General features: G+C 42.2%; 57 protein-coding genes and 2 riboswitches (1 of these 59 running past the window's edge). Of the genes, 17 read left to right on the top strand and 40 right to left on the bottom strand.

Features of this window, described 5'->3' with window-relative positions; all coding sequences use genetic code 11:
- The 7 genes from EV207_RS15070 to EV207_RS15040 form a co-directional block, all read right to left on the bottom strand.
- Positions 1 to 772, bottom strand: the 5' portion of a protein-coding gene (locus EV207_RS15070) for an ABC transporter permease (RefSeq protein ID WP_132746980.1). The gene continues 233 nt to the left of window position 1, outside the view; only the first 772 of its 1,005 coding nucleotides appear in the window; the start codon lies at positions 770 to 772; its stop codon lies off the left edge, out of view.
- Positions 773 to 858: 86 nt separating this feature from the next.
- Positions 859 to 2,442 carry an ABC transporter substrate-binding protein gene (locus tag EV207_RS15065; protein WP_132746999.1) on the bottom strand — a complete coding sequence of 528 codons (1,584 nt, stop codon included), beginning with the start codon at positions 2,440 to 2,442 and terminating at the stop codon, positions 859 to 861.
- Between the two features lie 37 nt (positions 2,443 to 2,479).
- Positions 2,480 to 3,445, bottom strand: a complete 966-nt coding sequence (locus EV207_RS15060; RefSeq protein ID WP_132746979.1) for an ABC transporter ATP-binding protein — start codon at positions 3,443 to 3,445, stop codon at positions 2,480 to 2,482.
- A gap of 13 nt (positions 3,446 to 3,458) precedes the next feature.
- Complete coding sequence (locus EV207_RS15055) at positions 3,459 to 4,430, bottom strand: ABC transporter ATP-binding protein (RefSeq protein ID WP_207902961.1); 972 nt, start codon at positions 4,428 to 4,430, stop codon at positions 3,459 to 3,461.
- Positions 4,431 to 4,636: 206 nt separating this feature from the next.
- The gene (locus tag EV207_RS15050; protein WP_207902960.1) at positions 4,637 to 6,364 is read right to left on the bottom strand and encodes an ABC transporter ATP-binding protein; all 1,728 of its coding nucleotides are present in this window, start codon (positions 6,362 to 6,364) and stop codon (positions 4,637 to 4,639) included.
- Positions 6,365 to 6,395: 31 nt separating this feature from the next.
- On the bottom strand, positions 6,396 to 6,926 hold the full coding sequence (gene ntdP, locus EV207_RS15045; RefSeq protein ID WP_132746976.1) for a nucleoside tri-diphosphate phosphatase: 531 nt from the start codon (positions 6,924 to 6,926) through the stop codon (positions 6,396 to 6,398).
- Between the two features lie 213 nt (positions 6,927 to 7,139).
- Positions 7,140 to 7,343: a gamma-type small acid-soluble spore protein gene (locus EV207_RS15040; RefSeq protein ID WP_132746975.1), complete on the bottom strand. Its 204-nt coding sequence runs from the start codon at positions 7,341 to 7,343 to the stop codon at positions 7,140 to 7,142.
- A 127-nt stretch (positions 7,344 to 7,470) separates the two neighbouring features.
- On the opposite strand from EV207_RS15040, the gene EV207_RS15035 reads away from it, so the two are divergent.
- Entirely contained in the window at positions 7,471 to 7,656 is a 186-nt protein-coding gene (locus tag EV207_RS15035) for a hypothetical protein (protein ID WP_132746974.1), read from the top strand.
- Between the two features lie 36 nt (positions 7,657 to 7,692).
- Here the strand turns inward: EV207_RS15035 and mutY are convergent, their stop codons facing one another.
- The gene (gene mutY, locus EV207_RS15030) at positions 7,693 to 8,775 is read right to left on the bottom strand and encodes an A/G-specific adenine glycosylase (protein ID WP_132746973.1); all 1,083 of its coding nucleotides are present in this window, start codon (positions 8,773 to 8,775) and stop codon (positions 7,693 to 7,695) included.
- 113 nt (positions 8,776 to 8,888) lie between these two features.
- Here mutY and EV207_RS15025 point away from each other — a divergent pair, with 113 nt between their 5' ends.
- Positions 8,889 to 9,878 (top strand): metal-dependent hydrolase, encoded by a 990-nt coding sequence (locus EV207_RS15025; protein WP_132746972.1) that lies wholly within the window; start codon positions 8,889 to 8,891, stop codon positions 9,876 to 9,878.
- Here the strand turns inward: EV207_RS15025 and EV207_RS15020 are convergent.
- On the bottom strand, positions 9,875 to 10,201 hold the full coding sequence (locus tag EV207_RS15020) for a YfhH family protein (RefSeq protein ID WP_132746971.1): 327 nt from the start codon (positions 10,199 to 10,201) through the stop codon (positions 9,875 to 9,877). The two genes, EV207_RS15025 and EV207_RS15020, sit on opposite strands and share 4 nt — an antisense overlap.
- Before the next feature lie 97 nt (positions 10,202 to 10,298).
- On the opposite strand from EV207_RS15020, the gene EV207_RS15015 reads away from it, so the two are divergent.
- The gene (locus EV207_RS15015; protein ID WP_132746970.1) at positions 10,299 to 10,991 is read left to right on the top strand and encodes an SDR family NAD(P)-dependent oxidoreductase; all 693 of its coding nucleotides are present in this window, start codon (positions 10,299 to 10,301) and stop codon (positions 10,989 to 10,991) included.
- Between the two features lie 7 nt (positions 10,992 to 10,998).
- Here EV207_RS15015 and EV207_RS15010 read toward each other — a convergent pair whose 3' ends face one another.
- Complete coding sequence (locus EV207_RS15010) at positions 10,999 to 11,811, bottom strand: RecX family transcriptional regulator (protein ID WP_132746969.1); 813 nt, start codon at positions 11,809 to 11,811, stop codon at positions 10,999 to 11,001.
- Positions 11,812 to 11,868: 57 nt separating this feature from the next.
- Between EV207_RS15010 and EV207_RS15005 the strand changes: the two genes are divergently transcribed.
- The 4 genes from EV207_RS15005 to EV207_RS14990 all read left to right on the top strand — a co-directional run bounded on the left by EV207_RS15005 (position 11,869) and on the right by EV207_RS14990 (position 13,964).
- The gene (locus EV207_RS15005) at positions 11,869 to 12,783 is read left to right on the top strand and encodes a TIGR01777 family oxidoreductase (protein ID WP_132746968.1); all 915 of its coding nucleotides are present in this window, start codon (positions 11,869 to 11,871) and stop codon (positions 12,781 to 12,783) included.
- A gap of 248 nt (positions 12,784 to 13,031) precedes the next feature.
- Positions 13,032 to 13,592, top strand: coding sequence for a GNAT family N-acetyltransferase (locus tag EV207_RS15000; RefSeq protein WP_132746967.1), 561 nt, complete (start codon positions 13,032 to 13,034; stop codon positions 13,590 to 13,592).
- Between the two features lie 93 nt (positions 13,593 to 13,685).
- Positions 13,686 to 13,805, top strand: a complete 120-nt coding sequence (locus tag EV207_RS14995) for a YfhE family protein (RefSeq protein ID WP_132746966.1) — start codon at positions 13,686 to 13,688, stop codon at positions 13,803 to 13,805.
- 18 nt (positions 13,806 to 13,823) lie between these two features.
- Entirely contained in the window at positions 13,824 to 13,964 is a 141-nt protein-coding gene (locus EV207_RS14990) for a YfhD family protein (protein ID WP_132746965.1), read from the top strand.
- Between the two features lie 26 nt (positions 13,965 to 13,990).
- On the opposite strand, the gene lacZ is transcribed toward EV207_RS14990, so the two are convergent.
- The 7 genes from lacZ to galT form a co-directional block, all read right to left on the bottom strand.
- Positions 13,991 to 17,170 (bottom strand): beta-galactosidase, LacZ type, encoded by a 3,180-nt coding sequence (lacZ, locus tag EV207_RS14985; protein ID WP_132746964.1) that lies wholly within the window; start codon positions 17,168 to 17,170, stop codon positions 13,991 to 13,993.
- A gap of 315 nt (positions 17,171 to 17,485) precedes the next feature.
- Positions 17,486 to 17,704, bottom strand: a complete 219-nt coding sequence (locus EV207_RS14980; RefSeq protein WP_132746963.1) for a hypothetical protein — start codon at positions 17,702 to 17,704, stop codon at positions 17,486 to 17,488.
- A 15-nt stretch (positions 17,705 to 17,719) separates the two neighbouring features.
- Positions 17,720 to 19,336 carry a sodium:solute symporter family protein gene (locus tag EV207_RS14975; protein ID WP_132746962.1) on the bottom strand — a complete coding sequence of 539 codons (1,617 nt, stop codon included), beginning with the start codon at positions 19,334 to 19,336 and terminating at the stop codon, positions 17,720 to 17,722.
- A gap of 113 nt (positions 19,337 to 19,449) precedes the next feature.
- On the bottom strand, positions 19,450 to 20,598 hold the full coding sequence (locus EV207_RS14970) for a M24 family metallopeptidase (RefSeq protein WP_243647101.1): 1,149 nt from the start codon (positions 20,596 to 20,598) through the stop codon (positions 19,450 to 19,452).
- Positions 20,552 to 21,538: a UDP-glucose 4-epimerase GalE gene (gene galE, locus EV207_RS14965; protein WP_132746961.1), complete on the bottom strand. Its 987-nt coding sequence runs from the start codon at positions 21,536 to 21,538 to the stop codon at positions 20,552 to 20,554. The genes EV207_RS14970 and galE overlap by 47 nt, the downstream gene beginning before the upstream one ends.
- Positions 21,535 to 22,722, bottom strand: coding sequence for a galactokinase (locus EV207_RS14960; RefSeq protein ID WP_132746960.1), 1,188 nt, complete (start codon positions 22,720 to 22,722; stop codon positions 21,535 to 21,537). The genes galE and EV207_RS14960 overlap by 4 nt, the downstream gene beginning before the upstream one ends.
- Positions 22,723 to 22,724: 2 nt before the next feature.
- Entirely contained in the window at positions 22,725 to 23,699 is a 975-nt protein-coding gene (gene galT / locus EV207_RS14955) for a galactose-1-phosphate uridylyltransferase (RefSeq protein ID WP_243647100.1), read from the bottom strand.
- Positions 23,700 to 24,130: 431 nt separating this feature from the next.
- On the opposite strand from galT, the gene EV207_RS14950 reads away from it, so the two are divergent.
- Positions 24,131 to 25,339, top strand: coding sequence for an ROK family transcriptional regulator (locus EV207_RS14950; RefSeq protein WP_132746996.1), 1,209 nt, complete (start codon positions 24,131 to 24,133; stop codon positions 25,337 to 25,339).
- A gap of 54 nt (positions 25,340 to 25,393) precedes the next feature.
- Here the strand turns inward: EV207_RS14950 and EV207_RS14945 are convergent, their stop codons facing one another.
- From EV207_RS14945 to EV207_RS14925, 5 genes are all read right to left on the bottom strand, one after another.
- The gene (locus EV207_RS14945; RefSeq protein WP_132746959.1) at positions 25,394 to 26,488 is read right to left on the bottom strand and encodes an ABC transporter substrate-binding protein; all 1,095 of its coding nucleotides are present in this window, start codon (positions 26,486 to 26,488) and stop codon (positions 25,394 to 25,396) included.
- A gap of 23 nt (positions 26,489 to 26,511) precedes the next feature.
- Entirely contained in the window at positions 26,512 to 27,294 is a 783-nt protein-coding gene (locus EV207_RS14940; protein WP_132746958.1) for an ABC transporter ATP-binding protein, read from the bottom strand.
- 20 nt (positions 27,295 to 27,314) lie between these two features.
- Positions 27,315 to 28,145 carry an ABC transporter permease gene (locus EV207_RS14935; protein WP_243647099.1) on the bottom strand — a complete coding sequence of 277 codons (831 nt, stop codon included), beginning with the start codon at positions 28,143 to 28,145 and terminating at the stop codon, positions 27,315 to 27,317.
- Positions 28,146 to 28,621: 476 nt separating this feature from the next.
- On the bottom strand, positions 28,622 to 29,401 hold the full coding sequence (gene pdaA, locus EV207_RS14930) for a delta-lactam-biosynthetic de-N-acetylase (protein ID WP_132746957.1): 780 nt from the start codon (positions 29,399 to 29,401) through the stop codon (positions 28,622 to 28,624).
- Positions 29,402 to 29,559: 158 nt separating this feature from the next.
- Positions 29,560 to 29,754, bottom strand: a complete 195-nt coding sequence (locus tag EV207_RS14925) for an SE1561 family protein (protein WP_132746956.1) — start codon at positions 29,752 to 29,754, stop codon at positions 29,560 to 29,562.
- A gap of 132 nt (positions 29,755 to 29,886) precedes the next feature.
- Here EV207_RS14925 and EV207_RS14920 point away from each other — a divergent pair, with 132 nt between their 5' ends.
- Positions 29,887 to 30,150, top strand: a complete 264-nt coding sequence (locus tag EV207_RS14920) for a hypothetical protein (RefSeq protein WP_132746955.1) — start codon at positions 29,887 to 29,889, stop codon at positions 30,148 to 30,150.
- A gap of 367 nt (positions 30,151 to 30,517) precedes the next feature.
- Here EV207_RS14920 and EV207_RS14915 read toward each other — a convergent pair whose 3' ends face one another.
- The 3 genes from EV207_RS14915 to EV207_RS14905 all read right to left on the bottom strand — a co-directional run bounded on the left by EV207_RS14915 (position 30,518) and on the right by EV207_RS14905 (position 32,433).
- Positions 30,518 to 31,315: a YfkD family protein gene (locus EV207_RS14915; RefSeq protein ID WP_132746954.1), complete on the bottom strand. Its 798-nt coding sequence runs from the start codon at positions 31,313 to 31,315 to the stop codon at positions 30,518 to 30,520.
- Between the two features lie 157 nt (positions 31,316 to 31,472).
- Positions 31,473 to 32,024: a Rossmann-fold NAD(P)-binding domain-containing protein gene (locus EV207_RS14910; RefSeq protein ID WP_132746953.1), complete on the bottom strand. Its 552-nt coding sequence runs from the start codon at positions 32,022 to 32,024 to the stop codon at positions 31,473 to 31,475.
- Between the two features lie 31 nt (positions 32,025 to 32,055).
- The gene (locus EV207_RS14905; RefSeq protein WP_132746952.1) at positions 32,056 to 32,433 is read right to left on the bottom strand and encodes an OsmC family protein; all 378 of its coding nucleotides are present in this window, start codon (positions 32,431 to 32,433) and stop codon (positions 32,056 to 32,058) included.
- Positions 32,434 to 32,593: 160 nt separating this feature from the next.
- On the opposite strand from EV207_RS14905, the gene EV207_RS14900 reads away from it, so the two are divergent.
- Both EV207_RS14900 and EV207_RS14895 read left to right on the top strand, forming a co-directional pair.
- Entirely contained in the window at positions 32,594 to 33,778 is a 1,185-nt protein-coding gene (locus tag EV207_RS14900) for an MFS transporter (protein ID WP_243647098.1), read from the top strand.
- A 91-nt stretch (positions 33,779 to 33,869) separates the two neighbouring features.
- The gene (locus EV207_RS14895) at positions 33,870 to 34,316 is read left to right on the top strand and encodes a TlpA family protein disulfide reductase (protein WP_132746950.1); all 447 of its coding nucleotides are present in this window, start codon (positions 33,870 to 33,872) and stop codon (positions 34,314 to 34,316) included.
- 26 nt (positions 34,317 to 34,342) lie between these two features.
- On the opposite strand, the gene EV207_RS14890 is transcribed toward EV207_RS14895, so the two are convergent.
- On the bottom strand, positions 34,343 to 34,804 hold the full coding sequence (locus EV207_RS14890; RefSeq protein WP_243647097.1) for a VanZ family protein: 462 nt from the start codon (positions 34,802 to 34,804) through the stop codon (positions 34,343 to 34,345).
- A gap of 303 nt (positions 34,805 to 35,107) precedes the next feature.
- Between EV207_RS14890 and EV207_RS14885 the strand changes: the two genes are divergently transcribed.
- On the top strand, positions 35,108 to 37,024 hold the full coding sequence (locus EV207_RS14885) for a heavy metal translocating P-type ATPase (protein WP_424511376.1): 1,917 nt from the start codon (positions 35,108 to 35,110) through the stop codon (positions 37,022 to 37,024).
- 146 nt (positions 37,025 to 37,170) lie between these two features.
- Here the strand turns inward: EV207_RS14885 and EV207_RS14880 are convergent, their stop codons facing one another.
- The 6 genes from EV207_RS14880 to EV207_RS14855 all read right to left on the bottom strand — a co-directional run bounded on the left by EV207_RS14880 (position 37,171) and on the right by EV207_RS14855 (position 44,031).
- Entirely contained in the window at positions 37,171 to 38,763 is a 1,593-nt protein-coding gene (locus EV207_RS14880) for an FMN-binding glutamate synthase family protein (RefSeq protein ID WP_132746949.1), read from the bottom strand.
- Between the two features lie 33 nt (positions 38,764 to 38,796).
- A complete protein-coding gene (locus EV207_RS14875) occupies positions 38,797 to 40,437 on the bottom strand; it encodes an acetolactate synthase large subunit (protein WP_132746948.1) in 1,641 nt (546 codons plus the stop codon).
- 71 nt (positions 40,438 to 40,508) lie between these two features.
- Positions 40,509 to 41,360 carry a YihY/virulence factor BrkB family protein gene (locus EV207_RS14870; RefSeq protein WP_132746947.1) on the bottom strand — a complete coding sequence of 284 codons (852 nt, stop codon included), beginning with the start codon at positions 41,358 to 41,360 and terminating at the stop codon, positions 40,509 to 40,511.
- A gap of 36 nt (positions 41,361 to 41,396) precedes the next feature.
- Positions 41,397 to 41,987: a YtxH domain-containing protein gene (locus tag EV207_RS14865; RefSeq protein ID WP_132746946.1), complete on the bottom strand. Its 591-nt coding sequence runs from the start codon at positions 41,985 to 41,987 to the stop codon at positions 41,397 to 41,399.
- A gap of 447 nt (positions 41,988 to 42,434) precedes the next feature.
- Positions 42,435 to 43,556, bottom strand: coding sequence for a conserved virulence factor C family protein (locus tag EV207_RS14860; protein ID WP_132746945.1), 1,122 nt, complete (start codon positions 43,554 to 43,556; stop codon positions 42,435 to 42,437).
- Position 43,557: 1 nt separating this feature from the next.
- Complete coding sequence (locus EV207_RS14855; protein ID WP_132746944.1) at positions 43,558 to 44,031, bottom strand: low molecular weight protein-tyrosine-phosphatase; 474 nt, start codon at positions 44,029 to 44,031, stop codon at positions 43,558 to 43,560.
- 154 nt (positions 44,032 to 44,185) lie between these two features.
- Between EV207_RS14855 and EV207_RS23135 the strand changes: the two genes are divergently transcribed.
- Both EV207_RS23135 and EV207_RS14845 read left to right on the top strand, forming a co-directional pair.
- Positions 44,186 to 44,659: a BsuPI-related putative proteinase inhibitor gene (locus EV207_RS23135; RefSeq protein ID WP_165886964.1), complete on the top strand. Its 474-nt coding sequence runs from the start codon at positions 44,186 to 44,188 to the stop codon at positions 44,657 to 44,659.
- Positions 44,660 to 44,756: 97 nt separating this feature from the next.
- Positions 44,757 to 46,553 (top strand): M3 family oligoendopeptidase, encoded by a 1,797-nt coding sequence (locus tag EV207_RS14845; protein WP_132746942.1) that lies wholly within the window; start codon positions 44,757 to 44,759, stop codon positions 46,551 to 46,553.
- Positions 46,554 to 46,664: 111 nt separating this feature from the next.
- Here EV207_RS14845 and EV207_RS23130 read toward each other — a convergent pair whose 3' ends face one another.
- Positions 46,665 to 46,832: a hypothetical protein gene (locus tag EV207_RS23130; RefSeq protein WP_165886963.1), complete on the bottom strand. Its 168-nt coding sequence runs from the start codon at positions 46,830 to 46,832 to the stop codon at positions 46,665 to 46,667.
- Positions 46,833 to 47,125: 293 nt separating this feature from the next.
- A riboswitch (purine riboswitch) is annotated at positions 47,126 to 47,229 on the top strand.
- 93 nt (positions 47,230 to 47,322) lie between these two features.
- Between EV207_RS23130 and ade the strand changes: the two genes are divergently transcribed.
- Positions 47,323 to 49,086 carry an adenine deaminase gene (gene ade / locus EV207_RS14840; protein WP_132746941.1) on the top strand — a complete coding sequence of 588 codons (1,764 nt, stop codon included), beginning with the start codon at positions 47,323 to 47,325 and terminating at the stop codon, positions 49,084 to 49,086.
- Between the two features lie 27 nt (positions 49,087 to 49,113).
- Here the strand turns inward: ade and thiE are convergent, their stop codons facing one another.
- The 4 genes from thiE to thiW are packed head-to-tail and all read right to left on the bottom strand — an operon-like array spanning position 49,114 to position 51,871.
- Positions 49,114 to 49,755, bottom strand: a complete 642-nt coding sequence (gene thiE / locus EV207_RS14835) for a thiamine phosphate synthase (protein WP_243647096.1) — start codon at positions 49,753 to 49,755, stop codon at positions 49,114 to 49,116.
- Positions 49,752 to 50,558, bottom strand: coding sequence for a hydroxyethylthiazole kinase (gene thiM / locus EV207_RS14830; protein ID WP_132746939.1), 807 nt, complete (start codon positions 50,556 to 50,558; stop codon positions 49,752 to 49,754). The genes thiE and thiM overlap by 4 nt, the downstream gene beginning before the upstream one ends.
- Before the next feature lie 6 nt (positions 50,559 to 50,564).
- On the bottom strand, positions 50,565 to 51,359 hold the full coding sequence (thiD, locus tag EV207_RS14825) for a bifunctional hydroxymethylpyrimidine kinase/phosphomethylpyrimidine kinase (RefSeq protein WP_132746992.1): 795 nt from the start codon (positions 51,357 to 51,359) through the stop codon (positions 50,565 to 50,567).
- Positions 51,360 to 51,367: 8 nt separating this feature from the next.
- The gene (gene thiW, locus EV207_RS14820) at positions 51,368 to 51,871 is read right to left on the bottom strand and encodes an energy coupling factor transporter S component ThiW (protein ID WP_341539807.1); all 504 of its coding nucleotides are present in this window, start codon (positions 51,869 to 51,871) and stop codon (positions 51,368 to 51,370) included.
- 92 nt (positions 51,872 to 51,963) lie between these two features.
- A riboswitch (TPP riboswitch) is annotated at positions 51,964 to 52,075 on the bottom strand.
- 157 nt (positions 52,076 to 52,232) lie between these two features.
- Between thiW and EV207_RS14815 the strand changes: the two genes are divergently transcribed.
- Together EV207_RS14815 and EV207_RS14810 are read left to right on the top strand one after the other, a co-directional pair.
- Positions 52,233 to 53,006: an arginase family protein gene (locus EV207_RS14815; protein ID WP_132746938.1), complete on the top strand. Its 774-nt coding sequence runs from the start codon at positions 52,233 to 52,235 to the stop codon at positions 53,004 to 53,006.
- 87 nt (positions 53,007 to 53,093) lie between these two features.
- Positions 53,094 to 54,176: a CotH kinase family protein gene (locus EV207_RS14810; protein ID WP_132746937.1), complete on the top strand. Its 1,083-nt coding sequence runs from the start codon at positions 53,094 to 53,096 to the stop codon at positions 54,174 to 54,176.
- A gap of 24 nt (positions 54,177 to 54,200) precedes the next feature.
- Here EV207_RS14810 and EV207_RS14805 read toward each other — a convergent pair whose 3' ends face one another.
- From EV207_RS14805 to EV207_RS14795, 3 genes are all read right to left on the bottom strand, one after another.
- Entirely contained in the window at positions 54,201 to 54,866 is a 666-nt protein-coding gene (locus EV207_RS14805) for a DUF2642 domain-containing protein (protein ID WP_132746936.1), read from the bottom strand.
- Between the two features lie 27 nt (positions 54,867 to 54,893).
- On the bottom strand, positions 54,894 to 56,246 hold the full coding sequence (locus EV207_RS14800) for an arsenic transporter (RefSeq protein WP_132746935.1): 1,353 nt from the start codon (positions 56,244 to 56,246) through the stop codon (positions 54,894 to 54,896).
- An 83-nt stretch (positions 56,247 to 56,329) separates the two neighbouring features.
- A complete protein-coding gene (locus tag EV207_RS14795; RefSeq protein WP_132746934.1) occupies positions 56,330 to 57,055 on the bottom strand; it encodes a hypothetical protein in 726 nt (241 codons plus the stop codon).
- Positions 57,056 to 57,671: the final 616 nt, after the last annotated feature.

Genomic DNA, 57,671 nt, shown 5'->3' with positions numbered 1-57,671 from the left:
GAATAAAAGCGTTTTTTAATGAATGCTTGTAGACGATCCAAAACATTCTTTGCCCTTTAGCTCTAGCTGTTCTAATATAGTCGGATCTCATCACTTCAAGCATGCTTGAACGGGTCATTCTCGCAATGATGGCCATTGGAATTGTTGCTAGAGCTACGCTTGGCAGGATTAGGTGCTTGATAACCACCCAAAACTGATCAAACCTTCCTTGCAACAAAGTATCTATAAGAAAAAAGTGTGTAATGGGATTGACGGCATTACGAATATTATCGCGGCCGATAGATGGCAGCCAGTGCAGTTCTAGAGAAAACCCCCATTGCTCCAATAAGCCAAGCCAAAAGACAGGCATTGACACACCTATTAATGCAATAACCATCGCTGTAAAATCAAAGATGGAATTTTGCTTCCATGCGCTGATGATACCAGCATTAATACCGAAAAAGATAGCAATGATCATTGCAACAAAAGACAATTCCATCGTTGCTGCAAGATGCGGCCATATTTCTTGACTTATCGGGGCATTTGTTCTTATCGATGTTCCGAAATCCCCTGTCAAAAGATCTTTAAGGTAACTCACATATTGTACGAACCATGGTTTGTCCAAACCTAGAGCATGATGGAGGCTTTGAATCGCTTCCTGTGTTGCTTTGGTCCCTAAGATGGTCTGTGCCGGGTCTCCGGGTATTAATCTAATAATAGAGAACACGATAAGAGACATACCGAATAGAACAGGTATAAGCATAAGTACACGGCGTGTTGCGTAAGAAAGCATGATGACTCACCTCGATTTATGTAGAAACTTGTTTAGCGAAAATGGAAAGGGTATAAGGATATACCCTTTCCTTCATTTAGCTTTTCTTATTTGAAATAGACAGTGTTAAGTTTATCTGATCCTGTTGGGTGAGGCTTAAAGCCTTCAATCGACTTTTTGCCGACTAATGCTGGCTTTGAGTGAACCAGTGGAACCCATGGCGCATCCTCATGAATAATGACTTGCGCTTTCTTATAGAGCTCGTTCCGTTTATTTTCATCCGTTTCAGATTGGGCTTTAATAAGCAGTTCATGGACTTTGTCATTAGCATATCGTGAATAGTTATTGCTTCCGATAGCATCTTTGTCAAGCAGTGTGTACAAGAAGTTATCGGCATCACCATTATCTCCAGTCCAGCCTAACAAGAACATTGGCGATTCACCTTTTGACACTTTTTCGAGATAGGTTGACCATTCCATGGTAACGATCTTGGCGTCAACACCGATTTTCTTAAAGTTAGCCTGGATAGCCTCGGCTATTTTTTGCGGTGCAGGCATATAAGGTCTAGGGTTCGGCATCGTCCAAAGTTCAGTTTTAAAACCGTTTGGGTAACCTGCTTCGGCAAGTAATTTTTTCGCCTTTTTCAGGTCGAAGTCGTAAGGCTTAATATCATCATTGTAACCGGCTATGTTAGACGGCATCGGGTTCTTTGCCGGTTCACCCGCCCCCGCAAAGAATGAGTCAATCAGTGCTTTTTTATTTATCGCATGATTAAGCGCTTGACGAACCTTCTTTTTATTAAATGGTTCTTTTTCTACATTAAAGCCGAGATATCCGACGTTCATTGGCGGACGGTAGAAGAGTTCTAGATCTTTATTGTTTTTAAGGCTTTCAATATCACTTGGGTTTACGCCATCCATTAAATCGATCTCACCATTTTTAAGAGCATTTAAACGTGCGGTGTTATCAGGAATAACCTTAAAAATAACCTTATTAAGCTTTGGCTGTCCTTTTCTCCAGTAATCATCATTTTTTACTAGCGTAATGGTGTCTTTTGATTTCCAATCTTTAAATTTAAATGGACCAGTTCCGACCGCAGCCTTCCGGCCATAATCCTTTCCGTATTTTTTGACAGCTGTAGGGCTGGCAATGGCAAAAGGTGACATCGCAAGGTCTTTCAAAAAAGGTGCTGACGGTCTTTTCAGTTTAAACACGACCGTGCTGTCATCCTTTGCCGTAACGCTTTCAATAATGTGGCCTTTATCACCTTTAAAGCCGCCGAACATTGAAGGATAATAAGCAAATTTCCCTGATTTCTTTCCGGTCATCCAGCGGTCAAAGTTAAATACAACAGCTTTTGCATTAAAATCTGTACCGTCATGGAATTTTACCCCGTCGCGGAGATGGAAGGTATAGGTTAAGCCATCATCTGAAATATCCCAGCTTTCCGCTAAACCCGGACCGACATCAGTTGTTTGCCCTTTGTATTCCACAAGGGTGTCGTAAATGTTTTTTGTAACTTTAAAAGATTCGCCATCGGTGACAACGGCGGGATCCAATGATGTCGAATCAGCCCCGCGGCCAAATACTAGAGTCGTTTGTTTTTTGCTGCCGCCAGATCCGGAACTGCTTTCATTCGAAGAGCATCCCGTCAAGGCAATTGATAATATAAATACAATAGATAAAGCCATTAATAGGATCTTTTTCACATAAATCCCCCTCTTTTCATTAATATAAATGACAAGCTGTCAAGCGTCCGTCTTCAAGTTCTTTTAATTCGGGCACCTTCGTTTTGCAATGGTCCATTGCCATCGGACAGCGGTTATGGAATGTACAGCCGCTGGGCGGATTGGATGGGCTCGGCACATCACCGGACAAAATGATCTTTTCATTCTGATAATTAGGGTCAGGCACCGGCACAGCTGAAAGCAGCGCTTGTGTATAAGGATGTTTTGGATCTTCATATAGCTCTTTGCTCGCACCGAGTTCAACGATTCTGCCCAGATACATGACTCCCACACGGTCACTAAAATGGCGGACAACACTTAAATCATGTGCTATGAATAAAAAGGTTAGTCCAAACTGTTCTTGAAGATCCTGAAGAAGGTTCAAAACCTGTGATTGGACGGACACATCAAGTGCGGAAACAGGCTCATCAGCGACGATAAGCTTGGGTTTAACGGCAAGCGCTCTGGCGATGCCGATTCTTTGCCGCTGCCCGCCGCTGAATTGATGCGGGTAGCGCTTGGCATGATAGCTGCTCAAGCCAACAACTTCAAGCAATTCCCTCACCCGTTTTTTGCGTTCTTTCTTACCCCCGAGCTTATGGACAATCATCGGCTCCTCAATGATTCTTCCCACTGTATGGCGTGGGTTGAGCGATGCAAAAGGGTCCTGGAATATCATTTGAATATCCTTACGCAACTCTCTAAGCTCAGATTTGGCAAGCTTCGTCATGTCTTTTCCTGCAAATACGATACGGCCGGCACTAGGTTCTATCAGCCTTAAGAGCATTCGGCCTGTTGTCGATTTCCCGCAGCCGCTTTCACCAACTAAGCCGAGGGTTTCACCTTTTTCTATGGCGAAGCTGACACCGTCGACAGCTTTGACATGGCCTAAAGTTCTTCCTAAGACGCCTCCCTCAATTGGAAAATGCTTTTTGAGATCGTTCACTTTTAATAATGATTCACCCATGACTGACTCCTTTCTATTCCCTATATAACAGACAGCGAACAAGATGTTCATTGCCTGTTAGCTGCGGTTCCTGCTCCAAACAATCAGTCATGACATACTCACATCGCGGTGCAAATTGACATCCTTTTTTGATAGAGCCAGGTTTTGGCACGCTTCCTTTAATAGAATAAAGCCGCTGCTTCTTCTCCCGCATATCTGGAACAGATTGAATAAGTCCCTTTGTATAAGGATGTTTTGGATTATTGTAGATGTCTTTAACTGTTCCCTCTTCTACAACCTTACCGGCGTACATCACCACAAGCCTTTGGCACATTTGCGCCACAACCCCAAGATCGTGAGTAATGATAATGATGGCCGTCTTAGTCTCTCTGTTCAGCTTTAACATAAGGTCAAGGATTTGCGCCTGAATGGTGACATCCAAGGCGGTTGTAGGTTCATCCGCAATAAGTACTTTAGGATCGCATGCCATGGCCATGGCGATCATCACACGCTGGCGCATACCGCCTGATAATTGGTGGGGGAATTCATCGACCAGCTCATCAGCACGCGGCAGCCCTACCAGTTTGAGTAAATCAATTGCACGGGCTCTCGCTTGCTTTTTGGAACATTTTCGATGAATTCGAATCGCCTCGATTAATTGACTCCCAATCGTAAAGACGGGGTTGAGCGATGTCATCGGCTCTTGAAATATCATCGCGATGTCATTGCCGCGAATTTGCCGCATTCTTGACTCTGAGGCATAAGTAATATCTTCACCATTGTAGAGGATCTTGCCGTCAACGACTTTGCCCGGCGGCGATGGCAATAATCCCATGACCGACAGAGACGTAACGCTTTTGCCGCATCCCGACTCCCCGACAATCCCAAGTATTTCTCCTTCTTTCACATGAAAGTCAATGCCGTCAACAGCTGGCACTTGTCCATCGTCTGTGAAAAAATATGTTTTAAGGCCTTTAACATCTAATACCGGATCTGTCACTTTCATCACCCCCCATGTTGTAAGATCCAACGGAATAATATCTTTTTGAATCCGCTTCCATTTTAAATTTTACATGAAACGGTGATTATTGACCACTTAATTTTTAATTAATTCGAAACAATTATTTGTTTTTAAATTTTACATTACATTATTGCAATATTATATAGAACGCAAAAAGAGAGGGCGCATGCCCTCTCTTAGATTAATTTAACCTATTCCTCCAGCTGCTGAACCTGGAACAGATTATAATAGCTCCCTTGCCGTGCCATCAATTCTTGATGATTGCCGATTTCTGTGATCTGGCCACGCTCGATGACGACGATGCGGTCGGCATGGGTGATCGTTGACAGCCTGTGGGCGATGATGAAGGTTGTCCTGTCCCTTGCCAATTGGTCCAAAGCCTCTTGGATCAGATGCTCGCTTTCCAAATCTAGCGCTGAGGTTGCTTCATCCAGAACCAAAAGCGGCGGATTCTTCAGAAAGACTCTAGCGATTGAAATTCGCTGCTTTTGCCCGCCTGATAACTTAACGCCTCGTTCGCCAACCTGTGTATCGTAGCCTTTTGAAAGCTCCATTATAAAACCATGGGCATTGGCTGCCTTCGCCGCTTCAATCACTTCATCATCCGTCGCATCAGGACGGCCCATTTTGATATTATTTTTCACCGAATCACTAAATAAAATAGTGTCCTGCAGCACCATGCCAATCTTATCCCTTAAGCTTCTGACCTCGAATTCACGGATGTCGTGGCCATCTAAGATGATCCCGCCGTCTGACACATCGAAAAAGCGCGGGATAAGACTAACAAGGGTTGACTTCCCGCCGCCGCTCATACCGACAAACGCCACAGTTTCCCCAGGTTGAACATCCAAATTAATATGTGATAACGCTGGGTATTCTTCACCATCGTAATAAAAGGTAACATCCCGGAAATGAACATGACCCTCTACTTTATTTAATGGTTTGGCATCTGCCCGGTCTTCGATATCATAGCCTTCATCCATAAATTCAAAGACACGGTCCATCGAGGCAATCGCCTGGGTTAAGGTTGTTGATGAATTCACGAGCCTTCTTAACGGACCGTAAAGTCTTTCCATATATCCGAAAAAGGCGACAATCGTCCCAATTTCAGTTATATTGCCGACGATGACAAGATAAGCCCCCACCCCAATGACGAGGAGCGGCGCGACATCGGTCATCGTATTGACAATCGCAAAGGTCTTGGCATTCCATGCGGTGTGATCCAAGGCCCTGTTAAGAAAGTTATGATTGCGTTTGGCAAAACGTTCTTGTTCAACATCCTCAATCGCAAAGCTCTTAATAACATTCATCCCTTGAACCCTTTCATGCAAATGCCCTTGAACCTCTGCTAGTGCCTGTGAGCGATTGCGTGTCAATTTTCGTAAACGCGCATAAAAGACCTTAATGGCAATGCCGTAAAACGGGAACATCACGATGGAAATTAAGGCCAGAATCCAGTTCATCCAAAACATGATCAAAAGGGCAATTAAAATCGTGATCATATCAAGCCAGATGTTCATTAGCCCTGTCATGACAAATGCCTTTGTCTGTTCAACATCATTTATTACCCTTGAAATAATCTCTCCGGCCTTGGTATTGGAATAATAACGGAGACTAAGCTTCTGCAAATGGGCAAAGAGCCGGTCGCGAATATCATATAAAATTTTGTTGCCCGTCCATTGAGCAAAGTATTGCCGGTAATATTCGATCGGCGGTCTGAGCACTACAAAAATAAAAAAAGCGCCTCCAATAACATAGAGAAGCCTTTTCAGCTTTTCAGTATCCGATAATGACGTATTAATGATATCATCAATGACATATTTGAGAATTAAAGGTAATAATAATGGGATTCCAAACTTAAGAATACCGATAAAAACGGTAATAACAATTTGCTTCGTATACGGTTTGACAAAAACCATATAGCGTTTAATACTTTCCAGAAAGCATCACCTATCTTCTAACCCTTTTATATACTTTATACCACTTATCCACAAACTTTTTATCAAACGGACCTTTTCGCTCCTGAATCCAGTCTATTAATTCTTGAACATGGTTTTTCAAAATATTATCCAGCTTCTTAGGATAGTTCATTCTTCGCTTGTGAAGTGAATATTCATCCTCATCAAGAAGCTTATATGACATATCTGGAAACACCTTTATATCAAGGTCATAATCGATATATTTCAATGCCTCCTCATCCCAGGTAACAGGAGAACCTAGATTGCAATAATAATGGATCCCATCTTTCCGGATCATACAAATAATATTGAACCATTCTTTTGTGCTGAAATAAGTAATCGCCGGTTCTTTTGTCCGCCACTGGCGGCCATCCGACTCACTGACGACGGTTTGATCATTCGCTCCGATAATCGTTTTGGCTGTCCCCTTAAGCACCGTCGTTGATTCCCATACACGGTGAAGTGAGCCATCATGTTTGTAACTTTGAATTTGAATATTTTGACCGACACGAGGAAAACGCATTGTCCGTTCCCCTTTCAAAGGAAATTGTTCATTAACTAAGATTATAACTGTAAGCGGATAAGAATTAAATGAATTCGATGCTTTGTTGCAAAAGTTCTTTTATAACATGTACCACATTTCGGTTCTTCATTACAAATCTCATGTTAGGCGAAAGTAAAATTAGTAAAGACTCCTTATCAGATTTGATAAGGAGTCCATTCGTGCAAGGTGAAGTTACTGTTGGTTTTGGCTTTTCTTTTGTTGTGATTGTTGGTTCTTCTGACGCACTTGCTGTGCATCAGTTTCGCTGCCAAATTCTGCACCGAATTGGCCAGCTTGACCAGCTTGTTGGCCAGCCATGTTTTTACCAGCAGCTTGAGCGTTTTGTTGTCTAACTTGTTGAGCGTTAGTTTTAGACGCTTTTGGTTGCTTTCCCATGAGTATCACCTCCACGACTATTAATGTAACCACGTTAAAAATTTTTATGTAAAAAAATTTGGCCCAATTAATTTCCCGCCAACTGGGATAAAATAAGCTCAAATTTTATTTTAAAGGTGGTTCAAAAATGTACAGTGGAAGGGATTTTACCGAGTTGTCGATGATGTCGGTTACTGATTGGCATACCAATGAACTCGCTTACTTTCATGAATGCTTGAAGCAGATGACACCGTATTTGAACAGTGAAGGCGTCCAAATTCGTCAGGATGTTGTCGAAGAAATTGAGTCGCGGGGCGGGATACACAAAGCATAGGAATGTGAGGCGGTTTTCGCTCCGCCTCACATCCTCCTAATTAGCCTTGATATATTTCATGACTTTTTGGTGCGACACTGGAAAAGGAAAGCTGTCTAAAGCTGCCTCCTTAACCCAGCGATATGTCTCTCCATCTTCCCCAACTGTACTGATATCAGCGGTGTACACGTTTAGGTGCCACTTAATGTGGGAAAATATATGTGTAACAGTTGTCTCTATATCCTTAGGTTTGACTATGATGTTATAGCGATTTTTCATTTCGCATTCTATAATACCATCTAAATTGTCTTGTTCGGGTTCCACAGAAATCATAGGGAATTCCCATAAATTAGCGAGCAGCCCTTTGTCAGGCCGCTTTTGGATCAAAACCCGCTGATGTTGATCCTGCGGGACAACAACAGCAAAATATAGTGGTTTGGGCGGTGTCTTTTTTTTCTTAACAGGATATTCAAGCTGTGCGCCCTCTTCATTGGCCAAGCAGTGTGCAGCGATGGGGCAGACATCACATTTTGGCTGTTTGGGTTTGCAAACGAGCGCTCCGATTTCCATTAAGCCTTGGTTAAATCCTGAAGGGTCTGTTTCGGGAATCAGATCGTAAATGATATTCTCAAATAAAAGCCTCGTACGGGCTTTTGCGATATCGTCATCAATTAATAGAACTCTTGACAGGACACGCATGACATTGCCATCGACTGCCGGTTCCGGCTGATGGTAAGCGATGCTAAGCACAGCCCCGGCAGTATATGGTCCGATGCCTTTAATCGAAAGGATATCTTTTTTATTATCAGGTACCTTGCTGCCGTATGTCTCGACGACTTCCCTTACACCTTTTTGCAGGTTGCGGGCACGGGAATAATAGCCAAGGCCCTCCCATGTTTTTAAAACCGTTTCTTCATCTGCATAAGCTAAATCATTTAGTGTCGGAAAGCGGCTGACAAATGTATTATAGTAGGGAATAACTGTATCAACTTGTGTTTGCTGAAGCATGACTTCGGAGATCCATATATGGTAGGGGTCCTCTGACTGTCTCCAAGGCAAATCTCTTTTATTATCGTGAAACCACTGAACGATATCACTGCTTAATTGTCTCGTATCAAGAGAATATTCAATTTTGTTCATCAATGAACGACCTCCTGTTTTGTCATTATTTTTCATTTAGGCGCCCGTAAATGCCAGCCCATTCATAATGTATAATGTTAACAAGGCTTTTTAAAAAAGGAGCTGTACATACCATGGATACCGGTACACACGTTGTTATGGGGCTGGGGCTTGCAGGACTTGCCACTCTTGATCCTGTTGTCACGCAAAACCCAGCAACAACACATGCCATCCTTTTTGGAACTATGGCTGGTTCATTAATTCCTGATATCGATACTGTATTGAAGTTAAAGAACAATGCCATATATATTAGACACCACCGAGGTGTAACACATTCCATTCCGGCAACCTTTCTTTGGCCAATACTGATAATTGCGCTGATCATGCCATTTAATCATGAGGCAAATGTTGTGCATGTCGGATTATGGACATTTATTGGCGTCTTTTTGCATGTCTTTGTTGATATCTTTAATGCTTACGGCACGCAGGCAGTTCGCCCAATTTCCTATCGATGGGTGGCGCTCGGCATCATAAATATCTTTGATCCGTTTATTTTTGTTATCCATATCATTGGGTTTGCCGTCTGGTTTTTATTTGGTCACCCCGGCTTTACATTTACTGTTATCTATATCGTATTGTTTATCTATTATTTATGGCGTATCTATCACCATCATAAAGTTGTTAAAAGAGTGAAGGCGATTCTTCCCGATACACTTGATGTGTTTCTTTCGCCGACGATGCATTGGTCAAAATATCATTTGGCTGTCAAAGCCATTGACTTTTATTACGTGGGTGAGGTTTTGGGCGGGGCGATCAGCATCATTGATACCTTCGAACGGATTCCCGTACCGGATACAGATGTGATCAACCTGGCAAAAAAGGACAAAAACCTCAAGGCATTTCTCTCGTTTTCTCCTATATACCGCTGGCAGATTAATCCTTTTGAAGGCGGATATGAGGTCAGGTTCACTGATTTACGTTATCTATCGAAAAGCCATTATCCATTTGTTGCCGCAGTATGGCTTGATGAAGATAACAAAGAGATCATCAGTTCCTTTACGGGATGGGTTTATAGTGAGGAAAAGCTTAGGAAAAAGCTCTTCCCATCAAAAGGAAGAGCTTAATTCCGCCCTTCCCTTTTTTTCCCTAACATTGAAATAGGAAACGCTTCAAGCTCATTAGAATCTCCCCGCCAGCCCCAGGCAAACGTTCCGTTCATATAAGAAATTTTAAAAAGTTCATCGGGATTATTGCCGATTTCGTATATTTCATCCGGCTTAAAATCAGCAGGGTTCAATAAATACGCTTTCGCCATCATCGCTTTTCGTTCATAGACAGCGAATTCGTTAACAATCCCCATTTGCTCAGCTTTCTTCGCTTTTTCATTAAATTCAGCAATAGCCTGCTTTAACTCATATTCACTCATGTCACTAAATCGCTTTTCCATTTGGACTTGCCCCCTGTTAAATATACCAATACTATTATAAGGGATATGAGTATAAGAGCAAAACGTAAAAATTTACTAAAAGAAAGCAGGGATCTATATGTCATATATAGTGATTACCGGTGGCGGTTCCGGGCTTGGACGGACTCTCGCCTTTGAATACGGCAGCAGCGGCTTGCAGCCGATTTTACTAGGACGAAATGAAGAGAAATTGAAAGCTGTGCAGAAGGAATTAACAGATAAGGGCATCGAGACGGTGATTAAAACATGTGATATTACCGATTCAAACGACATTAAAGCTGCGGCTGGCGAACTAACGGCTACCTTTGAAATTGACATGTTGATTAACAATGCCGGTATAGGCTTTTTTGGACCATTCGAAAGCATGACGGAGGATGAGATTGGGGTTATGATCGATACCAACATTAAAGGAACGATCATGATGACACAGTCCTTTACACCGTATTTTCACAAAAAAGGCCAAGGAAAGATATTAAACATCATTTCTACTGCAGGGTTAAAAGGTAAAAGGAATGAAGCGGTCTATTGCGCAACAAAATTTGCAGTCCGCGGATTTTCAGAAAGCCTTAAGTCGGAATGGTCTGAGGAGGAAAACCTCTCTGTAGTGAGTGCATATATGGGCGGCATGAACACACCCTTTTGGGATGAAACAGATCATATTGAAAATCCGGAAAAACTCGCGTCACCCGAGGCGGTCGCAGCTTATATTTTCAGGCATGATGATGGCCGGGATGACATCCATGTCAATAAAGAAGAGCTAAGGGAATTATAGGAATGTTCTATTCTTCCTCCCTCAGCTCTGCAACAAAAGCATCGATCATAGGGAATGGAAATCCCTTTCGGTAAAGATATTGTTTGACCTTTTGCTCAAACTCTCTGCCATTATGCCGCGCGAATTTTCTCGCGGCTTTTTCTCCATGTTTTTCCAATGCCTTCCACTCATCTTCTTCGGTTTGAGGAGAGATGCCTGTTAATACTGGCTTAATAACATTTGTGTTATACCCGCGCTGCATCAACAATCTGCTTAAGCGATTGTGTTCTTCCGCGGAAGACCGCTTTGCCTTTCCCGCTGATGCTTTCTTCTTTAAATATTTGCTTGCATTGTCAAGCTGGGCGTCAAATGAGTAACTGCTTATTGCGCTGGAAGCATCATCCTCGCGCACCCCCGCTTTGTCCAATTCTCTTAAAATAAGATTGGGCCCTTTCGTTGTAAGACGTATCCGTGTCCTGACAAAAGCCTCAGCGAAGGCCCGGTCATCTAACAGCTTCTCCTTCAGCAATCTCTCTATTAAAGGATGAATCTCCCCTCGCTGAAAGCCTTTTTTCATTAAATACTCTTCCATTTCCTGCTTCGTGCGCATACGATAAGATAAATAGTTTATTGCTAGATGATAGATTTTAATTTGGTTTTCTTCAGATTTAATACTTTCAAATTGATCCTGTGTCAATTCCATACCCTTCCTTAATGCATGGACGACAAGAACATCCTCATGAACCTCTAAGGTAATAGTGCTGCCGGCGCTCTCTTCGAGGTCAATGAAAAAGTAGCCCTTTTTTCTATCATTTACTTGAATTTTCGATAGTTTATACATGTGATCACCTTTTCATCATCATATCATAGTTATTTACAAAAATAAGGAGCGATTCTCTTGAATATCTTAATTACGGGAGGTACCGGGTTTGTAGGACAAGCGTTGTGCGCATACTTTGCCAAACAAGGCGATGATGTCTTTATTTTAACAAGACAGCGGATTCAAACCAATAAAAAGGACAACATATATTACATTCAATGGCTGAAGGAAGGCAGCTCACCGCTTGATCAGCTTCCGCCGATTGACGCAGCCGTTAATCTCGCGGGGACGTCCATCAATAGCGGACGCTGGACAGATAAGAAGAAGGAAGACATTATGCAGAGCCGTTTAAAGGCGACAGCAACACTCATTGAACTCATATCTCTAATGCCCATTAAACCCCGCGTTTTGATCAACGCTTCAGCTGTCGGATTCTATGGCACATCAGAAACCGCGGCATTTACCGAAAGCGCAAGTTACGAGAACGGCGATTTCCTTGCTGATGTTGTCTACCGCTGGGAGGATGAAGCGATGAAAGCTGAACATTTCGGCATTAGAACTGTCTGCACACGATTTGGCCTAGTGCTTGGACGGGAGGATGGCGCGCTGCCGCGGATGATTTTGCCTTATAAAATGTTTGCCGGCGGGACGGTGGGTTCAGGCAGCCAATGGGTGTCGTGGGTCCATATTGAAGATCTTATCAGATTGATCGCTTTCGTCATTGCGAGCGAACATGTCAACAGCCCTGTCAACGTCACAGCACCACATCCCGTTACGATGAAAACGTTCGGCAAAACAATTGGGCGGGTGATGAAGAGGCCGCACTTTCTGCCTGTCCCCTCCTTTGTCTTAAACCTTGCTTTAGGGGAAATGAGCACCCTTGTGTTAAAGGGGCAAAAGGTCATTCCCGAGAAAGCGCTGGAAAATGGCTTTGTCTTTAAGTATCCCGAGCTTGAAGAAGCTTTGATGGATCTATTAAAAAAAGATAAATAAAAATTACAAATAAATGACATAAGTTTATAACACCCTTAACAAAATTTGCATTCACTTTTTATAGAGAAAAATAAAAATAGCCTATTTTCTTTTATTAAAAAATCGGCTATACTAATTCCAATTTCATATGGGAAGGCAATTGGCTGCGCCACCAGTTTTTCTCTGGTTCTAGTGGGTTCGATTCCCACCCCGTAAAAAGGATATGACATTCACCCGAGCGTTCAAATGCTCATCTGGAGGTATGACAGGTGTTAAAGAAGCGTGACCTTTATGAATGTGGCGCCTTGTTTGATTTGATGCGTGATCCGGACGTATTTCCTTTTGTCAGGGAAAAAGCTTCGACGGCTGAAGAGTATCTGTTCAAGACGAAGCAGATTATCGAAGCCGAGGAGGCGAACAATGTTATTTCAAGGACGATCATCGATGAGTGGAGCCAGCCAATTGGGACGATTACCTTATATGATATTGATGATGGTGCCGGATTTTTGGGGACCTGGCTAGGAAAGCCTTATTTTGGCGTGGGCTATAATCAAAAAGCAAAGGAAGCATTCTTTTCCGAGCTGTTTTATGAAAGAGACATCAAAACCATTTTCATGAAAATCCGAAAAACAAATCTCCGCTCACAAAAAGCGGCATTAAAAATTCCTTATGTTAAATTAGCTGATGATTTTTATCCTGATGTATACAATGCAGTAAACGGAAATGGCACGTCAAATCATCTCTTTGTTGTGACGAGAGAACATTATCTGCAGCACCAGCAAAGAATCCAGCTGTATACAGCCAAAATCGACGAATTGAAAGAAGCATAATGTATGAGGATGCCCAGGGGAATTTCCCGGGCATCCTTTTGTGATTAAATCACCCGCTCCTTGGAAACCATAGGTTGAAAGGAGTGATAGTTCATGGCTTCAAAGCGTGATTCCGCTACAAAGCAGGGCAAGTTAAGGAAGACACAGTCCGTTCTTTACCAAAGAGAATTTAAAAGAGCAGACAACGCCTACCAGAACAGCAAGAAATCCTAAGGAGGACGCTACGTTATTATGGACAGAAAAAGATCACCGCAGGACCATATTGCTAAGAATGAGGATGTCGAATACACACAAACACTAGATACCGATGATCAAGAAGCATTAGAACGGGCCGAACAAGCTGATAAACGCGCAGAAAAAGAACAGGGCTGATGCCCTGTTCTTTTTGGTGGTGAAGATTATTTAAAAACATGTTTGCTAACAGACATTGGCGATCCTGCATGTTTATCAAATGGCTCTAATTCATAACTGTAAGAATATGTTTTATCTGCATATAGCGTATATTCCGGGTGTGTTCTCATCCCCCAGCTATTGTCACCGCCAACACCCATTTGTTTGTAGTCTAGATCCAGGACGACTTGGTCACTTTCTGGAATCTCATAGGGGTGATGGGCCTGCTCTAAATCCCCTTCTGTATAATGAATCGCACTGAAGTTGATGAGCGGCATTCCGATCGCCATCAGACCTTTTCCATTTTCATTGGTCATCGTCAGCCAGCGGACATCCGTCCGGTTTCCCGTTTCCTGTGGCTCGAGATACGGTACGAAGAAATCATCGACATTGCTGCGGAAGACACCGACTTTTGCTCCGGTTTTTCGGTCCCAATATGTCTCCTGCGGGCCTCTTCCATACCAAGTTATTCGGTCGAATTCTTTTGGCAAGGTAAGTGTTGTACCGACCTTTGGAATTTCAGGCAGTCCCGGACCAGGATCAAGGGTGTTTTCAACATGGACGCAGCCATTGCCGAAAATAGTATAAGCCACAGAGTAATCAGATGCCTGAGTGGTAGGGAGGCTTCCATCAACTGTAATTTTTACGGCTTTGTCCCCTATTTTATTGACAGTAACATCCTTAACCATCATATTCTTGCCTGCATCTCTCCAGGTGCCGGTTCTTTCGGGCATGCCATTTCCCTTGTCATTATCCGTAGGAGCCCGCCAGAAGTTTGGCACTGGACCGGTTTTAATTAAGTCATCGCCTTTGTAACGGAAAGATGAAAGTGTTCCTTTTTGTTTATCAAAACCGATTTTAAATGTTTGTCCGGTCACTGTTACCTTATCGTTATCTTGCTGAACTTTAACTTTGTCATCTTTTGAAAGGGTTCCTGCAATTGCTTCAGGTACTTTATAAGGAACCTTGAACTGAGCCCCGGCCACATTATGTCCTTTTGATGCCCACTTTGTATCCTTTTTAAGGGAAAAGTTAATGTCCAGCCAATATTCAGCACCCGATTTTAATTTAGGTTCTTTTATCGGCACTGTAATATTTTTGCTTGATGACGGCGCAACATTAAGACCTGCTAACTTGCCTTTTTGTACAACTTTGTCATCTTGCTTTAATGTCCACGTGGCGTCATATTCATTAAGATTTGTGAATAAAAATTGGTTAGTAATATTCACCTTACCATGGAGCAAATCTTTCGGCTTAACCTTAATGTTTTGATATACCTTTTTTACTTCATAAAGCTCGGGTTGTATCTTTCTGTCAGGAAAGACAAGACCATTGGCCTCAAAGTTATCGTCATTTGGATAATTGTCATGCCAATCGCCGCCAAATGAGAAGTAGCCGCCTGTTTTCTCACCAGGTATGGGGCGCCATATCGCCTGTTCTACCCAGTCCCAAATGAATCCGCCTTGCAGATTAAGGTACTTGTCAATGACATCCCAGTATTCTTTTAAATTTCCGACACTGTTCCCCATCGCGTGGGCGTACTCGACCAATACGAGCGGTTTATCGTTACCGGATTTCCCGTAGTCCTCAACTGAAGAGACTGTCGGATACATCCAGCTTTCCATGTCAGCCCAGCGGCTGTCGCCTTCATAATGAACTAATCGTGTCGGGTCATGTTGACGGGCCCAATCCGCCATCTTCTTGAAGTTGGTGCCGCGCCCTGCTTCATTGCCCAAGGACCAGATCAATACAGATGGATGGTTTTTATCTCTCTCAACCATGCTTTGCAGCCTGTCGATAGAAGCCGCGGTCCACTCTGGATCACTGGCTGGCACTGTATTTCTGACGCCATGAGACTCAAGATTAGCTTCATCAATGACGTAAAGGCCATATTCATCACACAGTTCAAGCCACTTCGGATTGTTTGGATAATGTGATGTTCTAACCGCATTGATGTTGAATTTCTTCATTAGCTTGATGTCTTGAATCATTCTTTTCTCACTTACAGCTTGTCCATCGTAAGGATCCGTTTCATGGCGGTTAACCCCTTTAAAAACAATAGGCTTGCCATTGATCATCATTTGCCCGTCTTTTAAATCAAATTCCCGAAAGCCAACCTTGGTGCTTTCATATTCAATGGCTTTTCCTGACTTATCCACTAGCTTTAAAACGACAGTATAAAGATTGGGATGCTCAGCCGACCATTTCTTCGGGTCTTTCATAAGCTGTTCACCCTTAACGGAAAGTTTTTGATTATTGCCGAAAGAAATCGGCATCTTTATAGGCCTTTTTAAAACGGCGTGATTATGATCATCATAGAGCATCGCTTCGACCCGTTTAACGTCTTTTCCGCCCTCAGTAGACTTTGCAAGATTTACATTTACGTTCAAATCAGCATTTTTATACTGATCGTCTAAATCAGTCGTCACCTTAAAGTCCTGTATGTGTGTTTTCGGTGTTGAATATAGATAGACGTCACGGAAAATACCGCTGAGATCAATCATATCCTGATCTTCAAGCCAGCTGCCGTCTGACCACCGGTAAACTTCAACGGAAACGGTATTTTTCCCCTTATGAAGGTAATTTGAAATATCAAATTCTGCCGGTGTATAACTATCCTCGCTGTAGCCTACTTTTTGGCCGTTAACCCACAGGTAAAAGGCACTTTTGACTCCCTGAAAAGAGAGATACGTTTCTTTATCTTTCCAATTTCCCGAGACCGTAAATGTCCTTTTATATGAACCTACAGGGTTATAGGCTGTAGGCGCCTTAGGCGGTTTCGGATTTTCATAGCCTATCCACGGATATTGTACATTAAGATAAATTGGGTCACCATAGCCTTCGATCTGCCAATTGCTCGGCACCTTTATTTTGTTCCACTTGGACACATCATAGCTGTCCTTATAAAAATTCGTTGGTCTGCTGGCGGGGTTTTTCGACCATTTAAAAAACCATTGGCCATTGAGGGATTTAACATTTTTTGATTGTTTTTTATCATTTTCAAGCGCCGGCTTCAGCTTGTTATAAGGGATCATAGTCGCATGTGCCGGTTCCCTGTTTACTTGAAAAATCTCGGGGTTATTGTTCCATTCGGGTTCATTTAGGTCATCTGCAAATGCTTTTAAAGTAAAACTAAAACAAAAACAGACGACAAAAAAGAGAATAAATGGCAAACATCTTTTGAACATTTGAGTTACCTCCTGTTAGTTTATTAGTTAAGTAAATTAATTTATAAACTAACATATACACCATAAAACGGCTTAAATCAACAAGATCACCCCTTATTTTAGACTAATTATAATAATCAGTTACTTGTTACCAGGCATATCTCACTAGTTCATCCTCGCCGCTTAGGAAAATAATCTTAAGTATTTGCGATATTCTTCCAAAAGTGAAACCGCACTATGTTTATAATAAAAATAGAGAATCTCTAAGGTGTTTTAAATGCATAAAATAAAAACCCCGTACAGGCCAACACCCATACGAGGCTTTTAAACTATTTCTCACTCATCGTCTACTTTAAGTTTTCGAAGCGATGCGAAGAGAAATGCCAGACCCACGATGAGGATGACAAGCCCCCACCACAGATTGATATTGAATGGCAAATGCGCTTTATCAGGTTTGACAAATAAGCCGTACCCTGCAATGATGACCCCGTAGAAGGTTAGCAGCGAGCCAATAATCTTACGGAGGTCTAAATAGTCTCTTTTCTTAGATTCCATGGTTGAACCTCCTCCTTACCAGAACCAGATATTGAAGATAATAAGAATGACAAATGAAATCGCAGCAAGATAGCCCGGTCTTTTGAACCATGGGAGATGCTTGTAGTTCACCCGGTCAGAAAATCCGCGAACAAGGCCTTTCAGCTCTTCTTTAGGCTTTGGCTTCGTTATAAAGCTGACGACAATGGTGACGAGCATTGTAATGCCCCATGCCATAAAGGCACGCCAGAAGTTACCTGCTTGCGGGCTGGCATAGACACTGTCGGGCGTCGCGAAATAGAGAACGATTGCCCCAACTACCCCAGAGAGTAATCCCCAGAAACCGGCCCATGGTGTCGTCCGCTTCCAGAACATGCCGAGTAAGAATGTACCAAATAATGGCGCGTTAAAGAAAGAGAACAATGTTTGCATGTAATCCATGACACTTGGAAAGTCTGCAGCAATATAAGCCGTACCGATACTGACAACAACGCCTAAGACAATTGCCCAGCGGCCTACAGAGATATAGTGCTTATCAGTCCCATCCTTCTTGATATAAGACTGATAGATATCATATGTGAAAATAGATGTAAATGCCGTGATGTTACCCGCCATGCCGCTCATGAAGCTCGCAAGCATAGCTGTTAGTCCGAGTCCAAGCAGACCTGGCGGATAATAGCGCTGGATCAGCATCGGAAGTGCAAGATTGTAACTCGGCCCTCCCGGCTTGCCCAAATTGTGAAACAATACTGCAGCAATCAATCCCGGAATGATAACGAGAAAAGGCACAATCATTTTAAAATAAGTTGCAAAAATCGGCGTGTTCTGTGCCGCTCTTAAATTTTTTGCGGCGAACGCCCTTTGAACGACCAAAAAGTCAGTCGTCCAGTAACCAAAGCCGAGCACGAATCCTAATCCAAGGGTAATGCCTAGCCAGCTGACACCCATGGCATTCTGCGTTGGATCACCTGTGGTTGCCCACAAATGTCCGAAGCTCTCAGGCAGACGGCTAAGCATGCCATCCCAGCCGCCTAACTCGTGCAATCCGAGAATCGGTATAGGCAGCAATCCCAGCCAAATTAGGAAGAATTGAACGACCTCGTTATAAATCGAGGAGGTTAATCCGCCTAGTCCAACATAGATTAAAACAACAACAGCGGAAAATAGAATACTCGTCGTCAGCGACCAGCCGATAAGCACCTTAAAAATAAGACCCATAGAATAAAGGCTGATTCCTGATACTAGAACAGTCATGACCGCAAACGAGACGGCATTAAGTCCCCGGGTAGCCTCATTATATCGCAGCTTTAAGTATTCCGGGACCGAACGGATCTTTGATGCATAATAAAATGGCATCATATAAAGGCCCAAGAACAACATGGCGGGGATCGCACCGATCAAATAGAAATGTGTTGTCAGCATGCCATACTCGGCGCCTTGTGCCGCCATTCCCAACAATTCCAAGGCACCTAAGTTCGCTGATAAAAAAGCGATCCCGGTGATCCAAGTTGGAATTGACCTGCCTGACAGGAAGAAGTCTTTGCCTGTCTTCATTTGGTTTTTCAAGAAAAAACCAATGCCGATCACAAAAGCAAAATAAACGATGATGACGATATAATCGACTGCACCGGCATTAAATAGTGTTTTGTCCATGAATCTTTCACCCTTTAACTTTGATTTGATAACCGCTTTCAAAATATATGATTATTACTTAAATTTATTAATATAGTCAAAACTAATAGTTATTGGAGCCGTTGTCAAATCTCTTAAAACATTCTTCGAAACAGAATATCAGGCCTCTTGTACACTTTCCCTTGAATACAAACATCTATGGATGGCCATTCCCCTGTTGTCGTTAAAAATTCACTAGCATTCTCTTTAGCTAGTATTGTATCTTCTGATTTGATGCCTGGCAATGACGGGTTCCAGGCAAATGCCTGATTGGCTTTAATGATGACATCCGTCTCAGGCACAGCGATTATTTCCCTTGAATCATAACCAGTCAAACCGCCTTGATGGAGCTTCTTCCAGTCATCCGGGAAACCTGCCCTCTCATATTGAGCAACACCAGCTTTGAATACATCACATATTTTTTTCCCTGGTTTTGTGGCGTCGTTCATGACGGCATCAATCATTGCTAATTTATTTTTATTCTCGATAAGCTCTGCAGGGGGCTCTCCGAAGTAGACAAACCGTGTCGCATTGGCCACAAGTCCATGTCTTTCAGCGCAAATCACAATCATCGCATGTTTTTCCAGCCGCTTATCAGTCGGAATCGGGTGCCGGTAATTGTAGATCCGCTCATCTGTTGCCACAAGCAAAACTTGAAGATGAACCCCTTTTTCTATTATTTTTCCCGCAAGCATTGCTGCTATCTCGTGCTCTGTCTGACCTGGAAGGATTTCCCGGCAAACAGACTCCAAAGCCCGGGCCGTATCTTGACAAAGGCTTCTGTAACGGTTTATTTCTTCTTCATTTAACACCGTTCTCAGCGGAATAAGCGCATCATTCACGGCAAGCCAGTCCTTGAAAGGCGTATCCGTTGCCATTCTTTTGCCCTTCCCAATCTTTTCAACTAGCGGGGTAAGGTCACGTATCCAATCATCGGATAGGACCTCAACGTCAAAGCCGAGGGTCTGACATTCCTCTTCTAATATCCGGCGTTCTTCCATTTTTGAGGTCACAATGTAAACATTGTCTTGTGTAACGACAAGATCAGCAACCCCTTCAGGAACACTCTGAACAATGTGGTTATAGCGGCCGCCTGTCAGCCAAGAGAAGTTTTGCCGCCTCCGCAGCAGAATCCCATCAAAATCGTTCTTTTTTAAATATGTTCTCAATTTTGCCAGTTTCATTGCCGCACCTTCTTTAATTTTTATATCCGTTCGGTGACTGTTTGTGCCATTGCCAGGCATGTGCCACAATCTCATCAAGTTCAGTGTATTCCGGTTTCCAGCCAAGCTTTTCCTCTGCGCGATGTGATGAAGCGATAAGTACTGCAGGATCTCCCGGACGCCGCGGTGATACGTCAGCTTTAATCTCTCTGCCAGTAACCTTCCGGCATGTGTCGATAACCTCTTGTACGGAAAAGCCCTTTCCGCTTCCAAGATTGTAAATACCGCTTTCATTGGTGGCAGCAAGCTTCTTAAGTGCCAGATAATGGGCCTGCGCCAAGTCCATAACATGAATATAGTCCCGGACACAGCTGCCATCTTCCGTCGGATAGTCATCCCCGAAAATGGCTATCTTATCCCGCTGTCCAAGTGCCGCTTGGAGGACAATCGGTATCAGATGGGACTCAGGCTGATGATCTTCACCAATTTTTGCTTGCGGATCCGCACCAGCGGCATTAAAGTATCTTAAACAGACCGATTTAAGACCATAAGCCTGATCTGACCACTTCAGCATTTTCTCAATGGCAAGCTTTGTCTCCCCATAGGGGTTGGTTGGTGCGGTTTGATCGGTTTCCTGAATCGGAATGGATTCTGGTTCCCCATACACTGCAGCTGTAGACGAAAAGACAATACGCAACACACCGTAATGTACCATTTTTTCCAAAAGATTAAGCGTTCCGCCCACATTATTTTCATAATACTTTAGCGGATCCTGAACGCTCTCCCCAACTAAAGAGTCAGCGGCAAAGTGAACGACCGCTTCAATGGCATGTTTTTGGAAAATCTCATCTAATACCGCTTCATCTTTTAATTGGCCTGTATAAAGCGGTGCATTTAACACGGCTTCGCGGTGACCTTTTTGCAGACTATCCAAAACGACAACATCAAGCCCCTTCTCCTTCAAATAAAGAACAGTATGGCTCCCTATATAACCTGCACCGCCAGTAACTAAAATGGTCATTTCCCCGTCACCCTTTCAAATTCTTTAACACCATCACCAATCTCACTGATATAGAAGCTTGGTTCAAGTCCGAATTTTCCTGTGTACATCATAGTAACCTGCTCTTTAAAAGATTCAATCTGTTCTCCCTTTACAATACTCACTGTACAGCCGCCAAACCCTGCCCCAGTCATCCGTGTTCCAATGCAGCCTTTACAGTCTTGTTGAATATCAAATAACATATCCAGATGTTGACCAGTGACCTCATAATCGTTCCTTAATGATTCATGTGAAGCAATCATGAGCTTTCCGAAAGCTTCCAGGTGATCCGATTCTAAGGCTTTAACAGCTGCCACGACACGTTCATTTTCTGTTGCAACATGTCTCATTCTTTTTTCAACAACAGGTTCAAGCTTGTTTTTGACCTTTTCAATGTCATCTAGCGAGATATCAGTCAACGTATTGTATTCTGGATGAAGCTCTTGAATAGCGGCCAGTCCCCTCTGGCATTCAGCTATTCGCTCATTATATTTTGAATCCGCAAGGCCCCTTCTCTTATTCGTGTTAGTAATCACTAATTTATAATTTCCTAGCCTAAGAGGAACTAAATCAAACTCATGGGTCCCGCAGTTAAGAAACATGGCGTGATCCTTCTTGCCGAACCCGACAGCAAATTGATCCATGATACCACTATTTACGCCGATATAATGATTCTCCATTCTTTGACACAATAGAGCTGTATCTATAAGGGACATTGAAAACTGGCATACTTGGCAAAAGCCAAAAGCGGTGACCATCCCAATTGAAGCTGAAGAGGATAGGCCCGCACCGTTAGGGATTTCACCATAATAATAGATATCGGCACCCGTTAACTCTGTGCCAGCCTTTTTCAATTCACTTATAATGCCTTTCGGGTAATTTCCCCAGTCATCAGAGGTCTTGTAATCCAGTTGATTTATCGAAAAATGAACGGTTTGATCAGGGAAGTTTGCACTCTTCAAATGAAACTCCCCATCATGCCTGACACGGCATACCATATATGTGCCTTTAGACAATGCTGCTGGTAATACATAACCGCCATTATAATCAGTATGCTCACCAATTAAATTAACACGGCCAGGTGCAAAAAATAATCGGATATCGTCATTATTTCCCGGAAAATAATGACGAAAGTCGTCTAAAAGCTGTTTTTTTACTCCCAACATCTTCACCCCTCCTGTTCAAACTTTTTCATTGCTTTACGCAGCATATTCGCCGTTTCTTCAACCCTTGTCGGATTTGCAGCCGCCCAGCCTCCCGTTTCTGAAGAAGCATTATACTTAATCTTGTTTTTATCACGAAGAGGCGGATAAAATTCGATATGAAAACGGTAATAATCACTAACATCTCCACTATTCGACGGACGTTGGTGCATTGTCATCATATATGGGAAAAGCCGGTCGTAAATACAGTCCATCCCGCCTACAATTTGCTGCAACATGTCACCCAAAGCCTGTTTTTCTTCATCCGTAAATTCAGTAATCGCTAATTTTTCTTCTTTACTGACAATATGGACCCCGAAAGGATAATCAGTAAAGAAAGGGATAAATGCAAGAAAAGAATCATTCTCCATAATGACACGTTTGCCAAACTTTTTTTCTTCAGCAATGATATCGTCGAACATATTCCTTTGGTGTTTCTCATAGTACGCTTTAGTGTTTGCAAGCTCTGTTCTTATCTTCAATGGTACAAAAGGGTAAGCGTAGATTTGACCATGTGGATGAGGCATCGTCACGCCGACTTCTTCCCCGCGGTTTTCAAAAATCATAATGTATTTGTGTTCAGGGTCTTTTTCTAAATTGGCAAAGGTATCAGTCCATAGTTCGAAAAGTTTGCTCATATGATCCCTTGATAGATCTGGTACGGTTGCGTTATGGTCAGGTGAATATAAGACAACCTCGCATTTTCCTTTTGCCTCTTTCGTTTGATAAAGCGAGCCGCCGACATCATCCGGTTCTGGAGGATTTGGGGAAAGGACCGGAAAGTCATTATGGTAGAGGTGCACATCATAATGATCAGGCACCTTACCTGAACCGGGGCAAAACGGACAAGTATCTTTTGGCATGTTAGGACGTTTTTGCCGTGCCGCCGCCACCATTGTCCAATCATCCAGCAAAGGATTGTAGCGTAATTCTGCCATCATTTTTTCCTCCTTTAGATCAACACATATAAAACTACTTTATTAATTAATTTTATTAACTACATTATAAAATGGTTGAATAAAAATATCAAATAAATTAAATATAAAAAAATCCAGGAGCTTGTCCTGAATTCTTTTTTACAAATGGAACTATTATCTTTCCTTTTGCTCCTTTTGGTTCTTTTCTTTCCTTTTTTGTTTTTGATCAGCATAATCCAAATGCCTGGAATACTCTTCATCATAATTTTGCTTGTTTTTCTTATCGCTCAATACAGAAACCTCCAAGGAAACGCTGTTTTAAATGGATATATGTTTAAAATGTGTTAAATTCGCTTTTGATATACTTGACTTTTGATTTACTCTCAAGATTTTTATAAGTTATAATAGATAATTAAGTTTACTAAAATGAGGTGTCGGATGTGACAAAGTTATTGATGGGCAGCTTTCAATTAATGAAATCGCTTAACCGATCGTTAATCTTAAATATGATTCGCAGTGAAGGACCTATTTCCCGTGCAGAGATCGCGAAAAAAACAAGCTTAACACCGCCGACAGTCAGCAACCTTGTGAAAGAACTCATTGATACTGATATAGTAATGGAAAGCAATCAGGGTGAGTCCCGAGGCGGCAGAAAACCGACGATGCTTGTCATTAATGCCAAAAACTTCTATATTATTGGCGTCGATGTTGGTCCTTCATCTATTTATTCAGTTTTGACTAATTTAAATGCAACGGTTCTTGATTCAGTTAAAATTAATTTAACTAGTTCCATGACGAACGGCAAACTGCTTGAGGTTTTAAGTGATTCTATAAGGCAATTATTTCAACGAAACGCTAAAATTGATCAGGAACGAATGATTGGCATAGGAGTTGCCATGCATGGCATTGTTGATGTCGAAAACGGTATATCCTTATATGCTCCCATCCTTCAATTAAGGGATGTTCCAATTAAAGAACATTTAGAGAATGAATTTAAGATGGCTGTTAAAGTCGAAAATGATGCAAGGGCCATGGCACTTGGTGAAGCTTGGTTCGGAAACGGGAGAAAAACCGATGAATTCGTTTGTGTAAATGTCGGTGAAGGGATTGGCGCCGGAATCATAATTAATGGGAAGCTCTATCATGGCGATGATTATTTGGCCGGGGAAATCGGTCATATGACCATCGACATTAATGGTCCAAAATGCAGTTGCGGCAATTATGGCTGCCTTCAAGCTTTGGCTGCTGGCCCTTTTATTGCTGAAAGGATGAAAAAGGAAATTGCGATGGGACAAGAAAGTCTTATCACAGAAATGGCTGGCGGGGAGCTTGGCCTCATAACCGGTGAGCTTATTTATGATGCAGCGGTTAAAGGCGATCAGCTAAGTCAAAGGGTGCTGGACGAGACAGGGAGATATCTTGGAATAGGACTTACCAATCTTATACATACCGTTAACCCAAAGAAAGTCATCATGGGCGGCGGTGTTTCAAAAGCCGGACATTTCATTTTGGATAGCATAAAGAAAACGATTGAACAGCGCGGTTTAACCATTCAGGCAAAGTCTACCGAAATAACAGCTTCAAAACTCGGTGACCAGGCAGCGGCAATTGGCGGCGTTGCACTTTTGCTCGTCGAATTGTTTGCCACCCGATCGGCTGAGTAAAAAAGAAGACCAAAAGCGCGGGAGAAATGTCACGTGTTTTGGTCCTCTTTATATCTATTTATATTCGCCTAATATCTTGACAGCTTCTTTAGCAAGAGATGTGTCAACCGCCTTTTTCATGTCGACATCACCTGAAATGCCGCCTCTCGATTTATACCATTCATATTGTTTCTTAATATCATCCACGAACATTTTCCCATTTGGATCAAGTCCCGCCACATCGACCTTCTCCCATATTTTTGGATCCTTAAGCGGGGTGTATTTGGTCATAATGTTAATGATCCCATCTTTATCACCGGTTCCCTTTACAAAGACATCATTATAATCCCTAAGCCCTTTAAGATACGCCACCATGAACCGGAGAGCGACATCACGGTTTTTTCCAACGAATTGCGGTGACCCCAATACCATAGCGATTTGAGCCTTTGGTGCAAAATCTGTGGCATCACCGAACCTTACATGGATCCCTTTAGCTGTCCCTTTTGTAATCAAGGGTTCAATTTGCAGAGCGGCATCAATTTGTTTATTGCCCATAGCAGAGAGCATGTTGCCGAAATCTGACATTAGAACAAAATCAACATCTTTTCGAGTTAAACCGGCTGACTTAAGCATTTGGGAAAAGATATAATCATCAACACCGTTCTTTGTAGAAACGGCAATTCTCTTTCCTGTTAAATCCTTGTAGGATTTTATTTTGTCTTGTAAATCTTTGCGGATCACAAATGAGAAATAGGAGTGGCCTTTGATATTGTGGCCCTTATCAGCGATCATTTTGACATCTATGCCTTGTGCGATAGAATTAAAAAAGGAAGCTGAAGAAATCCCGCCCGCCACATCAACCTTTCCTGAAGCCAATGCCGGCAGCATGTCATCACTGTTTGAGAAGGTCGCGAATTTAATCTTAATATTGTAGTCCTTGAAATAGCCCTTCTCCTTAGCAATGTAAAAACCGGCTCCAGAAGCAGAGCCATCTTCAGCCACGACTACCGTTGTTTGCTTCTTTAATGGCTTTAAATCGCCATCAACCGGATCTGCCGATTGATCCACAAGTGTTTTATCATGCTTGCCCTCTTTATCGCTTTGACACCCGCTCATGACAAATGCCAAGAGCGGAATGACCAAAAGCAATGCCAAGAATTTTTTTGCCATCTTCTTAAACCTCCCCAACCAATTTAATTTTGACGTGATGCCTGAACCGCCGTTTGCAGGTGCTGCCAGATATCTACGAACTGTTCCGCCATTTTCGGATTAGAACGGACCATTTCCATATTTCGCGGCCTTCCCAAGTCGACATATTTTTCCCTGATGATTTGCCCCGGCTGAGAACTCATAAGCAAAATGCGATCACTCATAAGCAAAGCTTCATCAATACTATGTGTAATAAAAAGAACCGTCTTTTTTGTTTCGGACCATATGTTCAGCAGCTCTTCCTGTAAAATAAATTTATTCTGCTCATCAAGTGCGGCAAAGGGTTCATCCATCAGAAGAATTTCCGGGTCATTAGCGAAAGCACGGGCGATGCTTACCCTTTGCTTCATGCCTCCTGATATTTCAGATGGATAAAGCTTTCTAAACGACTCTAAACCGACTTTATTTAAGTAATAATCCGTCCTCTCTTTGACCTCCTTTTTTGGCAAATGCCTCATGTTTAGTCCAAACGCCACATTATCCTCGACGGTTAACCAAGGGATTACCCCTTTTTCTTGGAAAATCATTGACTGCAGCGGACGATTCTTTTTTGCCCGTGAAATATGAAAGCTTCCTGTGCTTTCTTTGTCTAATCCAGCGAGTATTCGCAGCAATGTCGTCTTCCCGCATCCACTCGGTCCAAGTAAGCAGACGAACTCACCATCTTGGATTTCCAAATTAATATTTTTTAGCGCTGTGACAGCCGTTCTCTTTTTGAAAAAAACTTTCGTAAGATTGTGTATGGTAATCTTGGATTCCTGATCCATCCTTACCCTCCTTTGGAGCCTTATTTCCGCCAAGGAATCAATTTCTTTTGCAGCATCCTCAGTAAAATTGAGAAGAAATAGCCGAAAAAAGAAATCAGCACCAATCCAACATACATATCCTTTAGCAAAAAGGCTTTATAAGACGTCCAAATCAAATACCCTATTCCCGAATGGGCACCCATCATTTCCGCCGCAACGATTGTTAGAAGTGCAATAGCCTGCCCCATTTGGATACCCTCAAGCATGACCGGCAGCGAACCCGGAAGAGCAATTTTCCAAAAGAAATCTTTTGATTTCGCACCATAGTTTTTGGCAACATCCAGATAGATTTGATCAATATTTGCCACCCCTGCAGCGGTGTTGATGACAACCGGGAAAAACACACTTCCTGCAATGGTCACCATTTTTCCAAAGTCGCCAATCCCGAAGATGATCAGAATGATTGGCATGAGTGCAAGTGTCGGTATCGGCATTAATGCCATAATAATAGGCGAAAAGAAATATTTAACCGGGGTGTACATGCCCATCAGCAACCCTAACAGTATGGCGGGAATAACCCCTAGCAAAAAACCGCCGATAATACGATAAAAACTGATTTCCAAATGGGTAAATAAATCGCCGGTCATCACCATTTGTGCAAAGGTACCGATAATCTCAGTCGGCGGAGGAAAGAATCGCGGATCAATCAGCTGTGTTCGCGATAAGAATTCCCATAACACTAATAAAAAGATAGGTGAGAAAACCGTCAGCGTATGTTTTAATCCTTCTCTTCTTTTCCTTTTTTTCCACAAATGCTCCTCTACAGCGATGGGATTCTCAGGATGCGATTTCGTTATCCTTGCAGTATCCACTGTTCTTCACCACCTCTAGTAATCCCATCATATGCACATCCGCCCAGAGCGTGATACTTTGGACTGTAAAAATTTTGATGGGAATTAGGAAATGGACGAGTTTGTCAACCTCATTGTTGATATGTGGACTACCTTCGAAAACCTTATTAAATCAATCACATCTTTGGGGAAAAGTTTTGTTAATAACTTAAATGAAATCTGTGGATTGTGTGGGTAAATATGTTGAAGACTTAATAAATGCTAATTATAATGTGGATAATCATGTGAATAATGTTCATAACTCTTGGGATAAAAATTTCCCTCTTGAAATCCTGAATAAAATAGGTTATAAGACATAAGCCAAAGGATTCAGAAGAAAAGAAGGCCCTATTTGGCCTTCTTTTCTAAATTTTTACTTTTTTAAACTTTTACTGGGGAATTATGATCTTGTAAAGTGAGAGAGGGGCCAGAACCGGGTCTAGCCCCTCTCTCTTTTACTACCAAAAATTTGATGGGACAATCTTATGTGCCATGAGATAGTCAAGGCTTTTGAATCGATAACCCTTCTTTTTTAAATCTTCAATGACACGGCCCAATGCTTCGGCATTATCCTTTGAAACTGTATGCAACAGCATAACGGCACCGGGATGGACACGCTTCATAATATTTTTATAGGCGTAATCAGGTCCTTTCTGTTCATTCCTCATCCAATCCTTATAAGCAAATGACCAGAAAACGCTTGTATAGCCTAACTTATCGGCCATTTTTAACGATTGCTTGCTAAATGTACCGCGCGGCGGCCGCAAATATTTCATTTGTGTTTTTCCGGTTAATTCCGTATAAGCCATTTTCAATTTTTCTAATTCCGTTTTATATTTCGCATTGCTGATTTTGGAAAGATCCGGGTGCCCCCAGGAATGATTCCCAACAATATGACCTTCCTCAACCATTCGCTTAACTAATTCAGGCTGATCTTTAATGTAATGACCTGTAATAAAAAAGGCAGCAGGCACATGCTCCGCTTTAAGAGTATCTAGAATGTCATCGGTATAACCCGCCTCATAGCCATTATCAAAGGTCAAATAAATAATCTTTTTGCTCGTATTTCCAATATAAATACCGTTGTATTTGTTCAATAAGGCTTCATATTCCGGTTCAGTTGTCGCCGGTTTATTATCCTTACTTGGTTTAAAGTACCAATCTTTTCCCTGAACAAATGCCGGATTTATCATAAAGAAAGCTAAAAAAAACGCAGTGGAAATCAATATGTTTTTCATTGGCGTTGGCCTCCTCGACGTTAGGATAGCCGCATATTTTATCTTTTATGTAAGCTTATTTCAGTCCTTTTCAAGGCATAAAGAAAACTCGCCGATTGGCGAAGACAGAGGCTTTCTAATTAACTAAAAAAACGGCCCTAAGGCCGTAAATTTAAAGGTTAATCTTGGCTGGCCCAATCGTCATGGAACCGTTTTACTTTTATTTTTAAATCATCAAGCATTGTTAAGATATTTTTCAAGTCATTTTCATCTGCCGCTTCCCTGTTAAGTGCTGCAACAACATGGGAGAGGAGCTTCACACGATTTTCAAGATATTGTATCTGAGCTGCTTTATTTGCTGTGGCTTTCCCCATATTTCCAACTCCTTATAAGTATAGCTTAGCTTATAATTTAACTTTTAACAAAAATCCCGCTCCTTCTTTATTTGCAGATGATGCGTGATAACATATAATATAAGAAAAAATGTATAAATGGAGTTGATTATAATGACGAAGAGCCGCGCGCGCAAGATAAGGGAAAAACGGATTCAAGAAGGAAGGAGAAATCCATCAGCCGACAGAGGCATCTATGCATTGGCAGATCTCCGGACTAGAAAAACGAAAACCAAAATGGAAAAATTATATCAGCATAAACACAAAGGCCGGTTATCTAATCATGAAGATAACTGGCCTATTCATTTGTTTAATCCTGCAGGGGAATACTTTGAGGGAAATGAAACACGCGTAATATCCGCACGTGCTCCATTGTAATTTTGATCTGATGGCTGAACGATGCAGCCGGTCAACTCTGTCATATCCCCCCACCTCTAACATCCGCTCTCTTATGTGCCCCATTATATGCCCAAATTTCTTATTAAGTTCGGTTGCGCCATTTTGGACCGCGCCCCGTTCCACTTTGTTCGATAGCATCAAGTTTTACTATATATAAAGAAAACTCGCCGATTGGCGAGCCTTAGGCGAAGACAGAGGCGAAGACAGAGGCGTAGTTGCGACGCACAGGACGTGCTAGTACTGGCGTTGTAACAGGATGTTACGTCTTTAGCCAGTGCACTTATGTGCGTCAGAAAGTTATACTTTCTGATTAACTAAGAAAAAACCAGCGCGGAGGCACTGGTTCTTAGTTGGTCACTGTATATCGTAATGTAACATGGTCCTGAATAGGTATCCAGGCGCCGATGCCTTGTTGTACGAGATTTTTTACTTCCAAATACTTTTTTCCGCCTTTAAGAACAAGATAGACTTCACCATAAGTGATCTTCCCTTTTTCATTTACAGCAGGGACATAACCGCTTAGATGGCCGACCTTTTTGGGCTCAACATGATACACTCTATTAATTTTGGTTCCTTGACCGACAATTGTTGAAAAAGAGATCGGTAATGCAGTGTTTTCAGCTGCCTCCATTAGCATCAGCTTTTTTACTTCTTTCTCAGCAGGAACCTTTGCCGTTAGACCACCCATAACCCTTGCTTGCTGCTTCTGATTATAGGTGAGCTTTTGATTCGCTTCACTGCCTCGTGCATCCAAATCATTATCATTTACTTGCTTATATTCCCAATTCACTGTTGTCTTATTGGATTCATAAGTGAGCGGCCATTTTCCTAAATATATGCGCGCATGATAACCCAATGAGAGCTTTGATGTATGGATGTTGGACTCATTTAAAAGTTTGATTAATGTTGGATTTTGAATGTCAATCTTCGCCGTTTTCAATAATGCTTTGGTTAATTGACTGGGCTGGAGCCTCGGTTCATCGTGAGATGGATTAGGATAGGTGTTTTCTTTTGAAATATCAACAACAGAATCAGGTACTTTAATGTCATTTTTTTGATTTGATTTTACCGGCTCTTTAGCGTAGCTGGATGGACTTATTGCCAAAGTAATTAAACATATGGCTAATATGATTTTTTTTAGCATGAGAAAACCTCCTTCATCCCTATTTTCTTCGCAGAATAAAAAAATTATCCATGTAAGAGGGTGTTCAAAAAGTCTAGGAAAAATTGCCGACGATTTGGCCGTGCTTGTCCTTCTTTTTGAACACGTATTACTAGGAAATGTGGAGGTCTTTTCTCTTTCAAGGGCGTTTCTCCCACGGTTCAACAATGCCGACGATTGTCTCTCTCGCTTCATGCTCCAAAGCATGAATGACACCGGTTGAGATCTCATTATGGGTCAGCCACCTAGATATGCCAGATCGCATGTTAAAACCGAGGATGATCTCATGATAATGACAATTCCCTCTTAATTCCGGTCTAGTGACGGCATTAGGCCTGCTCGCTGCACTTCCCAGCACATGATAAAGCGACCATGTGTCTTGGACTGTTGATGACAGACAATCAACTAACGCCTGCAGCGCATCGTTGGCAGTGCTGTGCATCCAGACGACAGCCCGGCTAACAGGGCCGTGAACCTTTATAGCTTGCAAAACAGCGTTCGTCAATTGGTCCACATTATGGTAATCAAGACTTAGCAAATTAAGATTTCCGGAATCCGGAACCTCCCTTTCAAGTTGAAGCAATCTGTCATGATTTCTCCCTATAACCGTTAAGTGGTTTCCCTGAGAAGCAAGCCAAATCGACACATCTTTTAACATCCCTGTTCCGCCTACGATGACATCGTGCCCCATGTACACCCTCCTTTATTTGAGGTCTGCCCCCCTAAACAAGCTCATAGGATTCTGTGACATCAATACTGCCGATAACAGATTGGACCATTGAGCAATTCTTGGCGGTCAGCTCCATAATTTTATCCATTTTCCCTTCGAGGTTCTCCCCCTTTATTTTAAAAAGGAGATGGACCTTTTCGATCCGATCGGCTTTTTCAGGGTTCCTTGTTACTTCCGCTTCAATATGAATGTCTTCAACATTAAGCCTTTTTTTTATAAAGATCTTTTTCATTACTGTCCCGCTGCAAACAGCAAGCGATGACACCATCAGCTGGAAGGGTCTAAAACCGTACAGATCGTCAGAGGAAATATCTAATGTCCCGTAATTCGTTGTCGTTTGATAACCATTCTCCGTCATTTTAAAGTTCATGGTCTACTGTCAACCCCTTTATTGAATTCTTATTTTTATCATAGCGAATTCCCCAGTGTGTGTCACGAAGTCCGACCTTTAAACACGTGACATGATATTTTTTCCACGTCCTTGTATAATGGTGTTATTCTGCGTTTACGGAGAAAGGACTTCACTTCCCATGCGATTTTCTTATCATTCCTTTCGATTTTCAATATTAATCGGTGCCGTCTTCATATCCGGAGCTTCCCAAGGGATGCTGCTTCCGCTGATCTCTATTTTACTTGAAAACAGCGGCACAGCTTCAGCATTGAATGGCTTAAACGCTTCGGCTTTGTACATAGGTGTTTTAATTGCTTCACCATTTATTGAAAAACCGACATACAAATTCGGCTATAAACCGATGCTTATTATCGGTTTGGCCCTTGTAATGGTTTCAATTTTCTTATTTCCGGTTTGGGAAAGCTTTTGGTTTTGGTTTGCTCTGCGGTTAATTGTGGGCATAGGTGACAATATGCTCCATTTTGCCGCACAAGTATGGATCACCGTAACAAGTAAACCTGAGAAAAAGGGGAGAAATATCGCTTTTTACGGTCTTGCCTTCAGCCTCGGATTTGCTATTGGTCCGATACTCGCCCGGCTGCTTGATTTTGGTCTTTTCTTCCCCTTTATAACAGCGGGGAGCGGTTGTCTTATCTTTTGGCTATGCATGTGGTTTTTGAAAAATGATTATCCCGAAATCTATACAACCGAATCCGGTTATGACACCGGATCCCTATCACGTTACAAAAAAGTCTTGATATTGGGTTGGGCTGGCCTCGTTGCCACATTCGCTTATGGATTTCTTGAAGCAACGCTTAACGGAAACTTTCCTGTTTTGGCATTAAGAAATGGTTATGATATTGATGCCATATCTGCCTTGTTGCCAACCTTTGTGTTAGGGGGACTTATCACTCAGATTCCGCTCGGCATGCTAAGCGACAAATTTGGCAGAAAACGTGTGATATTAATTATGTCCTTTTTAGGGACACTATCATTTATCGGTGCTTCTATTACCTTTAATTACTTTCATGGCTTATTGCTTACATTCCTAATCGCCGGCATGGTCATTGGATCGATCTATTCAATGGGGATGACCTATGTCAGCGATCTGCTGCCCAACACTTTGCTGTCCCTCGGGAATATATTAGCAGGGATGAGTTTTAGTGTCGGAAGCATGATCGGGCCGTTAATTGGCGGCTGGCTTATCAAATCATTGCCTGCCGGCGGTTTCTTTTACGGGATTGCCGCCGTCATGTTTGCTGTTTTTCTTAGCTGTCTTTTCCATAAGGGCTCCGTTAAAGCAGCCCAAACAAATAAAGTGTGATTCATTGACTTTAACTTTAGAAGCCCATTATAATATTAATTAGGTAATAATTATTATAATTAAATAGTAATCATTTGAAGGAGTGAATGAGATGCGTTTACGAGACGAAATGCCCGAATTAGAAGGTGCTGCAGCTTGGCTTAATGGCGAGGTTGAAAAAAGTGACCTGATTGGAAATAAACCGACGCTTATCCACTTTTGGTCGGTAAGCTGCCAGCTTTGCAAAGAGGCTATGCCAAATGTTAATGAATTTCGCGATAACTACAAAGATGAACTAAATGTGGTCGCTGTTCATATGCCTCGTTCGGAAAAGGATTTGAATATCGATCAAATTAAAGAAGTTGCGGAAGAGCATGGGATTACCCAACCTATTTATGTTGATAATCAACATAAACTGACTGATGCTTTTGATAATCAATATGTACCTGCCTACTACGTGTTTGATGAAGAAGGCAAGCTCCGCCACTTCCAAGCCGGCGGCGGCGGAATGAAAATGTTGACCAAACGTGTCAACCGGGTGTTGGGGAAAGCTAACTAAATAAAGAAAAACCAAAACCTCCGGAGCTATCCAGAGGTTTTCTTATGGCTGTTAAAAATAAGATTCATCAAAATGTAGAGCAATTTAAAAACAATCCAACCCAGAATTGCCCCAAATGTATTTAAAAAAATATCATCAATGTCAAAAATCCTTTTTGCGAAAACGTATTGGCTTATTTCGATGGATAGACTCATGATAAATGAAAGAACGAGGCACGTTGTGAATGTTCTTAGCTTACGATATACAAGGGGCAATAAGAAACCGAAAGGCATAAATAGAATGACATTTCCCAGAACATTTTTGATAAACAGCCAAGGGTTGCCGCTGTTCAGCATTAATTTGATGCTGTCAAAAAACACTAAATTGAAGGAACGTCCATAGACATAGTAGTTGTATGTAAATAACGTTACATAAATCAATATTGTTAAATAGGTAACGAACATGCCTGTACAAAATCTTTTTACCCTTTTTCTCACAACTTCTGGCATAACAAAACACCCTTCCGAGTGTGGTCTCTTAATTATAAGGGATGAGAAGCAATTCTATCTACCCGGATAAAATTAATTTTCCTTTACAATAGTCGTCACTATGTTAGAATGTAAATAATAAAATATAATAATTATTATAATTAAAATGTAAAAACGTTGTGCTGCCGCTCCTGAAGCGGCAGCCTTCGTACTTTTTAGGGTAATGAAGATGATTTTCTTTCTCAATTAGAAGTAACTTTGGGACATTCTTTAAAAATGTATGTCAGCAAAAAACATGTTATTTCAATTATTTTTAAAAGGATGGTGATTTCATTGGCGGATATCGGATTATCACATCACATGGCAAAACCTCAGAAACCCCTTTTTCAAAACGTAAAAAAACATGGCGAATTGACCGCTGCCCTCGTGGCTGGACTTCTCATTCTTATTGGCTGGGCTATAAGTCATATACTGCCCCAAACACCTTGGTATCTTTTCCTTTTGGCCTATCTTATTGGCGGTTACGCAAAGGCCAAGGAAGGTATTGAGGAAACAGTAAGACACCGAGATCTAAATGTCGAACTGCTGATGATCTTGGCCGCAATAGGAGCTGCCGCTATTAACCATTGGCTGGAAGGGGCTGTGCTCATTTTCATTTTTGCATTAAGCGGTGCCTTAGAAACTTATTCAATGGCCAAAAGTTCCAACGCTATTTCTTCTCTTATGGACCTCCGGCCGGAGACAGCACGGCGCATTACAAATGATAAAGAACAGGTTATTGATGTTGAACGGCTTAACATCGGTGACGTTATTCGTATTAAACCTGGTGAAAGGATTCCTGCTGATGGAATAATCCTTAACGGCGAAACTTCTGTTGACGAATCGGCAATGACCGGTGAATCCATGCCGATTCTTAAAAGTGTGAACGCCTCTGTTCTAGCCGGCACTGTGAACATTGACGGCAGTTTGAAGGTAAAGGTTACTAAAACAAGCAACGATTCTCTATTTAGCAAAATCCTAATACTTGTCCAAAACGCTCAAAGTGAAAAAGCCCCGTCACAAGTTTTTATCGAAAAATTTGAGGGGAAATATGTTAAAACCGTTTTGACTGTTGTGGCTCTAATGATTATTCTCCCGCCATTTCTATTCAGTTGGACGTGGAGTGAAACCATTTACAGGGCGATGGTCCTGCTAGTTGTCGCGTCACCTTGCGCGCTCGTAGCGTCCACCATGCCTGCAGTCCTCTCAGCAATTGCTTTTGGCGCCCGCCAAGGCATTCTCGTGAAAGGAGGCGTCCACTTAGAACAGCTTGCCGGGATTAAATCGATTGCCTTTGACAAAACCGGAACACTTACAAAAGGAAAGCCAGAAGTCGCCTCTTTTATAAATAACAGTTCACTTACTGACAGCACATTGTTATCCCATATCGCCGCCATTGAGCACGACGCGACACACCCACTGAGTGAGGCTATCATTGCGTATGCCAAGCAGAAATCCATTGGGGATTGGCCATTGGCTTCGAATGTTAAGACAAAGCCCGGGTTTGGTGTAAGCGGCAGAATTGATAATGTTAATTATAAAATTGGAAAAATAGGGTTTGTCGATGAGGCTGCGGCTAACAGTTTTCTTAACAAACAAGGCATCAAGATGGAGAGTCATACTTTTGTGTTTATTGAGAATACCGAGGGTGTGATTGGTTGTCTTCTTCTTAAGGACCAGATTCGTGCGATGACAAATAAAGCGGTGGACGCCCTTCACCATTTCGGCATCAAAACGATTATACTGACAGGCGATAATGAAGAAACAGCTCAGGTCATTGCTGCAGAATCCGGGGTATCCAGAACTGTTGCCAATTGCCTTCCTGAAAACAAAGCAACTGAAATTAAGCAATTAAAAAGGGAGTATGGTTCCGTCGCAATGATCGGCGACGGAATAAATGACACCCCTGCCCTAGCTGAAGCTACAGTCGGCATTGCCATGGGCGGCGGAACGGATGCGGCATTGGAAACAGCCGATATTGTTCTGGTCAAAAATGATTTAGTTAAGATTGCTGATACTGTCCGTTTATCGAGAAAGATGAACAAAATAGTCAAGCAAAACATTATCTTTGCCATGGGGATGATCCTTCTTCTCATCGCCAGTAACTTCCTGCAAGTGCTCTCCCTTCCTGTCGGCGTCATCGGCCATGAAGGCAGCACAATCTTAGTAATATTAAATGGGTTGAGACTGTTGAGGGGATAATAAAGAAAACTCGCCGATTGGCGAGCCTTTGGTGAAGACAGAGGCGTAGTTGCGACGCACAGGACGTGCTAGTACTGGCGTTGTAACAGGATGTTACGTCTTTTGAGAAATAGGGGTCTGACCCCATGGGGTCAGACCCCTATTTTTTAAGATGTTTGCTTCATGTGTTCCTTATACAAATCATCCATGCCATAGGTTCTTGCTTTATCATCTTTGTAGGCAATGTGCTTCTCTTCTAATAAAGCAGGTGATTTTACCCCTGCAGCGGCCGCCATATTGAACAGCCCTTCACGTAATGTCACGACAAAATTGACAACACGATATGCTTTTTCATTGATGACAAGCGCCTTTTGCAATTTTTCATCCGTCGTAGCGACACCAACAGGGCATGTGTTTGTATGACACCTTTGTGCCATAATACATCCGACAGAAATCATAAAGGCGCGGGCGATGTTCACGAGATCCGCTCCCATACCAAGTAAAACAGCCACCTTATCAGGAGTAAATAGTTTTCCTGAAGCTATAATTTTCACCTGATCACGAACACCGTATTCCTTTAATTTTTGGTTCATAATCATAATTGCAGGGCGGATTGGCAGGCCAACACCGTCAGCCAATGCTTGATAGGTCGCACCGCTTCCCCCTTCACCGCCGTCAATGGTAATAAAGTTCGGGCCTCTTCCGGTTTCTTTCATAAACTTGGCTAGTGCATCAACATCCTCGGTTGAACCGACAACCATCTTGATGCCAACCGGCAAACCGGTGTGATCCCTAATTTTATCAATAAAATCAACCATTGTTGGGACATCATGAAATTGGTTAAAACGGTTTGGGCTGTCGACTGTTTTATATTCTTCAACACCACGAATTATGGCTATCTCAGGCGACACCTTGCTGCCGTCCAAATGGCCGCCGCGGGCTTTAGCACCTTGTGCGAGCTTCAATTCTATCGCTTTAACCTGCTTAAGCTCAGATTTGCGTTTAAGCTCATCCCAGTCCATCTGGCCATCTTTCGTTCGCACGCCAAATAGGCCCGGTCCGATTTGCATAATGATATCCACATCCCCGGAGAGATGGTGGTCGGACAGCCCGCCTTCACCAGTGTTCATCCAAGCGCCGGTTGCCATGCCCAGGCCTTTTGATAAAGCGGTGATCGCTCTCTCACCAAGGGCACCATAGCTCATCGCTGACATGCCGATAAGCCCTTTTGCTGTGAAAGGGTATTTGCAGTTTTCCCCAATGACAACAGCATCCTCATCAGCCAAGAGCCAAGGCTTTACTTTCCCGTCCAAATGCTGCTCTTTTCTTGAAAAAAGGTTTTCATCCTTGATTTCATAATACTTGGAATCAACCATTTGACCGTTATCTGATCGAAGATCCTCTTTTTGCACCGGAAACATTGAATTGCGAATGTAGTAGCCCGGTTTATCAAAATCCCGCTTCGATCCAAAGCCTACCATGCTTTTTTTATACTTCGCAGGAAGGACGATATGTTTATAATCTTCCCTTGAAAAAGGTTTTCCGGAATTGTCATGGTCGAACCAATATTGCCTCATTTCCGGGCCAAGCATTTCTAAGAAATATCTTACCTTCCCTAACACCGGGAAATTTCGCAGCACCGCATGCTGGTCCTGCTTTTCATCGACAAGATAAAGATAAAACAAAAATCCCAAAGGTATCACAATCAATAGTAGTACAAGTACAAAAATCCCCAATAAAATCCATGTTGCTGTACCCAATACCGATTTCCCCTCTCCTATTCAGTTGACCCCTCAGTCACAATCCAATTTTTTTAATCTCTCTGTCAGTTTAACATTTTCGCTATAGTCTACAGGACAATCGATCACAACCGGCCGCTTCTCACCTACTGCCTCTTTGAGGGCATGTTGCAAATCCTCCGCCTTTTCTATACGTATGCCTTTTGCACCAAACGATTCGGCAAGCTTAACAAAATCTGGATTGCCAAATTTAATGTTTGAAGACCGGTCAAATTCAAGCTCCTGCTTCCACTCAATCAATCCGTAGGCATTATCCCGCCAGATTAAAATGACAATCGGCAGCTTTAAGCGTACAGCTGTCTCAAGTTCGGCGCATCCTTGCATCAGGAATGCTCCGTCGCCTACAACCGCGACAACCTGTTTTTCAGGATGGACGATTTTTGCAGCAATAGCCCCCGGTACCGAGATTCCCATCGATGCCAGCCCGTTAGAAATCAGACATGTATTCGGCTCATAGCAATGATACATCCGCGCCATCCACATTTTGTGTGCGCCGGTATCAGATAATGTAATATCACCTTCCCCAAGGACCTTCCTTAAATCATACACCACTTTTTGAGGCTTAAGCGGAAAGTTGGTATCTTTTTCATAATTGTCGAATTCATCTAGAATTTGTTTGCGGATCGGTTTAGTAAAATCAACGGGTTCATTTCTTTTATCGACTGATTCCGTCAACTCAGTGAGGTTTTCCGCGATATCACCAACCACATTACAGACAACCGGATAGGCCGAGTCCACTTCGGCATTCTTGGTGTCAATGTGGAGCACAGGAATTTTCCCCTCTGGATTAAAGCGTTGGGGTGGAATTTCAGTCATATCATAGCCGATCGCAATAAGCAGGTCCGTCTTTTCCAAACCGCACGTAATATAATCCTTGAAAGTTAAACCGACAGTCATCAAACTAAGCGGATGTGTCCAGGAAATAGCGCCTTTCCCCATGAATGTTTCCGTAACGGGCGCCTGAATTTTTTCTGCAAAAGCGACAAGCTCATCAGCGGCTTTAGTTCTTGTTACCCCGTTTCCTACAAGAAGCAGCGGATGTTTCGCTTTATTTATCAATGTCCTTGCTTCACTAAGGCTTTTAACAGAAGCTCGCGCCCCTTTTAATTCAGTGACTTCAAGCGGCCCTCCATCCTTTACATCGGTTCCCGCCACATCTTCAGGGAACTCGATGTGTGTTGCCCCGGGTTTTTCATTAGTAGCAATTTTAAAGGCTTTCCTCACAATTTCAGGAACAGTGTCAGGCTTGGAAATACGCGCGTTCCATTTTGTTACTGGATGATACATGGCAATGAGGTCATAGGCCTGATGTGATTCCTTATGTAACCTGTTCAAACCAGCCTGTCCTGTAATCGCTACAATTGGCGTTCTGTCCATATTGCCGTCAGCGACCCCTGTGAGCATATTTGTCGCACCGGGTCCTAACGTTGCTAAACAAACACCTGGTTTCCCGGTCAAACGCCCCATTATCCCCGCCATAAAAGCAGCCCCTGTTTCATGCCTCGTTGTAATAAATTTAATTTTGGATTCTAACAAGGCATCCATCACATCAAGATTTTCTTCGCCGGGAACACCAAAAATATATTCAACACCTTCATTCTCTAAGCATTTTAATAATAGCTCTGCTGAACGCATAACTGACTCCCTTTCTAAAATCGACTTTTTACTTATCTATAACCTTAATAGCCGTCATTCAAACAAAATGATTATTTATTCCTAGGAATTTTTTTTATAAAACCCAAAGCCGCATTAATTTCTCCTCCAACAACAATGATCAATGCCGTAAGATAGAACCAAAGCATCAGGATAATAATACCTCCCAGTGTTCCATACGTGGCAGAATATTGTCCAAAGCCATATCGGTCAATATAAACTGAAAAGGCATAAGAAAGAGCCTGCCAGCCGACAGCTGCAATAACAGCGCCAACAATGACTTCATTAAACCGCAGCCTTTTATTTGGGGCAAAAATATAAATACAGGCGAACACAATGATAATGATAAGAAAGCTTATCAACAAGCTAAGATTGCTCCATAAATGGAGAAAACCAATTGATAAGTCTAAGTGGCTAAAAAGAACTTTCCCTAAAGTAGGACCAAAGACATTGATAACCAAAGTTGCTACAATGACAACGATCATGGCAATCGTAAAGACAATGGCCAGCAGCCGCGCCACGATAAAAGACCTGGTTTCCTCTACATCATAGGCGTGGTTCATGGCCCTTATCAAAGCATTTACCGCATTGGAAGCCGGCCACAGTGTCGCAATGACACCAATGGATAATAAACCGCCGTGCTTGTTAAAAAGATGCCCGGTATTTTCTTCAATAATGGTCATCACATCAGACGGCACATACCTATTCAGCAAGTGCAGAGCTTGATCTTGGGTAATCCCCAGATAAGGTATGATGGAAAACGTAAAAATGAGGAAGGGAAAAAGCGACAACAAAAAATAATAAGCTAATGTTGCCGCAATATCTAACGTCCCATCCTCAAAAAATCTTTTGAAAAAATGTTTAAAGAAAAACTTTGTTTTTGTGAAAAAATGTTGTTTCCCCATAGTTTTTACGCCTCACTTTATCAGGTAACTCAAACTTTATAGGTTCGGTCTATCCTCTTCTACCGATAAAGTTGTTATGGTTTCCTCGGGTGTTGATAAAGATGTTATGCTCTCGGTTTCTTCCGGTGTCACCCATGTTGTTGCCTCAAAAGAAGTCGGCGGTGAATCGGCCAGTTCCTGCGATGCTTCAGTTGTATATGATGTTGCTGAAGGCAGTGTAGCTGATGAAGTGGCGGCCTTGCTTGTATCGATCTTCATCATGCTCTGACCCGAATTGCGGATCTTATGGGAAATCTGTGATATTTCATCCCCTGCCTCAACGGCATATCGATAGGCATCTGTCGTACTGTTCTTCGCACTGTTCACCTTTTCTGCCATTTCCTTCATATCTTGTGAAACTTCTTTGGCCGCCATTTTAAGGTTATTTGCGGCTGTTTTAAAATAATTTGAAACCTGCTCCGGATTATTTCGAACAGAGTATACAAATTTTCCGCCATTTGTCTTAGCCGCACCCATTCCGTTTTTAATACAAGCGCGGGTTCCCCTGTCAAAAAGTGAAACTGCTGCGCCCACGATACCGCCAATCAGCATGAATTTTCCTAATTTACTCTTTTGATACGCACTCATGTGGTCACCCCCTTAAATCAAAATGTAACCGCTAAAAACGGATTACGGTACTATTTTGTTCAGAATTGCGCTCGAATATGATTAGAGTTGCCATACACATGATTACTAAATAGTGTTAATCAGCGCTAAATACAGCGGGGGTGCCGCTAAACAATTTTGTCCACTATTTTTATCTTATGCTTTTTTATGAGGGGGCAGACCCCTAAAAAGGAAAGAGGGCTTTATCGCATGGATAAAGCCCTCCTGAAGAAGAAATATTAGTTTCTCTGGGTCATTCGGTTATTTTTCTTTCGGAGACACCCTCTTTCAAAGGTTTTGTTCTTTGATAACTGAATTATCCAAACGAACCATCTCCCTAAAATATCCGTTTTTCCTAAAGCACTTCTTTCTTCTTCAATAATTATATTGCCCGCTTTTAGATCATTTATTCAAATTTATTATATTTTTTTATTTACGGCTTTCAGTCATTTGCCGCCAAACAGAACCCTTGGCGTCTTCCCCGCCTTCTATTCTGGAGAGCGCCATTTTAATCTGCATGGCTACCTCAAATTCGGGATCATTCTCAGCTTCTTTTAAAGCTGGTACAGCGGTTTCATTCCCGACTTCATATAAAAACATGGCTGCACGCCACCTGACAATTCGACTTGAATCTTTAAGAGCCTTTATCATTTCTGGGACGGCGCTTGGATCCCCAAGGTCTGACAGGCAGTCGCCGGCCGTTCTCCTTACCGTGACTGTTCGATCATGCAAACCTTCATATAAATGAGGAAGCACTTTAGGATCCTCAAGCATACCCAAATAAACAACCGCGAGCCGGCGGATCGCCACTTTTTCATCATGAAGGGCTTTTTCTAATACAGGTAAATCCCCTAGCGACGGATCCATTCGATCCAAGGCGGCATACCGTTTGCGCCAGTCAGGGTCATCTAGCATATCAATTGTGACTTTTTTAAATGGGGCTGATTCTTCATAAACCTTCTCTTTTGAAAAAGCCTGCTTAACCAGCTCATTCAACCGATCTTCGTCATATGCTGCAGAAATTTCCTCCGCCACATCCATTTCAATATCACGGGCTTCACCGTATCTTGGAGATTGTTCAACCCACTTCCGCTCCATGATCATGTTATCCGATGCACTTTGCGCCTCCATTATGGCATTCATAAACCGCTCTGGCAGGCCGACTCGTTTTTCCTCGCCATCAACTTCGAGCTTAACTTGCATTGGTATTTGGCGAAACATTTGAATGAAAACCCTAGTTTCCCCGTAACCTTCATTAAGCACCTGATTCTCGGTATTTTGTGCTGATTCCTCACCCGCGCCCATAACCGACCTGACCTTTGACAACACGGTTTCCCAATCAGATTTGGGATGACGTTCTAATGCGATGAAATCGGCAACATGATACATCCCTTTAACCCCTTCAATATTAAGAAGTTCCTTAATCAGGTCTGGTGCGCCATCAGCTTTTTCTTTTGTATAGTTGTAATTTTTGCCCATCGGCAACGTATCATTCAATATCAGCTTCATCGTATGCGGACTCGGTGTCGGTTCAATTCCCAGCAGCTTCATGTTAATCTCCTCCCTCTTCTAAAAGAATCTTTTCAAGCAAAGCGTCGCTTCCCTTTTCAATCAGATTATAAACTTCATCAAAATTGCCTGTAAAAAAAGGATCAGGAACATTACGTGTCGGCTGATCACCAACCAAACTCATAAATCTAACAATGTTCGCCTTATTTTCCCGTTCGGCCAATCGCTTAATATTTTCTTCATTGCTTTCATCCATTGCGATAATATAATCGAAATCGTGAAGGTCACTCCCAGTCAACTGCCGGCCCTCCATCCCCTGGTATGATATACCGTTATCGTCCAGCTTTTGACGAGTCCCCTCATGAGGCGGCTGGCCGACATGCCAGTCACCCGTGCCCGCTGAATCAATAACGATGCGATTGTTCAAACCGGCCTTTTCTACTTTATTGCGAAAAACCGCCTCGGCCATTGGCGAGCGGCAGATATTACCCAAACATACAAAGAGAACTTTAATCATAACATTTACCTCATTCTTTTATTTCTATAGACGACATAAGACCTATCTTGTCTATGACGGATGGATCAAATTTGCATTTGAATCTTTAAATACTCACATTTTGATTTATACTAAAGAAAAAGTTGGAACCGACGATATAGAGAGGACAATACTCATGAAACTCCTTAGAATGATCCTGATATTTTGTCTCCTATCTATCATAACAGCAGGATGTACAAACGCCAACCATTCTGAAACCAGTGATAAACATGTAAAGGAGGATACACCAGTGACCGGAGGTATTGCTGCAGGGAGTGTCGAGCCTACACTGACATACGAACAAAAAAACGGCACTGCCATTTTCCATTTTAAATTAAAAAACCAAACCGAGCGCGTCGTGACTTATCATTTCACAACATCTCAAAGGTATGACTACAAAATTGAGACAACTGATGGCGAACTTGTCAAACAATACTCTAAAGACCGCATGTTCACACAAGTTTTGGGAGACCTTAAATTAAAACAAGCCGAAGAAGCGGATTTCACCTCAAAGGTTTCTGACTTATCCCCTGGCAAATACAAAATAACCTTTTGGCTTACAGCAAAAGAGGACGGACCGCAAGCCTCTCTGAATTTTACAGTAAAATAACTCTTTTAACCCTCTTTTTAACATTAAGAGGGGTCTTTTTATGTTAAAATAAGGTGGCAGTTAAATATTTCTAAATATTTTAAAAGGGGTTGGAAGCATGGAGAAGGTTTTAAATCAAACTTGGGATTTAGATGTGGTCTTTAAAGGCGGCAGCGAGTCTGAAAGCCTGGATCGTTTCTTGGTTGATTTGGAATCCGACTTACAGGGGTATTGGCAGCATCTAAAAAAGACATCCGCACCGCAGACCATTGATGAAGCGCTTAACTGGAAAGAAAATATACATAAAATCCAGGACTTTTCAAAAAGAATCGTTGAAGCTGGAGCTTATATCGGCTGCCTGAACGCTCAAGACGTTAAAGATCAACATGCCAAGACGCTTAATGGCACGATACAAACACTCGGAGCACAATTCGAATCATGTTCAACATTATTAGATAATCAAATGGACAATATACCACAGGCCGTCTGGGAAGAGCTGTTAAAGGATGACGAACTTAAAAACATTCAGTTCCCTCTTAATGAGAGCCGGGACAAGGCCAAAGAAAAGCTTTCTGCTGAACAAGAACAGCTCGTAAACGCCCTTTCCATCGATGGCTACCACGGCTGGGGCGAACTCTACGACACCATTGTCGGCAATATGTCGATCCCTTTTACCCATCCTGAAAAAGGTGAATCGAATCTTTCCGTAGGGCAGCTTGATAATTTGTTAACCGACAGCGACCGCAACGTACGTAAATCCGCCTTTGCTGCATGGGAGACGGCCTGGCATAATCAATCGGATTTCTGTTCAAGTGCACTCAACCACTTATCAGGATTCAGATTGAATCTTTACCAACAACGCAGCTGGGACAAAGTTTTAAAGGAGCCATTGGCTTATAACAGGATGACTGATGAAACCTTAGCCGTGATGTGGGATGTCATTACAAGCTGCAAACCAACCTTCGTCAAGTTTTTGGAACGTAAAGCTGAATTGCTTGGCTTGGAAAAACTCTCATGGTTTGATGTTGAAGCACCCCTGGAATCTGCCAGCACAAAGGTGACTTATGAAGAGTCTTGCGAATTTATTATCGACCATTTCAAGAAGTTCAACCCGCAAATGGCTGAGTTTGCGGCCCATGCTATTGAAAATCGTTGGATTGAAGCGGAAGACCGATTTGGAAAGCGTCCAGGCGGATTTTGCACAAGCTTTCCTATCGCAGAAGAGTCACGGATTTTCATGACATTCAGCGGAACACCGGATAATACATCAACTCTCGCGCATGAGCTTGGTCATGCCTATCATCAGCATGTTATGAATGATTTGCCAAATATGGCTCAACATTATGCAATGAACGTTGCTGAAACAGCATCAACTTTCGCCGAAATGATTGTCAGCGATGCTGCTAAGTCCTCTGCCGCAACAACGGAAGAGCACCTCGCTTTTCTCGAAGACAAAGTGCAGCGCAGCATTGCCTTTTTCATGAACATCCATGCACGATTCTTATTTGAAACACGATTTTATGAAGAGCGTAAGAAAGGTTTGGTCACTAGCGACCGGTTGGATGAAATCATGCTTGAAGCGCAAAAGGAAGCATACTGCGATGCTCTCGATACGTACCATCCCGCTTTCTGGCAGTCTAAATTGCACTTCTATATTACTGATGTGCCATTCTACAATTTCCCATACACATTTGGCTACCTGTTCAGCACCGGAATATACGTGAAAGCATTAGAAGAAGGCCCATCATTCGCTAAGAAATATGATGCTTTGCTTAGAGATACAGGCAGCATGACCGTTGAGGATCTTGCCAAAAAACATTTGGATGTCGATTTAACACAACCGGATTTCTGGAGATCTGCAATTGGCTATTGCGTAAAGGATGCCCGGGAATTCCTCTCTTTGACAGAAAAATAATATACCAAAGCGAAAAAGCCGGCAATCCATCGAAATGGGGCGCCGGCTTTTTAACATATTAATAAATATCTTAAACTACGGGGTGGCAAGGGGACCTCGTGACCACCCGCCCTATCCATGTAACACCGCTAATTCCGGATGGTTAAGTTTCGACAGGTCGGTGAGCTCAATCTTGTGAATATCGTCTTCCTTTTGGATTTCACATTGTTCATTTTCATAAATCCACAGCAAAATATACTGGTTGCCATCATAAACCACTTTTTCACCCTTGGAAAACAAAATAATTCCCCCCTTGGATAGCCTCTTTTTTAATTATAACGCTGATACAAATTTAGTAAAGTTATATTTTTCTAATTATTCTTTCATTTTTCAACATTATTAAAATAAATGTTACAATTTCAATTATACTAAACCTGTATCCTCCCTTCATAACTGAATTTAATCAGCTATTACAATCTATGACCCGCTCCCAAAAGTTAGAACTTTTAATCGACAATCATCTTCAAGATTATATAAAAATTGCCGCAATTCCTACGGTTGACTTCCCTTCTGCCGGGGACTATAATGGTCAAAAATATTATATAGAGTTTTCTCGTATAATCTTGGGAAATATGGTCCAAAAGTTTCTACCAAACCGCCGTAAAAGGGTTTGACTACGAGGTAATATTAGCTGTTGGTATTTTTTAAAGGCACACGGCTAATGACCTCCTATGCAAACCCCGGCGCGATTTCTCCGGGGTTTTTTATATATTTATAGGGGTGATGACTGATGGCGATTACAAAAGATCGGATGAAAAGAAGAATTGCTGTGGCAGGAAAGAAGAAAAAAGCTGATCTCGTTATAAAAAATGGAAAAATTGTTGATGTTTTTAACGGCGGCATGATGGAAGCTGATATTGCAGTAACTGATGGCTATATTGTCGGGATCGGAAATTATGAAGGCTTAAAAACAATCGATGCAAAAGGAAAGATCATTTCTCCTGCTCTTATTGATGGCCATGTTCATATCGAATCATCCATGTTAACACCCAAGGAATTTGCCAAAGTATTGATCCCTCATGGGGTAACAACCGCGGTGACTGATCCCCATGAGATTGCCAACGTGGCGGGCGAGGGCGGCATCCGTTATATGCTTGATGATGCGGTAGATTGCGGCATGGATATCTATACTATGCTGCCTTCCTCTGTTCCGGCAACAGCCTATGAGAACAATGGCGCAAGATTAGATGCTGAAGATCTTGAGCCATTTTATCACCACAAGAACGTTCTTGGTTTGGCGGAAGTCATGGATTATCCCGCAGTTATGAACGCAAGCGACCAAATACTGGAAAAGCTATTAGTCACATTTAAACATTCCACTCGAGTTGACGGTCATGCGGCTGGCTTAGATGCGGATGCCATTAACGTGTATAAAGCAGCCGGCATCCAGACAGACCACGAGTGTGTCTCTATTAATGAGGCAAAGGATCGCCTTTCTCGGGGTATGTATGTGATGATTCGCGAAGGGTCGGTACCGAAAGATTTAAGGGCTTTAATCGGCCTCGTAAATGACCGGAACGCCCGCCGGTTTCTATTTTGCACGGATGACAAACATACGGATGATTTAATTGAAGAAGGCAGTGTGGACCATAACATCAGAATGGCCGTAAAATTGGGGTTGGATCCCGTCACTGCCATTCAGATGGCCTCATTGAATGCTGCGGAATGCTATCATCTTAAGAATAAAGGGGCCATAGCTCCCGGTTATGAAGCTAATTTTCTCGTTTTAGATGACTTGAACACATTTCAAATTAAGTCTGTCTATCAAAAGGGGCGATTAGTTTCTGAAAATGGTGCTTTAATTTCAGAATCCCAGGCACACCAGGCTGACATAACTGCGGTAAGCGGAACGATTAATATTCCAGATGTTACAGCAAATGATCTGAATATCACATTGGGTGATGACACAAAAGCGCATATTATTGAAATTGTGCCAAACAGCCTTGTAACCAATCATGTTATTGATGATGTGCCAACAATTGACGGCAGCTTCACGCCGTCAGCTGAGATAGATTTGCTGAAAATGACTGTGATTGAAAGGCATAAGGGAACAGGAAATATCGGACTTGGTATTGTTAAAGGTTTGCACATCACATCGGGTGCGATGGCAACGACGGTAGCCCACGATTCCCACAATCTCGTCGTTGCAGGGATGAGTGATGAAGATATGCTAATCGCTATTGAGGAAATCAAAAAGATCAATGGCGGAATGGTGGTCGTAAAAGATGGCCGAGTTATCGCTTGCCTTCCATTGCCGATCGCTGGCCTGATATCCGATCAGCCAAATTTAGCCGTTAACGAAAAACTAAGAGATATCCATCATGCCTTAACGGAAGTAGGAGCGTCTTCTGCTTTTAATCCCTTTCTTACGCTGTCCTTTTTATGCCTGCCAGTCATCCCCGAAATTAAACTGACTGACAAAGGTCTGTTCGATGTCACATCGTTTCAGCATATTGATATTGTTGAAAAAGAAAAGCAAACTGTAACGATATAAATAGCCGGCGAAATGCCGGCTTTTTTTCTATTTATGTTTTTTTGAAAGAAATTGTTCCTTCAATTGTTCTGCAGCGCCCTTAGGATCGGCGGCTGACAGAATCGCTGAGATAACGGCAATGCCATCTGCATGCCGCTCAGGTAAACGCTTAACATTTTCTGCATTTATTCCGCCTATCGCAACGATCGGAATCGTGACCTCTTGCCGAATCCGGGCAATTTCATCCATTTCGATCAGCGTTGCATCCCCTTTGGAACCCGTTTGGAAAACTGATCCGACTCCGAGGTAATCTGCACCATCCCTTTCGGCCTTCACTGCTTCTTCCACTGTCGCAGCGGACACCCCCAGAAGTTTATCCGGTCCAATTAGCCTTCGAACATCTTCAGCAGGTAAATCCTCCTGGCCAACATGGACACCATCGGCATTGACTGCAAGGGCAATGTCAACTCTGTCATTTATAATGAACGGAACATGAAAGGATTGTGACATGTCTTTTAAAGCTTTGGCCAGTTCAAACTGCCTAAGTGAAGAAGCATTTTTTTCTCTGAATTGCAGGACATTGACGCCGCCCTGCAAAGCTTGTCTAACTTTCTTGAGATATTCACTGCGATAGCCTTCTCTGTATGCTTCTGTTACCAGGTATAAAGAATAATCTATATTATTGCTCAATAAATCTGCACCCCTTTTTGCCATTCTTCGGGTGTTAATGTAGATAAGGCGTCAAACAGCCGGACCTTGAACGTGCCGACACCCTCACCTTCACATAGTGCCTGATAAGCTTTTTCCCCAGCTAGTCCCATTGCAGCTATCCCGGCAACAGCGGCGTCAAACGGACTGTTTCCAGAGCCTGCAAAAACACCGATCAGTGAATTCGTCATACATCCTGTCCCTGTAACATTTGCAAGCATTGGGTGACCATTTGCCACGCTTACCGTCCTTTCGCCATCCGAAACAACGTCCCTAGGACCGGTTATGGCAATCGTTGCCCCAAGCTTGGCTGCGAGACCGGAAGCAAGCTTCTTTGCTGAGGCCATGCTGTCGCCCGAATCAACTCCGCGTGCTTGCGTCTTTTCTCCAGCAATAGCCATCATTTCAGACATGTTGCCGCAAATGACCGAACAGCGAAGCTTCTTCAATAAATAGTCAGCCGTCTTTTTTCGGTATTCTGTCGCTCCGACACCTACGGGATCAAAAATAATCGGGATGCCGCGCTCATTTGCTTTAAGCCCTGCATTGATCATAGCCTTGCTGGAATTCGCATGTAATGTGCCGATATTTATCACTAATGATGAAGCCATCGATACCATCTCACCGGCTTCTTCCGGACTGTCCGCCATCACGGGACGGCCGCCAAGTGCCAGAGTGACATTAGCACAGTCATTTACCGTTACGACGTTTGTTATATGATGAACCAGAGGCGGCTGATCATTAATTTTTTGAAAGCTCACCGCCATGTTCTTAATGGACGTCATTTTGTTTCACACCCTTTCGCCAAACCACTGGTAGAAATGATTAGTGGGGCCAACACCGCCGCCAAGAGAAAAGCTGTTCTTAATAGCACCATGAATATACCTTTTTGCTTCCATAATCGCTTCGTCCAAAGTCAGGCCTTTTGCCAAATTGCTTGCAATAGCCGAAGATAAGGTACATCCTGTACCATGGGTATTTTTCGTATGGATTCGCTCACCTTTGTAATGATGAAGCTTGCTGCCATCATAAAGGATATCAACAGGTTCCTCCTTAAGATGCCCGCCTTTTACAAGAACACTGGCAGAACCCATGTGATAAATAGCCTTGGCCGCTCTTTCCATCCCTTCGATACCCTCGATTCGCATATCAGTCAACACTGCGGCTTCCCTAAGGTTAGGGGTAACCACACCCGCTAAAGGAATTAAATCACTTATAAGTGTTTGCTTTGCGTCGGGCTGTAATAAATCATATCCGCTCTTTGATACCATCACCGGGTCAAGAACAACATGTCTTGGCCGATAGCTTTTCAGCTTATCAGCAATGACCTTGATTGCATCAGAATTTGACACCATACCAATTTTGACGGCATCAACCTTTATATCCGTAAATATAGCGTCAAGCTGTGCATCAATTATTTTCGGTGACATGTCTTCAACTGCTGTCACACCCTGTGTATTTTGTGCAGTGACAGAAGCGATCACACTCATGCCGAACACACCATGTGCCGAAAAGGTCTTTAAGTCTGCCTGAATACCGGCACCACCGCTGGAATCTGATCCGGCAATTGTTAAAGCTGTCTTCATCACATTAATCACCTCATTGGAAGATATTTAGTTATAGCACGGTTTTTTTCTAACAAGATCACAATAATGTAGGCTATAATACTTCCGCATACTGTACTCATCAGGAACGGAACAATAAAGAAAAAGGCAGCCACATTTTGCCCCAAGAACAGGTTAGCGATTGGAAAAGACACTAACGCGCCAATGATGCCGGTACCGAAAACTTCACCAAAGACAGCGAAAAGCTTCCTTTTTGTTAACTTAAATAAATAACCGGCCAACAACGCCCCGATCATGCTCCCGGGAAAGGCAAGCAATGATCCTGTTCCAAAGAGATTGCGTAAAAGGGAAATGGCAAACGCGTTAAATACACCATAACCGGGTCCGAGAAAAACCGCAGACAACACGTTGATCGTATGCTGAACAGGGAAAACTTTGGACACACCGATCGGGATATAAATAAGATGGCCAGCTAACGTGCCAATAGCGATGAATAACGCTGAAAAAGTCAGCTTGCGGGTAGATCCTATCAAACTTGTACCTCCTTACTCCAGGAGAGACCCGATGGAAGATCAATAGACATACAAAAAAGCACAAATCCAGAATAGGTTTGCGCTTGGCTAAACGAAAATTTCCGCGACTTTCCCTACGCTGGCATGATCCAGATCAGGTTAAAGGGTCAAAGACTTATCAAGTCTTACTCTCAGCCGTCATATCCGGCTCCCCCAGTGCATATTTATTTTAGATTTAATTTATCATAACCAGCCCGTCTTTTCAAGCTAGGTTCCCGTTTCCCCAATGCCCTGTCAGTTTATTTCTTTTCCCTTTTAACCAATAATAGAATAAAATAAGAGTTATAGAATTTAATAGCTATCATGAAAGGATGGTTTGTTTATGGGCTTAATCCACGAAGACATTGCTTTCCTGAATTTTGATAACTGTTATCTTGACCAAGAACAACTGTGGCGGGAGCGACCACATCATTGGATTGATTTACAAGAGATCCGCCATACAAACCTATTCTGTGAATCCAGTTCCTTTAAGCAAATTGAACAAAAGCTTCAACACCATTCTCCTACAGGAATTACTCTTATCGGCAGCGGTAATTATCATTATGTCTCCTATGCCTTGCTGTCAAGGATTCAAGAACCCTTCACACTAGTGCTTATTGACCACCATTCCGATCTGACAGAAAGTTCAGCGCCAGCCATGCTATCGTGCGGATCCTGGGTCTACCACGCCATCCTGCACTTGCCCCATTTGGTTCAAACGATCATTATTGGCCCCGATGCCTCAAACCTTCCCGCCTTGCCCGCCGGTAAAAAGAACACCCTGCAAATCATGCCAAACGAACATCCGAAACATAATGACATCAAACAGATCCTTACCCAGATCAAGACCAAGAATGTATACATCAGCATTGATAAAGACGTCCTCGACCCATCAATTGTTATGACAAACTGGGATCAGGGCCATATGATTTTATCTGATTTAGTTCCATTGATTACAGCCATTATCAGACAAAAACATGTTCAAGGTGTTGATATTTGCGGCGAATGGAAAGGAGGGCCTTCTGATATCTTCAACCCTGAAAATCGGCAGGCTGCCAAGAAAAACGAAGCCGCCAATCATTATATTATTAACGCAGTATTAAATGCCACGGCCTAGCCTTTCTTACACTTTGCCACTGAAACAATTGACAGATCCAAGGGTTATCGCATACCAATAATATTAAAAACGTAAAGGAAAGATTGGATGACTAATCAAAAGGCTGTCCCTTCTTACAATATTTTGATCAATCCAAGAGATCTCAGAGCATTGCGCGATGATATTTGGTGTGATGATCCTGTTCCAGCCAAGCTCGTTTTTGAAAAGAGACAGTATAATATTGATATCGCTTATCGCGGCGCACATATTAGAAAATTTAAGAAGAAGTCATATCATATCACTTTTCAGCGATCATTCCTGGGTGTGAAAGAAATCCATTTGAATGCCGAATTGATGGATAAATCACTATTAAGAAATAAGCTGTCATTAGACTTTTTTTCAGATATTGGAAATTTATCACCGGAATCCCGTCATGTCAATCTTACAATTAACGGGAAATACCAGGGTGTTTATTTACAGCTTGAATCAGTGGATAGCCAATTCCTGAAGAGGAGACGCTTGCCAAACGGCTCTATTTTTTATGCTGAAGATGATGATGCCAATTTCTCCTTAATGAGTCCCCTTGATAACGATGCCAAACGGGCCTTCGATTCTGGTTACAGCAGAAAATTGGGATCCAAAAGGGATCATCATTATTTAAGCGATTTGGTCTATAAAATAAATACAACAACCCGTTCGGAATTCGAGAAGGAAATAGTAAACTATATCGACACCAATAAATATTTGCGCTGGTTGTCAGGTGTCGTCTGCACGCAAAATTTTGACGGATTCATCCATAACTACGCCTTGTATCGGCGGGATAACACAGGATTATTCGAGATCATTCCCTGGGATTATGATGCGACTTGGGGGCGGGATATTAATGGAAAAAGAATGGCTTATGATTATGTGCCAATAACAGGCTATAATACCTTAACCGCACGGATATTAGATGTACCGTCATTTCGAAAAGAATACCGGAAAATCCTTTCGGACATTTTGGACAGTCAATTTACAGTTGATTTCCAAAAGCCGAAAATCATGGCAATGCATGACCAATTACGGCCTTATGTATTAAAGGATCCATATATTAGCTCGGACATTGACCGATTTGACGATGAACCTGATTTTATCTTTGATTTTATTAACAAAAGAAACCATTATTTAAAAAAACATTTATCAGGGGTCTGACCCCGAGGGGTCAGACCCCTTTTTTTAGGGCAAATGAACCGTTTTGACATGATTTATATTCGTAAAGATGGATTGATTACGGGCAATAATTAATTCTATTTGGCTGTCATCTACTTTCACTAATTTGCCAATCTTATTAGGATTGTTGCCAAGGTCAAAAATAACGATTTGCCCTATATATTTCTTGCATTGCTGTGCAAACGTTCTGGCCAAAGGAATATTAGAAGGGGTAATTGGGAATTCTTCTTTGTTTAAAGCATAAGGACGTTCGCTTATATTATAGGGCATAAGCCACTTTATATGGTTTAAGGGAATAAATATTTCTTTGTATACTGGCGAGAAAAAAACAAGGTAATCATTCATCACACTTGTCACATACCCGTGAATGGACTGATTGCTTGTTACAAATACTTCAGTAAATATTCCTTTAGCATTATTCAATACTTTTCTTAGAGATATAGAATCATCCTTATCGCCGATGGGGACATCCTCAGGCTTTTCAAAGTCATATTCTTCACTATTATTAAAGTTAATAAACTGAATATGAATTAACGGGATATACAGAAAATCATCCCCATCATAAATCACAATGATATCTGGGCCATTATCGATCAAGATACCATTAATATAATGATTCCCGCTCATTACAACTTCGACTGTTTCCCCAATAAAATTCCTAAAATGTTCCAAAATGTTCCTCCCTCCTTTAAAGAAAACTTAAAACAACCAATTTGTCCAAAAGTATAGGCTAATTAAACTTATAAACAGCCCAATTGGTATCACAACAATGGTTACCTTAATATATTTCTTCCAGCTCATTAAAATATGGTTTTCCTTCAGAATGAACATCCAAAGCAAAGTCGCAAGGGTTCCAATGGGTGTGAGAAGTGATCCTATATCGCTCCCTAATATATTTGCAAGATATGCGATTTGAAGAGTATGCGGGTCTAAATTCATTTTGGTTAAAGTCAGCGTGCCGATCATAACTGATGGCAAGTTATTGAAAACATTCGATAACAGGGTAAGAAGTCCACCCATTATAAATACCGCATGTAAACGGCTAGACTGCACAATTCCTTCAAGAAAGCCTACTAAATATGATGTTAAACCGATATTTTGCAGCCCATATACTAGAATATACATACTAAAAGCAAATAGCAGAATATGCCACGGTGTTTTCTTAATAACATCCATGATGCCGGCCCTGTTTCTATACCAGCGAATCCCGATTAAAACAAGTGCACCTATTATGGCAATCCATTCAATCGGTATGCCAAAAGGTGTTAACAGAAAATAGCTGCCCCGAACGATCACGATCACCCCGAGACATATTTTGAACATCCCCCAATCAACATGAATTTGGCCGGGTCGGCCTGATAATGGGTGCGGTAATGAATGAGGATTATCATAATTGGTCATATCCAACTCAATATTTGGCAGCCTCTTTGGTATGTCCTTTTTGAAATACAAGAATAATAGTGTAGCTATGACCAGAATCCCAATCATAGACGGAATAAACATCATAGCGACATAACCGTTTATATCCAACCCAACTATTTTAAGGGCAATCAGGTTCGCTATATTGCTTATGGCGATCGGCGCGCTTGATGCAGTGGCAATAGTGGCACCAGATAACAAAAAAGGGATCTTCTGATGAGGTTTCAAATTCAGCAGATTAACCGTCTTAATTAGAATTGGCGTTGTTATCAGGACACTTCCGTCGTTATTAAAGAACATCGTCATTAAATAACAAAGTAAGTTAACGTAGACAAATAGCTTTACACCAGATCCTTTAGCTCTATTTACGAGATTAAATGCTACCCATCGAAAAAAACCCACACTTTCCAAAACAATAGACATCACTATGGTTGATAGAATGGTAACAGATGCACCGCTGACGATATTGAAGATCTCAAGAATACTTGTCAGCGGTACAATGCCTAATAATAAAAATAAAGATGCTCCGATCGCTGTTGGAATCGTTTCGTTTATTTTCCAAGGGTTCCATATCATAATGAAGATTGTAATAAGAAAAATAGTTATGGTGAGTAATGGATAAACATCAAGCATTTGATTTCGCCTCATATTTTAAGGAGGTGGTTTCTATTTTTCTGGATTTAGTTTCAAGTTTAACTACAGGTTTCTCTGGCGTTTCAATCGGCCTGACCAATACATATAAGAGACAGCCTTGAAACAAAATGAACAGCGTCATCAACAATATTTTTCCACCCCCCCTTTATTAAAAGATCAATGTTTACTGCATGAGCGTTACTGCATTTTATTGACTCTAAAGTAGCTGCCGAGATGCCGTGAACCCGTCGAACTAGAGTGCCTGGAACTTCCTGAATGACGGCGGTTGTGATTTCTGGATCGATTTGACCTGTTAGACCCTCGTGAATGCCTTGAATTTCTAGATGATCTGCGGCGTGAACGATTGGAACGGTTTGAACGTCCTGAATGTCTTGAGCGGTTTGAACCGCTGGACCATCTGGAGTGTCTAGAGCGATTAGACCATTTGGAACCCCTGCTTGAACGCCGTGACCTCCTTGATTTGCAGGAGTCATGGCAATCTCCGTACGGGTTATTATGCATATATTTATCGGTGCCTGATTCACGAGCGGAGTGAATGGCTTCCCAGACGTCGCTTCTTTTGCGGTTAGATTTTCTGTCTCTCGATTTCCAGTAGTAAGAAGACTTCCTTCCGCTCGATGATTTCCGGTTACGGGATGAACGGTTTTTACCTGAAGATCTTTTATTTCCTGTTGACTTCTTGTCGTTTCCAGATGATTTATTGTTACCTGAAGACTTTTGATTCTTTTTCTTGCCTGATCCTTTTTTATGACCGGAGGACTTACCGCCCCCATGTTCGTGTGATACATGGCTGATGCTCTTTAGATGGTAAATCGAAATAAATAGGACATTGTCATTGCCGGTAACCTCAATGTAGTGCTTAAAAGCATTATTTAAGACACCTTCAACACTTTCCGGGCCGCCCCGGTTGAGTCTTACCCGTTTGTGGACTAATTTTTTCAATACATCTTTAAAACAATCCGTATTGATGAATCGTACTCTTCTGGATCTTCTCCGATATTCATCTTTGGAATCTATTGACACCCCTTTTACATGTGCTAATTGGTAGTAAATAACCCCATCTTTTTCAGTGTCAACAACAAGAAAGTCTGATTTAACAGCGAGCAACCTTCCAGTTCGCGATTCAGGACCACCCATATTAATCTTCACATTGGTCCCTACAAGCCTATTCATCATGTCAATCGACGTATCATTAAGCAATATACTTCCTCCTCTAAAGAAATTTTATCAACTGATGTAATGGCATTGTATGTATCATGGCAAGACAAAGGTATGGTCAAATTTATTAATATCTATAAAAATAGTCTTTAACCCGGATTATTCATAGGACTAACCGAAGAAGCAATTTGGATGAAAATTGGCAAACGCCTTCATTTATTTCGGAATTTGAAGGTGTTTTTCTAG

Origin of the sequence: Scopulibacillus darangshiensis (genome assembly GCF_004341035.1) — a bacterium.
GTDB classification, from domain to species: domain Bacteria; phylum Bacillota; class Bacilli; order Bacillales; family Sporolactobacillaceae; genus Scopulibacillus; species Scopulibacillus darangshiensis.
The sequence above is the reverse complement of the archived record's forward strand: the minus strand, read 5'-3'. Positions and strand labels throughout refer to the sequence as shown.

Excerpts from the sequence above, each read along its gene's own strand:
- EV207_RS14980 (WP_132746963.1), bottom strand. The coding sequence starts at position 17,704 with ATGGAATCTAAGAAAAGAGACTATTTAGACCTCCGTAAGATTATTGGC.
- EV207_RS15040 (WP_132746975.1), bottom strand. The coding sequence starts at position 7,343 with ATGGGAAAGCAACCAAAAGCGTCTAAAACTAACGCTCAACAAGTTAGA.
- EV207_RS14925 (WP_132746956.1), bottom strand. The coding sequence starts at position 29,754 with ATGGGGAAAGCCACAGCAAATAAAGCAGCTCAGATACAATATCTTGAA.
- EV207_RS15025 (WP_132746972.1), top strand. The coding sequence starts at position 8,889 with ATGGATACCGGTACACACGTTGTTATGGGGCTGGGGCTTGCAGGACTT.
- EV207_RS15035 (WP_132746974.1), top strand. The coding sequence starts at position 7,471 with ATGTACAGTGGAAGGGATTTTACCGAGTTGTCGATGATGTCGGTTACT.
- thiM (WP_132746939.1), bottom strand. The coding sequence starts at position 50,558 with ATGACGTCCATTAAGAACATGGCGGTGAGCTTTCAAAAAATTAATGAT.
- EV207_RS23135 (WP_165886964.1), top strand. The coding sequence starts at position 44,186 with ATGAAACTCCTTAGAATGATCCTGATATTTTGTCTCCTATCTATCATA.
- EV207_RS14960 (WP_132746960.1), bottom strand. The coding sequence starts at position 22,722 with ATGTTGGGAGTAAAAAAACAGCTTTTAGACGACTTTCGTCATTATTTT.
- EV207_RS14800 (WP_132746935.1), bottom strand. The coding sequence starts at position 56,246 with ATGCTTGATGTTTATCCATTACTCACCATAACTATTTTTCTTATTACA.
- EV207_RS14890 (WP_243647097.1), bottom strand. The coding sequence starts at position 34,804 with ATGCCAGAAGTTGTGAGAAAAAGGGTAAAAAGATTTTGTACAGGCATG.
- EV207_RS14995 (WP_132746966.1), top strand. The coding sequence starts at position 13,686 with ATGGCTTCAAAGCGTGATTCCGCTACAAAGCAGGGCAAGTTAAGGAAG.
- EV207_RS14970 (WP_243647101.1), bottom strand. The coding sequence starts at position 20,598 with ATGCCTGGCAATGGCACAAACAGTCACCGAACGGATATAAAAATTAAA.
- EV207_RS14795 (WP_132746934.1), bottom strand. The coding sequence starts at position 57,055 with ATGTATCACACGAACATGGGGGCGGTAAGTCCTCCGGTCATAAAAAAG.
- EV207_RS14875 (WP_132746948.1), bottom strand. The coding sequence starts at position 40,437 with ATGCGTTCAGCAGAGCTATTATTAAAATGCTTAGAGAATGAAGGTGTT.
- galT (WP_243647100.1), bottom strand. The coding sequence starts at position 23,699 with ATGATGGCAGAATTACGCTACAATCCTTTGCTGGATGATTGGACAATG.
- EV207_RS15060 (WP_132746979.1), bottom strand. The coding sequence starts at position 3,445 with ATGGGTGAATCATTATTAAAAGTGAACGATCTCAAAAAGCATTTTCCA.
- EV207_RS14865 (WP_132746946.1), bottom strand. The coding sequence starts at position 41,987 with ATGAGTGCGTATCAAAAGAGTAAATTAGGAAAATTCATGCTGATTGGC.
- EV207_RS14845 (WP_132746942.1), top strand. The coding sequence starts at position 44,757 with ATGGAGAAGGTTTTAAATCAAACTTGGGATTTAGATGTGGTCTTTAAA.
- lacZ (WP_132746964.1), bottom strand. The coding sequence starts at position 17,170 with ATGTTCAAAAGATGTTTGCCATTTATTCTCTTTTTTGTCGTCTGTTTT.
- EV207_RS14910 (WP_132746953.1), bottom strand. The coding sequence starts at position 32,024 with ATGGGGCACGATGTCATCGTAGGCGGAACAGGGATGTTAAAAGATGTG.
- EV207_RS14945 (WP_132746959.1), bottom strand. The coding sequence starts at position 26,488 with ATGGCAAAAAAATTCTTGGCATTGCTTTTGGTCATTCCGCTCTTGGCA.
- EV207_RS14940 (WP_132746958.1), bottom strand. The coding sequence starts at position 27,294 with ATGGATCAGGAATCCAAGATTACCATACACAATCTTACGAAAGTTTTT.
- EV207_RS14815 (WP_132746938.1), top strand. The coding sequence starts at position 52,233 with ATGGGCTTAATCCACGAAGACATTGCTTTCCTGAATTTTGATAACTGT.
- EV207_RS15010 (WP_132746969.1), bottom strand. The coding sequence starts at position 11,811 with ATGTATAAACTATCGAAAATTCAAGTAAATGATAGAAAAAAGGGCTAC.
- EV207_RS14950 (WP_132746996.1), top strand. The coding sequence starts at position 24,131 with ATGGGCAGCTTTCAATTAATGAAATCGCTTAACCGATCGTTAATCTTA.
- EV207_RS15065 (WP_132746999.1), bottom strand. The coding sequence starts at position 2,442 with ATGGCTTTATCTATTGTATTTATATTATCAATTGCCTTGACGGGATGC.
- pdaA (WP_132746957.1), bottom strand. The coding sequence starts at position 29,401 with ATGAAAAACATATTGATTTCCACTGCGTTTTTTTTAGCTTTCTTTATG.
- EV207_RS14915 (WP_132746954.1), bottom strand. The coding sequence starts at position 31,315 with ATGCTAAAAAAAATCATATTAGCCATATGTTTAATTACTTTGGCAATA.
- mutY (WP_132746973.1), bottom strand. The coding sequence starts at position 8,775 with ATGAACAAAATTGAATATTCTCTTGATACGAGACAATTAAGCAGTGAT.
- EV207_RS15015 (WP_132746970.1), top strand. The coding sequence starts at position 10,299 with ATGTCATATATAGTGATTACCGGTGGCGGTTCCGGGCTTGGACGGACT.
- EV207_RS14900 (WP_243647098.1), top strand. The coding sequence starts at position 32,594 with ATGCGATTTTCTTATCATTCCTTTCGATTTTCAATATTAATCGGTGCC.
- EV207_RS14860 (WP_132746945.1), bottom strand. The coding sequence starts at position 43,556 with ATGAAGCTGCTGGGAATTGAACCGACACCGAGTCCGCATACGATGAAG.
- thiD (WP_132746992.1), bottom strand. The coding sequence starts at position 51,359 with ATGAAGACAGCTTTAACAATTGCCGGATCAGATTCCAGCGGTGGTGCC.
- EV207_RS14920 (WP_132746955.1), top strand. The coding sequence starts at position 29,887 with ATGACGAAGAGCCGCGCGCGCAAGATAAGGGAAAAACGGATTCAAGAA.
- EV207_RS15020 (WP_132746971.1), bottom strand. The coding sequence starts at position 10,201 with ATGGAAAAGCGATTTAGTGACATGAGTGAATATGAGTTAAAGCAGGCT.
- EV207_RS14810 (WP_132746937.1), top strand. The coding sequence starts at position 53,094 with ATGACTAATCAAAAGGCTGTCCCTTCTTACAATATTTTGATCAATCCA.
- EV207_RS15050 (WP_207902960.1), bottom strand. The coding sequence starts at position 6,364 with ATGGTTTTTGTCAAACCGTATACGAAGCAAATTGTTATTACCGTTTTT.
- ntdP (WP_132746976.1), bottom strand. The coding sequence starts at position 6,926 with ATGCGTTTTCCTCGTGTCGGTCAAAATATTCAAATTCAAAGTTACAAA.
- EV207_RS14990 (WP_132746965.1), top strand. The coding sequence starts at position 13,824 with ATGGACAGAAAAAGATCACCGCAGGACCATATTGCTAAGAATGAGGAT.
- EV207_RS15055 (WP_207902961.1), bottom strand. The coding sequence starts at position 4,430 with ATGAAAGTGACAGATCCGGTATTAGATGTTAAAGGCCTTAAAACATAT.
- EV207_RS14870 (WP_132746947.1), bottom strand. The coding sequence starts at position 41,360 with ATGGGGAAACAACATTTTTTCACAAAAACAAAGTTTTTCTTTAAACAT.
- EV207_RS14895 (WP_132746950.1), top strand. The coding sequence starts at position 33,870 with ATGCGTTTACGAGACGAAATGCCCGAATTAGAAGGTGCTGCAGCTTGG.
- ade (WP_132746941.1), top strand. The coding sequence starts at position 47,323 with ATGGCGATTACAAAAGATCGGATGAAAAGAAGAATTGCTGTGGCAGGA.
- EV207_RS14905 (WP_132746952.1), bottom strand. The coding sequence starts at position 32,433 with ATGAACTTTAAAATGACGGAGAATGGTTATCAAACGACAACGAATTAC.
- galE (WP_132746961.1), bottom strand. The coding sequence starts at position 21,538 with ATGACCATTTTAGTTACTGGCGGTGCAGGTTATATAGGGAGCCATACT.
- EV207_RS14975 (WP_132746962.1), bottom strand. The coding sequence starts at position 19,336 with ATGGACAAAACACTATTTAATGCCGGTGCAGTCGATTATATCGTCATC.
- EV207_RS14855 (WP_132746944.1), bottom strand. The coding sequence starts at position 44,031 with ATGATTAAAGTTCTCTTTGTATGTTTGGGTAATATCTGCCGCTCGCCA.